This window comes from Candidatus Acetothermia bacterium, from assembly GCA_024653305.1.
Lineage (GTDB): Bacteria > Bipolaricaulota > Bipolaricaulia > Bipolaricaulales > Bipolaricaulaceae > JACIWI01.
On the sequence record JANLFW010000012.1, the window covers coordinates 1 to 41882 of the forward strand.

At 69.2% G+C, this 41882-nt stretch carries 35 protein-coding genes and 2 pseudogenes; 23 read left to right on the top strand and 14 right to left on the bottom strand.

The annotated features are described in order from the left end of the window. Positions 1 to 168 precede the first annotated feature (168 nt). A complete protein-coding gene (locus tag NUV94_05515) occupies positions 169 to 552 on the bottom strand; it encodes a DUF5615 family PIN-like protein (GenBank protein MCR4392229.1) in 384 nt (127 codons plus the stop codon). Beyond that, complete coding sequence (locus NUV94_05520; protein MCR4392230.1) at positions 549 to 779, bottom strand: DUF433 domain-containing protein; 231 nt, start codon at positions 777 to 779, stop codon at positions 549 to 551. The genes NUV94_05515 and NUV94_05520 overlap by 4 nt, the downstream gene beginning before the upstream one ends. A gap of 445 nt (positions 780 to 1224) precedes the next feature. Between NUV94_05520 and NUV94_05525 the strand changes: the two genes are divergently transcribed. The 4 genes from NUV94_05525 to NUV94_05540 all read left to right on the top strand — a co-directional run bounded on the left by NUV94_05525 (position 1225) and on the right by NUV94_05540 (position 4960). Then, positions 1225 to 2175: a hypothetical protein gene (locus NUV94_05525; protein ID MCR4392231.1), complete on the top strand. Its 951-nt coding sequence runs from the start codon at positions 1225 to 1227 to the stop codon at positions 2173 to 2175. Positions 2176 to 2192: 17 nt separating this feature from the next. Further along, positions 2193 to 3575 (top strand): glutamine synthetase beta-grasp domain-containing protein, encoded by a 1383-nt coding sequence (locus tag NUV94_05530; protein MCR4392232.1) that lies wholly within the window; start codon positions 2193 to 2195, stop codon positions 3573 to 3575. A 1-nt stretch (position 3576) separates the two neighbouring features. After that, the gene (locus NUV94_05535) at positions 3577 to 4623 is read left to right on the top strand and encodes a P1 family peptidase (GenBank protein ID MCR4392233.1); all 1047 of its coding nucleotides are present in this window, start codon (positions 3577 to 3579) and stop codon (positions 4621 to 4623) included. A gap of 97 nt (positions 4624 to 4720) precedes the next feature. Then, positions 4721 to 4960, top strand: a complete 240-nt coding sequence (locus NUV94_05540) for a hypothetical protein (GenBank protein MCR4392234.1) — start codon at positions 4721 to 4723, stop codon at positions 4958 to 4960. A gap of 360 nt (positions 4961 to 5320) precedes the next feature. Here NUV94_05540 and NUV94_05545 read toward each other — a convergent pair whose 3' ends face one another. The 3 genes and pseudogenes from NUV94_05545 to fsa all read right to left on the bottom strand — a co-directional run bounded on the left by NUV94_05545 (position 5321) and on the right by fsa (position 7067). After that, positions 5321 to 6067 (bottom strand): DMT family transporter, encoded by a 747-nt coding sequence (locus NUV94_05545; GenBank protein MCR4392235.1) that lies wholly within the window; start codon positions 6065 to 6067, stop codon positions 5321 to 5323. Positions 6068 to 6176: 109 nt separating this feature from the next. Then, positions 6177 to 6398 (bottom strand): annotated as a pseudogene (locus NUV94_05550) (transcription elongation factor GreA). Positions 6399 to 6425: 27 nt separating this feature from the next. Continuing rightward, entirely contained in the window at positions 6426 to 7067 is a 642-nt protein-coding gene (gene fsa, locus NUV94_05555; GenBank protein ID MCR4392236.1) for a fructose-6-phosphate aldolase, read from the bottom strand. Between the two features lie 122 nt (positions 7068 to 7189). On the opposite strand from fsa, the gene NUV94_05560 reads away from it, so the two are divergent. The 7 genes from NUV94_05560 to NUV94_05590 all read left to right on the top strand — a co-directional run bounded on the left by NUV94_05560 (position 7190) and on the right by NUV94_05590 (position 13122). Then, the gene (locus NUV94_05560) at positions 7190 to 7747 is read left to right on the top strand and encodes a LemA family protein (GenBank protein ID MCR4392237.1); all 558 of its coding nucleotides are present in this window, start codon (positions 7190 to 7192) and stop codon (positions 7745 to 7747) included. Further along, positions 7744 to 9411, top strand: a complete 1668-nt coding sequence (locus NUV94_05565) for a DUF2207 domain-containing protein (protein MCR4392238.1) — start codon at positions 7744 to 7746, stop codon at positions 9409 to 9411. Before NUV94_05560 ends, NUV94_05565 begins: the two co-directional genes overlap by 4 nt. A 4-nt stretch (positions 9412 to 9415) precedes the next feature. Then, a complete protein-coding gene (locus NUV94_05570) occupies positions 9416 to 9964 on the top strand; it encodes a hypothetical protein (protein MCR4392239.1) in 549 nt (182 codons plus the stop codon). A 79-nt stretch (positions 9965 to 10043) separates the two neighbouring features. Continuing rightward, positions 10044 to 10898, top strand: a complete 855-nt coding sequence (locus tag NUV94_05575; GenBank protein ID MCR4392240.1) for a basic amino acid ABC transporter substrate-binding protein — start codon at positions 10044 to 10046, stop codon at positions 10896 to 10898. A 114-nt stretch (positions 10899 to 11012) separates the two neighbouring features. Continuing rightward, positions 11013 to 11690 (top strand): amino acid ABC transporter permease, encoded by a 678-nt coding sequence (locus NUV94_05580; protein ID MCR4392241.1) that lies wholly within the window; start codon positions 11013 to 11015, stop codon positions 11688 to 11690. Between the two features lie 2 nt (positions 11691 to 11692). Continuing rightward, positions 11693 to 12445, top strand: a complete 753-nt coding sequence (locus tag NUV94_05585) for an amino acid ABC transporter ATP-binding protein (GenBank protein ID MCR4392242.1) — start codon at positions 11693 to 11695, stop codon at positions 12443 to 12445. Continuing rightward, positions 12445 to 13122, top strand: a complete 678-nt coding sequence (locus NUV94_05590) for an amino acid ABC transporter permease (GenBank protein ID MCR4392243.1) — start codon at positions 12445 to 12447, stop codon at positions 13120 to 13122. Before NUV94_05585 ends, NUV94_05590 begins: the two co-directional genes overlap by 1 nt. Here NUV94_05590 and NUV94_05595 read toward each other — a convergent pair. The 5 genes from NUV94_05595 to NUV94_05615 are packed head-to-tail and all read right to left on the bottom strand — an operon-like array spanning position 13119 to position 19098. Next, entirely contained in the window at positions 13119 to 14453 is a 1335-nt protein-coding gene (locus tag NUV94_05595; protein MCR4392244.1) for a hypothetical protein, read from the bottom strand. The genes NUV94_05590 and NUV94_05595 overlap by 4 nt on opposite strands. Further along, complete coding sequence (locus tag NUV94_05600; GenBank protein ID MCR4392245.1) at positions 14441 to 15202, bottom strand: PKD domain-containing protein; 762 nt, start codon at positions 15200 to 15202, stop codon at positions 14441 to 14443. Before NUV94_05600 ends, NUV94_05595 begins: the two co-directional genes overlap by 13 nt. Before the next feature lie 17 nt (positions 15203 to 15219). Next, entirely contained in the window at positions 15220 to 16545 is a 1326-nt protein-coding gene (gene ftsZ, locus NUV94_05605) for a cell division protein FtsZ (protein ID MCR4392246.1), read from the bottom strand. A gap of 37 nt (positions 16546 to 16582) precedes the next feature. Further along, a complete protein-coding gene (locus NUV94_05610) occupies positions 16583 to 17236 on the bottom strand; it encodes an HAD family phosphatase (GenBank protein ID MCR4392247.1) in 654 nt (217 codons plus the stop codon). Beyond that, the gene (locus tag NUV94_05615) at positions 17233 to 19098 is read right to left on the bottom strand and encodes a right-handed parallel beta-helix repeat-containing protein (GenBank protein ID MCR4392248.1); all 1866 of its coding nucleotides are present in this window, start codon (positions 19096 to 19098) and stop codon (positions 17233 to 17235) included. The genes NUV94_05610 and NUV94_05615 overlap by 4 nt, the downstream gene beginning before the upstream one ends. Before the next feature lie 86 nt (positions 19099 to 19184). Between NUV94_05615 and NUV94_05620 the strand changes: the two genes are divergently transcribed. After that, positions 19185 to 19943: a creatininase family protein gene (locus NUV94_05620; GenBank protein MCR4392249.1), complete on the top strand. Its 759-nt coding sequence runs from the start codon at positions 19185 to 19187 to the stop codon at positions 19941 to 19943. A 72-nt stretch (positions 19944 to 20015) separates the two neighbouring features. Then, positions 20016 to 20750: a hypothetical protein gene (locus NUV94_05625; protein MCR4392250.1), complete on the top strand. Its 735-nt coding sequence runs from the start codon at positions 20016 to 20018 to the stop codon at positions 20748 to 20750. 624 nt (positions 20751 to 21374) lie between these two features. Here NUV94_05625 and NUV94_05630 read toward each other — a convergent pair. Beyond that, positions 21375 to 21623: pseudogene (locus NUV94_05630) on the bottom strand (hypothetical protein). Here NUV94_05630 and NUV94_05635 point away from each other — a divergent pair. Continuing rightward, a complete protein-coding gene (locus NUV94_05635; GenBank protein ID MCR4392251.1) occupies positions 21527 to 25045 on the top strand; it encodes a PKD domain-containing protein in 3519 nt (1172 codons plus the stop codon). The pseudogene NUV94_05630 and the gene NUV94_05635 sit on opposite strands and share 97 nt — an antisense overlap. A 139-nt stretch (positions 25046 to 25184) precedes the next feature. On the opposite strand, the gene NUV94_05640 is transcribed toward NUV94_05635, so the two are convergent. The 3 genes from NUV94_05640 to NUV94_05650 all read right to left on the bottom strand — a co-directional run bounded on the left by NUV94_05640 (position 25185) and on the right by NUV94_05650 (position 28756). Next, the gene (locus tag NUV94_05640) at positions 25185 to 26387 is read right to left on the bottom strand and encodes a hypothetical protein (protein MCR4392252.1); all 1203 of its coding nucleotides are present in this window, start codon (positions 26385 to 26387) and stop codon (positions 25185 to 25187) included. Between the two features lie 354 nt (positions 26388 to 26741). Further along, positions 26742 to 27830 carry a hypothetical protein gene (locus tag NUV94_05645; GenBank protein ID MCR4392253.1) on the bottom strand — a complete coding sequence of 363 codons (1089 nt, stop codon included), beginning with the start codon at positions 27828 to 27830 and terminating at the stop codon, positions 26742 to 26744. Positions 27831 to 28234: 404 nt separating this feature from the next. Next, complete coding sequence (locus NUV94_05650; GenBank protein MCR4392254.1) at positions 28235 to 28756, bottom strand: S-layer homology domain-containing protein; 522 nt, start codon at positions 28754 to 28756, stop codon at positions 28235 to 28237. A gap of 353 nt (positions 28757 to 29109) precedes the next feature. Between NUV94_05650 and NUV94_05655 the strand changes: the two genes are divergently transcribed. The 9 genes from NUV94_05655 to NUV94_05695 form a co-directional block, all read left to right on the top strand. Beyond that, complete coding sequence (locus tag NUV94_05655; GenBank protein ID MCR4392255.1) at positions 29110 to 30309, top strand: bifunctional phosphoglucose/phosphomannose isomerase; 1200 nt, start codon at positions 29110 to 29112, stop codon at positions 30307 to 30309. Positions 30310 to 30343: 34 nt separating this feature from the next. Next, on the top strand, positions 30344 to 31513 hold the full coding sequence (locus tag NUV94_05660; GenBank protein MCR4392256.1) for an NAD(P)/FAD-dependent oxidoreductase: 1170 nt from the start codon (positions 30344 to 30346) through the stop codon (positions 31511 to 31513). Positions 31514 to 31521: 8 nt separating this feature from the next. Next, a complete protein-coding gene (locus tag NUV94_05665; GenBank protein MCR4392257.1) occupies positions 31522 to 33705 on the top strand; it encodes a hypothetical protein in 2184 nt (727 codons plus the stop codon). Between the two features lie 197 nt (positions 33706 to 33902). Continuing rightward, positions 33903 to 36668 carry a preprotein translocase subunit SecA gene (secA, locus tag NUV94_05670; protein MCR4392258.1) on the top strand — a complete coding sequence of 922 codons (2766 nt, stop codon included), beginning with the start codon at positions 33903 to 33905 and terminating at the stop codon, positions 36666 to 36668. 83 nt (positions 36669 to 36751) lie between these two features. Continuing rightward, positions 36752 to 37789 (top strand): hypothetical protein, encoded by a 1038-nt coding sequence (locus NUV94_05675; GenBank protein MCR4392259.1) that lies wholly within the window; start codon positions 36752 to 36754, stop codon positions 37787 to 37789. Continuing rightward, entirely contained in the window at positions 37786 to 38310 is a 525-nt protein-coding gene (locus NUV94_05680; protein ID MCR4392260.1) for a nucleotide exchange factor GrpE, read from the top strand. The genes NUV94_05675 and NUV94_05680 overlap by 4 nt, the downstream gene beginning before the upstream one ends. Beyond that, entirely contained in the window at positions 38279 to 40102 is a 1824-nt protein-coding gene (dnaK, locus tag NUV94_05685) for a molecular chaperone DnaK (protein ID MCR4392261.1), read from the top strand. Before NUV94_05680 ends, dnaK begins: the two co-directional genes overlap by 32 nt. A 2-nt stretch (positions 40103 to 40104) precedes the next feature. Next, complete coding sequence (gene dnaJ / locus NUV94_05690; protein ID MCR4392262.1) at positions 40105 to 41211, top strand: molecular chaperone DnaJ; 1107 nt, start codon at positions 40105 to 40107, stop codon at positions 41209 to 41211. A gap of 150 nt (positions 41212 to 41361) precedes the next feature. Continuing rightward, positions 41362 to 41882 (top strand): ArsR family transcriptional regulator (locus tag NUV94_05695; protein ID MCR4392263.1); only part of this gene is annotated, 521 nt, incomplete at its 3' end.

Genomic DNA, 41882 nt, shown 5'->3' on the forward strand with positions numbered 1-41882 from the left:
CGTACCCTACAACCATTCGCTCTCTCAGGCTAACAAGGGTTTGCGCAACAGGCTCTGTACCTCAGGCACAAATCCGAGGGTGGACCCCCAAGACCACCGGAGAATGGTCTGGACACCTCTCAGCCCTTCTCGCCTGGAGCAGAGAAGGGCACCCGGCCCGCCCTGTGGCTACGGTCCCTCTGCGCTGTCGATCGGCAGCGGGCGAATCCGAATTCGAGCCTCTTCCAACACGATCACGCTGCCCCGCTCCAGGGCCTCCTCCACCTGGGAGAGGTTTTTCAACAAGAGCGCCACTTGGGCGGTCGGATGCCGCCCAGCGACCCGGCGAAACAAAATGACCGAGGGTTTCCGCTGCTTCCGCAGGGCCAGCAGAGTGCCGAAGTCGGTATCGGCGGAGACCAGCACGCGATCCTCCCGCGCGGCCCGCTCGAAGACGACCTCGTCCTCCGCGTTCTGGAGCCCGTAGTCCCGCACGTGGACTGCCTCGTGCCCGGCCTGGCGTAACCCCTCGCCCACCTGCGGGGAAAGGGCGTTGTCGATGAGAAACCTCATCCCACGGGAACCAGCGGCAATGCCCGCTCGCGAACGGCTTCCGCGGCGTAGCGGAGCGCCTCGCGGATGTCTTCGAGCTCCAAATCCGGATAGGCGGCTAGGATCTCCGCTTCAGTCATCCCATCGGCGACCATGGCCACCACCGTGGCCACGGGAATGCGCAGCCCACGGATGCAAGGCACGCCCCCCATCCGGCGCGGATCGACGGTGATTCGTTGGAATTCCATGCTTTCACCTCATTAGGTCAGTCTACCTACCGGTATCCCCCAGCACAACTTAAGCTTGGGCGACGCTCAGCCGTGCGCGGGCTCTACAACGGCTCGCCGGAGCAGAAGTCTACCCGGGTCAACGTTCATTCGTCAGATGCCCCGGTCAAACCCCCTGGGAAGGCTGGAACCGCTCGCCGCTCTGGTAGATGGCATGGACGATCAGAAGATTGGCGCCCGGATACTCGACTGTTGGCCGGGCGCGAGCTGATCTTCACGCCCGGGCCGACCCCGTTGGGATCGCGGCGCAAGATCCAGGGGGGCGATGGGCTTGGTTGCACCCGCCCTCCGGGGCGGGTGAGGATTGAAACGGCCAGATTCTGTCCCCCCCAGGGAGGAACCTCGGTTGTGCGAAAATCGGCCATCTCCTCAGCCTCCGGGTATCATCGAGCGGCAAGGAGGGACGATGGATCAGCGGAAGGTAGCCGAGCTCATGGAGCGGCACGGGGTCCCCGGGCGGGATGCGTACGATCTTCCCACGAGCCCACTGCGGTTCTCGGACGGGGCCCAGTACCGCATGGAGATCTCCGGGGTGGAGCGGCCGGAGGTGCTCGAGGCCATCGTGGACGAGGCCCAAAAACGCAAGGTCCCGGTGCACCGCATGATCTCCACGGTGATGGGCGCAACCCTCCTCACCCGGGAAGAACTCACGGACTTCGCCCAGATCGCCTCCGAGGCCAGGGTGGAGGTCATCCTCACCCCCGGGCCCCGCTCGGCGTGGGACACCGGGCGCCAGCTCGTCACCCCGGAAGGGGGGCTTTCGGGCCTGCGGTTCCGGGGGGCGGACCAACTTCGGTACGTGATCGCCGACATCCTGCGCGCGGTGGAGCTTGGATTCCGCGGGTTCCTCGTCCTCGACGAGGGCCTCCTGTGGCTCCTCTCCCGGATGCGGGATGCGGGCGACCTCCCCAAGGACGTGGTGTTTAAGGTCTCCATCTTCGCCGGACATGGCAACCCGGCCGGGGCGAAGGTGCTCGAGGCCCTCGGGGCGAACACGTTCAACCCCCTGGCTGACCTGGACCTGCCCGAGCTCGCCGCGATCCGCAAGACGGTGCGGATGCCCCTCGACCTCCACATCTACCTCACCGACTCGTTCGGGGGGTTCAACCGGTTCTACGAGGCCCCGGAGATGGTACGGGTCTGTTCCCCTTGTTACTTTAAGCTCGAGCCGGGGCCGGCGTGCGTGGCCGGACCCGGGGCCTTGTACAAGCCATGGGTGGCGGGCAAGACCCTCGCCGATTGGGGCCGGGAGAAGGTGAAGCACGCCGGGATCCTGCACGAGCTCGTCCAGGAGTCCCTGCCCGGGGCGGTGCTCTCCGGCTGGGGACCGGCCGACCTCGCCGTCCCCAAGCCGTGACCCTTGAGGGAGGTTTCATGACGTTCGAAGAGCTCCTGGCCATCATCCAGGCGGAGGACATCCGGTGGGTGGACCTGCGGGCGGTGGACCTCGCCGGCCGGCTGCGGTGCCTGTCCCTGCCGGCGGGGGAGCTTTCTCCTGCCGTGTTCCAGCGCGGGATCGGGGTGGATGCCTCCAACTATGGCCTCGCCGGCGTGGAGGAGAGCGACATGGTCCTCCTCCCGGATCCCGCCACGGCCCGCATCGATCCGACCCGCGATCCCCCGGCGCTCGTGATCCTGTGCGATCTCGCCCGGCCCGGGGAGGGCCCATTCCCTGCCGCCCCGCGCAGCGTGGCCCGGGCCGCGGAAGGATTCCTCCAGAGCTCCGGGATCGCCGACCACGCCCTGTTCGGAGTGGAGCTGGAGTTCTACCTGTTTGATTCCGTGCAGGTGGACGACCTCCTGCTCTCCCAGGGGGTGGAGATCGTCCCCCTCGAGGGCCAGTCTTCGCTGTCCCTCGAGGCCTTGCCCAGCCCCCGCTCCGCCTACCACGCGGGCGGGCCGGAGGACCGCGGCCGCGCCCTGCGGGAGCGGGCGGTGGAGGTGCTCACCCGGTGGGGGATTCCCGTGCGCTACCACCACCACGAGGGGGGCTCCTTGGGCCAGATGGAGATCGAGCTTGGGTTTGGAAAGCTCCTCGAGGCCGCGGACTGGACAGCCCTGGCGCAGGACCTCATCGCCCGGCTCGCCGCGGACGAGGGCCTGGTGGCCTGCTTTTTGCCGAAGCCGATCCATGATCAGGCCGGAAGCGGCCTGCACTTCCACCAGTACCTGGCGGGACAGGGCCGGAGCCTGTTCGCGGGGGAGGACGGCCTCTCCGAGCTCGCCCTGCACTACGTGGGCGGGCTCCTCGTCCACGGCCGGGCGTTGAGCGCCCTCGTCTCCCCGTCCACCAACTCGTATCGCCGTCTGCGCCCGGGGTTTGAGGCCCCGGTGCACCTCGCGTTCGGCCACGCCAACCGCACCGCGGCGGTGCGCATCCCCGGGTACATCGATCCCGCCTCGGCCCGGATCGAGTACCGCCCGCCCGACCCGAGCTGCAATCCCTACCTCGCCCTCTCCGCGTGCCTGATGGCCGGGGTGGACGGGATCCGCCAGGCCATCGATCCGGTGGCCAAGGGGTGGGGGCCGCACGAGGGGAGCCTGTACGAGCGCGGGCGGCGCGGACGCCGGGTGTCCGTGCTTCCCCGCAACCTCGAGGAGGCCCTGGACGCCCTCCGCGCCGACCACGGCTTCCTTACCCTGGGCGGGGTGTTCCCCGAGGAGCTGATCGAGCTGTGGTTGGCCGCGAAGGGGGCGGAGGCGGCCCAGGTGGCGGCCCGGCCACATCCGTACGAGTTCCGGCTGTACGGGCCTTAGGGTGAACGCGTTCCGCAGGGCCGGTTTTGCGCTTGGGCGGTTCCCGCCTGGCCCCACCTGTTCCATCGCCGACGTCCCCGGGGTGGGGGTGGGCCACCGCACCCTCGTGCGGGGCGAAGGGGCGGAGGCGGTGCGGACCGGGGTCACCGCCATCCTCCCTCCCGGGGACCCGTACGCTGACCCCCTCCCGGCCGGGGCGTTCGTGCTCCACGGCCACGGGAAGGCCGTGGGCCTCGCGCAGGTCCGGGACCTCGGGGAGCTGGAGACCCCGGTGCTCCTCACCAACACCCTGGCCGTCTTCCGGTGCGCCGATGCCCTCGTCACCTGGACCCTCGCGCGACACCCTGAGGCGCGGTCGGTGAACCCCGTCGTCCTTGAGTGTAACGACGGCTACCTTTCGGCGATCGAGGCGCGGTCGGTGACCGAAGGTGATGCCCTGGCCGCGCTCGCGGCGGCCGGGGACGAAGTAGCGGAGGGATGCGTGGGAGCGGGTACGGGAATGGTGGCGTTTGGGTTCAAGTCCGGGGTCGGCACTGCCTCCCGCCAGGTTGGGCCGTTTGCGGTGGGGGCCCTCGCCCTCCCCAACATGGGCCGGCGCGAGGATGTTCGGTTCTTGAGGCGTCCCCCTCACCCTGGCCCTCTCCCACGAAGGGAGGAGGGCAAGGAAACTCCCTCCCCCTCGACGGGGGAGCGCGGGGGAGAGGGTGACGGAGGTTCCCTGATCGTAGTCGTGGCCACCGACGCCCCGCTTCTCCCCGGGCAGCTCTCGCGCCTCGCCCGCCGGGCGGCCCTCGGGGCGGCCCGCACCGGGGCCCCCGCGGATACGGGGAGCGGCGACTTCTTCCTCGCCTTCTCCACCGGGTGGCGGATCCCCCGGGGGGTGGAGTCGGTGCGGGTGGAGTTCGTCCCCGACCGGTCCAAGCTCATGGGGGACCTCTACCGGGCCACGGCCGAGGCCGCGGAGGAGGCGGTGCTCTCGGCCCTCTTCGCGGCGACGCCGATTGTCGGCCGCGACGGCCAGGTTGTCCCCACCTTGGTTCGTTCCTGAACGTCAAAGCCCACGCTCGGCCGGCGCCCCACAGACCTCACCATCTAGAAACCTCCTCATCGATCTTGCTATCTGGCCGCGCCTATCATTGGGCCGGGTGATCGCGATGAGGAAGAAGGTGGGGACGGTCATCGACGAGGAGCTTCTCCGCCAGGCCAAGCTCGTTGCCGCTCGCGACAACCTGCGCTTGTCCCAGCTGATCGAGGACGCCCTCCGCCAGTACCTGCAGCGCAAGGGCCCAGCTGCGCAGGTCGACCGTTCTCGAGGAGCCCTGCGGGCCCCGCCGGAGTTGGTCCGCACGGTCATGGAGGAGGAAGAGGGGTTCCTTGACGCGTAGACTCAGCGATGTCCCCGACGGGGCTCTGGTTTTCGTTGACGCGAACATCTTCGTGTACCACTTCACCGGCGTTTCTGCGGAGTGCTCGCGGTTTCTGGCGAGATGCGAACAGGGGAACATCACGGGGCTTACCGGAGTCCACGTCCTCCTTGAGGTGCTCCATCGGTTGAAGATGGTGGAGGCCGTGACCAGGGGTTTGGTGTCGCCCGGCAACGTGGCCCGGAAGCTGCGCGAACACCCCGAAGTCGTGAAGGAACTGTCCCAATCCGAGGAGCAGGCAGAGGTTGTCCTGAGGATGGGGGTGGGAGTCATGCCTGTTGACGACAGCATCCTTGTCGCGAGTCGGCAGTACCGCAGCACCTACGGGCTGATGGTCAACGGCTCCGTGACCGCGGCGATGGCCCGCCAGGCGGGGGTCGAGGCGATCGCCAGCTCGGACAAGGACTTCCTGCGGATCCCTGGATTCCGCGTGTACAGCCCGGGAGACCTACGTCCCAGACGGGAGAAGAAAGGCTGAGCGACCTGTGAGGCGTTCGCCCGCCCGTCCGAGCGTCGGCCATCAGGCTGACGGGCGAGGCGCTGTGCGTCGCCGGGCGTTGGCGAGGGCGACGCCGCCGAGGAGAGAGAGCCAGCTCGGGATCTCCCCAAGCCAAACCCAGGCGATCCCCCCGGAAACACGCCCAGGTAGACCACGGCCAGGATCGCCGACCACGGTGCGCCAGAGAGTGTAGAAAGGAGTCCGGGGAGGAAGACGAGCATCGGGATCGTCCCTGCCCAGAAGACATAGGTCGTGAACGCAAGCGGAGGATAGCGAGCAACGAACTTCTTCTGGAGCACGCTGTAGCCACTGGCGGAGATGGCGGCGAGAAGGACGACGAGGGCCCCAGGCTCGAGGCGCAACGCCTCCCCCTCCCCGAGGGTGATCAAGGTTACGCCCGCAAAGCCGATCGCGATCCCCAACCAGCCCCAGCGGCCCAGCTCTTCCTGGAGGAACAGCCGGGCGAGGAGGGCGGTGAACATCGGCGCGGAGGCGATGAGGAGGCTCGCTGCGCCAGCCGTGACCGCAACGGCCAGGGCGAGGGGGGCATCCAGGTGTGGCTTGTTCATCGGCGCAGTCGTCTGCCTCCGAGCACGGACCAAGGGCCGGCGTCGCGCTGTGGCCCCCGCCCTATTCCCCTTGTCCACGCAGCTACTCGATGCTGCGCACCCCGCGGAAGAGGCGCTCCAGTTCAGCGATCCGGCTTTCGACCAAGCCCTGCTCTTCCTTCGCCGCGTGGTATTCGGAGTTCTCCCCCAGGTCCCCCAGCTCCCGCGCCGCCCGCAGCCGCTCGATCACCTGGGGCCGCCGCACGCGCACGAGCTCGTCGAACTCCTTCTTGAACCGCTCGTAGCCCTCGCGGGTGAGAACGTTCCCTTCGTACTTGGGGGGTAGCTTCATCCTCCCCTCCTTGGGATGGGTCTTGGTCTAGCTCTTGGGAACCTGCTGCCAATCCTTGAGGAACCGGGCGATCCCGGCGTCGGTGAGCGGGTGCGCGAACAGTTTCTTCAACACCTCGTAGGGCACCGTGGCGATCGGCGCCCCGAGCGTGGCCGCGCTCAGGACGTGCCCGGGGTGGCGGATGCTCGCTACGATCACCTCGGTCGGGAGCCCATAGTTCCGGAAGATCGTGAGGATCTCGGCCACTACGCTCATCCCATCTCCGCCGGCGTCGTCGATCCGGCCCACGAACGGGGACACGAAGTCCGCCCCACACTTGGCGGCGAGCAGGGCCTGGTTCGCCGAGAACACCAGGGTCACGTTGGTCCGGATCCCCTCCTTGGAAAGCACCTGCACCGCCCGGAGCCCCTCCGCGGTGATCGGGATCTTGACCACCACGTTCTCCGCCACCCTGGCGAGCTCCCGCGCTTCCCGAACCATGCCCTCGGCATCGAGGGCGGTGACCTCGGCCGAGACCGGGCCAGGGACGATCCCGCAGATCTCCCGCAGCACCAGGGCTGCCGGCCGCTTCTCCCGGCTCAGCAGGGTCGGGTTGGTGGTGACCCCGTCGATCAGCCATGCCATCTCGCGGATCTCGCTCACGTTGGCCGTGTCCAGATAGAGCTTCATCCTGCCCTCCTCGGGTTTTGGAATCGACCATGCGCCAGTTTAGCGAGGTTGGGCGCAAACGGCCACGCCCGCTCGCTTCCTCACGCCCGTTCGCTTAGAATGGCGGTCGAGAAGGAGGTGCGATGACCGGCTGGATCATCCTGGGGCTTTTCGTGCTCCTGTTCTTCTGGATCGCGCTCGTCTACAACCGGCTCGTGCGCCTGCAGGTGCGGGCCGAGGAGGCATGGCGCGGGATCGACACCTTGCTCCGAAAGCGGGCCGACCTCATCCCGAACCTGGTGGAGACGGTCAAGGGCTACGCCGGCCACGAGCGGGAGGTGTTCGAAAAGGTCACCGAGGCCCGGTCCGCCTCCCTGCGGGCCAAAACGCCGAGGGAACAGGGCGAAGCCGACGACTTTCTCTCCAGCACATTGAAGACCCTGTTCGCGGTGGTGGAGAACTACCCGGAGCTCAAGGCCAACGAGAACTTCATGTCCCTGCAGAAGTCCCTGGAGGGGCTGGAGGAGGAGATCGCCCGCTCCCGCCGCTACTACAACGCGGTGGTGCGCGACCTGAACATGGCGATCAAGGTGTTCCCGCAGAACCTGATCGCCGGCCTCTTCCGGATCGAGGAGCGGGAGTTCTACACCCTGCCCTCGGAGGAGATGCGGGAGCCGCCCAAGGTGAGCTTCGCCCGATGAAGCGCGTCCTCGTCCTGGCCCTCCTCTGCACCTCCCTCCTCGCCCTCGGGGAGGAGATCCAGAGCTTCCTCGTCCAGGTGGAGATCGGGGCGGATGGCCTCGTCCGGGTGACCGAGGACATCCTCGTGTACTTCGACGTCGCCCGTCACGGGATCGTCCGGGAGATCCCGGTTTCGTACACGCTCCCCACCGGGGAGCGGTACACCCTACGGATGGAGGTAGGCGAGGTGCTCGTCGGCGGGGCCCCGGTCCCGTTCAGCCGCTCAAGCGAGAAGGGGAACGTGGTCCTCAAGATCGGCGACCCGGACCGGCTGGTGCACGGCGAGGTGGGGTACACCGTCCGCTACCGCCTCCTCAGGGCCCTCCGTCGCTACGACGGGAAGGTGGAGCTGTACTGGAACGCGATCGGAACGGAGTGGGAGATGCCCATCGCCCGGGCCCGGGTCGAGGTGGTCCCCCCGGCGTCGGTGGCCGAACCCGACGTGCAGGCCGTGGGGTACCGGGGGTACTACGGTTCCGAGGGCCTGTTCCGCCTCGTGTGGACGGACGGGCGCCTGGTGGGGGAGACGGAACGCCTCCGGCCCGGGGAGGGGATCACGGTGGCGGTGCGGGTCCCGGAAGGGGCGGTGCGCCTCCCCGGGGCCTGGCAGGGGTTCCTGTGGTTCCTCCAGGACAACCTCTACGCCGGGATCCCGATCCTGGTGCTCCTGGGGATGTTCGTGCTGTGGTATCGACGGGGACGCGATCCCAAACTGGGCACGGTGGCCCCGGAGTTCAAGCCCCCGGAGGGCATCGGCCCGGCCGAGGCCGGGGTCTTCCTCGACGACCGGGTGGACGGGCGGGACTTCGCGGCCGGGATCCTGTCCCTGGCCACGAAGGGGTGGCTCAGGATCCGCGAGGTGTGGGAAGGCGAGGCCCGGGAGCCGCAGGACTTCGAGCTCGTGGCCACCGCAGGGAGAGAACCCCTCACGCCGTACGAGGAGGCATTGCGCTCCGCCCTCCTCGGGGGAGCGGAGAAACGCGAGCTCTCCGACCTCAAGTACAACCTCTATGCGAAGATGGCGGGCCTGTCCGCGCGCCTGTACATGGACCTCACCGAGGCCGGGTACTACATGGGCAACCCGGACCGCGTGCGCAGCCTCTACTACGGGCTCGGTGTGGGGACGATTGCCCTCGGGGCGGCCCTTGGGTTCTTCGCCGGTTCCCTGTACCTCGGCCTTGCGGTCGGCGTCTCGGGCCTGGTCGTGCTCGCGTTCGCCCCGGTCATGCCCAGGAAGACGGGCAAGGGCATCGCGGCCCTGCGCCAGGTGCTGGGGCTCCTCGAGTACATCCGCCGGGCAGAGGTGGACCGCATCGAGTTCGCCGCCAGGGAGCGTCACTTCGACCAGCTCCTCCCCTATGCGATGGCGTTCGGGCTCACCGAGGTGTGGGCGAAGAAGTTCGAGGGGCTCCTCACGAGGTCCCCGGAATGGTACGAGGGCCGGTTCCCCACGTTTGCCCCGTACTGGTTCGGCATGCGCCTCATGGCCCTCCAGCACGCCGCGGCCGCGGCGGCCACCGCCGCCCCGCGGGGGGCCTCCGGGCACGGCTGGAGCGGCGGGTCCGGGTTCGGCCGCGGGTTTTCCGGCGGGGGGATGGGCGGGGGCGGTGGACGGAGCTGGTGACGCCATGGGTGCCATCGTCGTCATCGCCGGGGTCCTCCTCGTGGCGTTCTTCTGGTGGCGGTGGAACCTGCGCCTCAGTCGAACCCGAGGGCGGGTGGAGGAGGCATGGCAGGAGCTCGCCGAGGCCCTTGCCGCCCGGATCCGGGCGCTGGAGACGCTGCTTGAGGCCCTGCGCGCGGCCGGGTATGTCCCCGAGGGCCAGGCCCGGCTGCGGGAAGCGCTCGACGCGTTCCGCCGCGCCCAAGGAGAGGGTCCCCGCGTCCAGGCCGAGGCCGACGACCGTGTGCAGACCGTGCTGCGCCAGATCTACCGGGCCCTGCCCCGCGAGCGGACCGCGGAGGTCCGCGCCGCCCAGAACGGCCTCGCCGAGGCCGACGAGGAGCTGGACATCGCCCGCAACCGCTACAACGACCTGGCCCTGGGGTGGTTCGACCTCACCCGCGGCTTCCCGTACCGGTGGATCGTGCGCCTGAAGAAGCTCCCCTCGCCCGAGCTGTTCCTCCTCCGCTCTCAAGAAGAGGAGTTCGGCCGGCGCCACATGCCCATGCCCTGACGATCCGGGTTCCGGTTGACGGGGTACCCCCGGGTTCGCTATAGTAGTGCGGATTTTCCATCGCCAGGAGGTGGTCGGGGTGAGGAAGAGAGCATGGTTGTGGGCCCTGGTGGGGATCGTGCTCGTCGGTGGGGTTGCCCTCGGCGCGGAGAAGTTCGTGGTGGGCTGCGACATCGCATGGGCGCCGTTCGAGTGGGTGTCGCCCAAGGGGGCGTACCTCGGGTTCGACCTCGACGTGATGCGGGCGATCGCCATCCTCGAGGGCTACGAGATCGAGATCCGGGACACCGCGTTCGACTCCATCATCCCCGCGGTGGTCGCGGGCAAGGTGGACATCGGGGCCTCGGGGTTCACCATCACCGCCGAGCGGGCCGAGGTCGTGGACTTCTCTCAGGCCTACTGGGCCTCGGACCAGGCGGTGGTGGTGCGCGAGGGGTCCGGGCTGAACATCGTCACCGCCCTGTCCGGCGGGGCCAAGGTGGGGGCGCAGCGGGGCACCACCGGCGCGGGCTGGGTGGAGGACAACCTGGTGGGCAAGGGCGTGAACGTGACCCTCGTCCTCTACGAGACCTACCCCGAGGCGGTGCTGGACCTCCTCGCCGGGCGGCTGGACGCGGTGGTCCAGGACGAAGCCCCATCCCAGCAGGCCGTCAAGGAGTATGCAGGCCAGCTCGTGATCGCCGGGGTCATCAAGACCTACGAGGAGTTCGGGTTCCTGGTGGCCAAGGGGGATCCGAAGGGGATCCTGCCGCGGATCAACGAGGGGATGGCCAAGCTCAAGGCGTCCGGGGCGTGGGACAACCTGGTGGCCGCCTACTTCGGCCCGTCGTTGGACAAGATCGAGGCGGCATGGGAAGCGTGCATCTCGATCCTTGTTGAGGAGCGGGATGTGGTCCGCTACGCCCAGTGCCTCGCCGACCGGGCCACGAAGTGATCCCAGTGGGGGGGAGGCCGACAAGGCCGGAAGGCACGCTAGCGGCTGCAGCGGTTCGAGACGCCGCGTTGCTCAACGGGTTGGACGGCCCCTCCCCCTTTCTACCCTGATCGGTTGACGGTCGAGAGCTGGATCCAAGTCGGGTACGCGCTCCCCGTGCTTCTGCGGGGACTCCTCGTGAACCTCGAGCTCCTCCTTGGTCTCCTCGCCATCGGCCTGGTGGTGGGGATGGCCGTGGCGTTGGTGGAAGTGTATGCCCCACGGCCGGTGGCGGCGGTGGCTGTGGCCTACGAGTGGTTCTTCCGCGGGGTTCCGGAGCTGGTCCTCCTCTTTCTGTTCTACTTTGGTCCGGATCAGTTCGGGGTGCAGATCTCCGCGTTCACGGCGGCGGTGCTGGCCCTGGGATTCCGGTCCTCGGCATATCAGTCCCAGATCTTTCGCGGGGCGATCCAGGCCATCCCCGCGGGGCAGATGCTCGCCGCGCGGTCGCTGGGGATGGGGCGCCTGAGGGCGATTTGGCACGTCGTCCTGCCCCAGGCGTTGCGGTTGTCCCTCGCCGGGTGGTCGAACGAGTTTTCCTCGGTGCTGAAGGACACAACGCTCGCTTACGGGATCGGCGTGGTGGAGGTGATGCGCCAAGCCCGCTACCTCACAGCCCGCAATTTCCGCCTGGCCCTACCGGCGTTCATCGCCGTGGCGCTCTTGTTCCTGATCCTCACCTACGTTGGCAACTGGACCATCGGGCTCATGGAGCGACGGCTGCGGATCCCTGGGCTCGAGGCGAGGAGGTAGGGGTGGGGCAGCTCCTCGTGGTGGAGGGCATTTGCAAGCGCTACGGGGCGGAAGAGGTCCTGTGCGGCGTCTCCTTTTCCCTGGAGAAGGGGGAGACCAAGGTCATCATCGGGCCGTCCGGGACCGGGAAATCCACGCTGCTGCGGTGCATCAACCGGCTCACCGAGCCCGACCGGGGGCGGGTATGGCTGGAGGGGGTAGAGGTGACCTCGCCCCACGCGAACATCAACGAGATCCGGTCTCAGATCGGGTTCGTGTTTCAGGACTTCAACCTGTTCACCCACCTCACCGCGCTCGACAACGTGCGCCTGGGCCTCCTCAAGGTCAAGAAGATGGGGAGGAAGGAGGCCACCGAGCGGGCTCAGGCGGAACTGGCGCGGGTTGGGCTCGCCGGCAAGGCGGACGCCTACCCGGCCCAGCTCTCCGGCGGGCAGCAGCAGCGGGTGTCGATCGCCCGGGCCCTGGCCATGGACCCCAAGCTGATCCTGTTCGACGAGCCCACGAGCGCCCTCGACCCGGAGCTGATCGGCGAGGTGCTCGGGGTGATGGTCAAGCTCGCCCATGAGGGGATGACGATGCTCGTGGTCACCCATGAGATGGGGTTTGCGAGGAGCGTGGCCGACGAGATCGTGTTCATGGAGCGGGGGGTGATCGTGGAGCAGGGGCCGCCGGAGAAGCTGTTCCGCGCCCCCGAGCATCCGCGGACCGCGGAGTTCCTGCGCAAGATCAGCGAGCTCTATGGGGAGGCAGCGTGATGGGCCTCGATTGGGCGTGGCTGCCGCAGCTTGCCCACGGGCTTAAGATCACGGTGGAGCTCACCGCGGCGTGCATGGCGATGGGGGCAGTGTTGGGGATTGTGCTCGCCCTGCTGCGGGTGTACGCGCGGGGGCCCTTCCTGCCCCTGTTCTGGTTGGCGAGCGCCTACGTCCAGTTCTTCCGGGGCACGCCGCTTCTCGTCCAGCTGATGCTCATCCATTTTGGCCTTCCCAGCGTGGGCATCCGTTTCACCCCTTTTCTGTCCGGACTCATCGCCATGGGGCTCAACACCGCCGCCTACCAAGCCGAGTACTTCCGCGGGGCGATCCAAGCGGTGAAGGCCGGGCAGATGCTCGCTGCCCGGTCGCTCGGGATGACCCGTCTGCAAGCCATCCGCGGCGTGATCCTGCCCCAGGCCCTGCGGTTGGCGCTTCCGCCGTGGTCCAACGAGCTCATCTACATGCTCAAGTACTCGACCATCGTGTACATGATCGGGGTGATGGACCTGATGGGGGTGGCGCGCACCATCGCCGCCCGCAACTTCCGGTTCCTCGAGTTGTTCTCGCTCGCTGCGGTGATCTACCTCGGGAGCGTGCTCCTCCTTACGTGCGCCCTGCGCTGGGTGGAGCGGCGGATCAGGGTGCCCGGGCTGGGCAGCCCTGGCCCCAGGATCTAGGGCCGGCCGAGCCAGCGCTGGACCAGATCGTCGAGCGGCTGAGGGCTTCCCTCCCGGAGGATCCGCAGGAGATCGTCGCCGCCGGCGATGTCCCAGCGGAACTCGTCCCGGTACCGGCGGAGGGCCTGGAAGAACGCGCTGTCCCCCATCCGGGTCCGCACCTCGTGGAGGAACAGGGCCCCGCCGGAGTACACGATCCCCCCATACCCTTCCCCGCCCGGGAAGGCCGAAAGGGGGCTGGCCACCGTGGCCTCCCGATTCCTGCCCCGGGCTCGCCTGTAGGCATCCTGCCAGTAGCACAGGATCTCTTGGAACCGGCCTTGGGCCGCGAAGTACAAGCCGGAGGTGTAGGTGGCGAGGGCCTCGTCCACCCACGGCTCGGCCACCTGGTTGCTCCCCACTTCCGCGTACCACCATTGGTGGGCGGCCTCGTGGGCGAAGATCATCGGGAACACGAGCCGCTCGTACGAATAGCGCTCGTAGTACGAGGTACCGGCCAGGATCAGCCCGGGGTACTCCACCCCCGCCGCCCCGAGGAGGGGGACCTCCACCAGGTCGAGCTCGGGGAACGGGCACGGCCCAAGGAGCTCCTGGTAAACCTGGAGGGCATCGTAGGCCACGGCGAGCGCCGCCGCTCCGGCGGTGCGGTGTCCGGGCATGGCCAAGCTGCGCAGCCGCACCCCAGCCAGGGACGCCGTCTGCGCCTCGTACCCCGAGAGGAGCACGATCATCATCTCCCGTAGGTTGTCCCCTTGTGCTTCGTACAGGCCTTGGCCAACCTCCACCTCCCTGCCGCTCGTGACCACCGTCCATCCTTCCGGGACCTCGACGAGCACGTGGTAGTCGGCCACCGCGGCCACCACCGCGTCCCCCCACGGAAAGGCCGGCTCCACCTGCCACTCCCCCTTCCACGGGGCGAGCACGGGGTAGGCCTGGGCCAAGGTCATGCTGTGGGCCGTCCGGGCGAAGATCCCGTACCCGCCAGCATCTTCCAGTTCGGGGACGCGTCCGCGGAAGGCGAGGGTCAGGGAAAACGTCTGGCCGGCGCGGGCGGACAACGGGACGACGGCCACCGTGGGCTCCACCGTCTCCCAAGGGCGCATTTCCCCGTCCACGGAGGCCGCCCGCAGGGCCAGCCGGTCGGCTCCCGTGGCCGCCGGGTACAGGCGGAACACGGCCTCCGTCCAATCCCCCGGGGCGATGCCGGTGACCGTGGCCTCCCCGGTGAGGGCTCCATCGGCGGCCACGGACAGGATGAGGTCGTACCGCAGATCGGCGGCGCATGCGGTGAGGGCGAGGAGGAGGAGGGAGAGCCCGATCAGCCGCCGCAACCGCAGCCCCCGTTGGCCCTGGACGGCGTCTTCACCTCGATCATCATCGACGCGGTTCCCACACCGCCCCGGTCGTCCACCACGGTCAGGGTCACCGTGTACGTGCCGGCTCGGGTGTAGACGTGGTCCGGGCTTGCCGTGGTGGAGGTCGCCCCATCTCCGAACTCCCAGCGGTGGAGGACGATCCCCCCGTCCGGGTCCGTGGACAGGTCGATGAACCACACCGCTTCCCCGGGCCGGGGATCGAAGGGGTGGGCGCGGAACGCCGCCCGCGGTGGGATGTTCTCCGGAAGGGGCAGGATTTCCTCTGGGGCGAGGTACTTCGGGTCAAACCGGCCCGTCGCCGCCCACGGGATGCGGCCGAGGTACACCCCGCGGCACCCCTGTTTCCCCAGCGGGCCGACCCCGGGCAGCACCGGCACCGCGAGCTCCGCTCCCCCGGCCTGGATCTGCACGAGCACCCACCACTCCGTCCCCGCCCGGGCCAGCGTGGACGGGAACCCAAGGCCGGTGAGGCGGCCGGCCGTGAACTCGGCCATCTTCCGGTCGTCCCAGCGCAACCGCTCGGCGCAGCCGTCGCAGGCCAGGGTCCAGTCTGCCAGCACCTTCTCCAGTTCCTGGACCTTGGCCATGAGCAGGGGCAGGGTCCCCCCGGGGAAGTTCTCCGGCACCGGCTGCGGCAGGATCTGGCCCAGGCCGGCGATCCAGGTCAGAGGCAACACCACGGTCAGGATCGTGAAGATGCGCATGGGTCTCCTTTCCACGCTTATTCCTCTTCCCGCCGGCGCAAAAACGCCGGGACGTCCACGTCCTCGTTGGGGTTTCGCCGGGGGATGGACGGCCGGGGCGGCCGTTCCGGTTCCTCCTCTTCCACGGCGGCACCGTGGAAGTCGGCGGCGATCACGGTCACGTGGACGCGGCCGCTGTACTCCCCGCGGACCACCGCGCCGAAGGTGAGGTCTGCCTCGGCCCCCACCGCCTTGCGGAGCGTCTCCGCGACCTGGGTGACCTCGGTCAGGGTGAGGTCCGCGCCGCCGGTGATGTTGAGCAGGATTCGCCTTGCCCCCTTGATCGTCCCCCCCTCGAGGAGCGGGTTCGCGGCGGCGGCCTTGGCCGCGCGCACCGCGCGGGCCTCCCCGTGGGCCTCGCCGGTGCCCATCATCGCCGTGCCCGCCCCGCGGAGGACGGAGGCCACGTCGGCGAAATCCAGGTTCACGATCCCGGGCACGGTGATGAGATCGCTGATGCCCCGTACCCCCCGCACCAGGACCTCATCGGCGAGCTCGAACGCCTTGGGAAGGGACACGGTGGGCACCATCTCCAGAAGGCGATCGTTGCGGATGACGATGAGCACGTCCACCTTCTCCTGGAGGCGCTCCAGCCCCTGCCGGGCCCGCTGGGTGCGGACGATGCCCTCGAACGTGAACGGCAGCGTCACCACCCCCACCGTGAGCGCCCCCCGCCCCCGGGCGTGGTGGGCGATCACCGGGGCCGCTCCGGTGCCGGTGCCGCCGCCGAGGCCACAGGTGAGGAACACGAGGTGGGCGTCCCCGATGAGCTGTTCGATCTCCCAGCTCGCCTCCTCCGCGGCGAGCTTCCCCTTCTCCGGGTTTCCCCCGGTGCTGCGGCCGTGGGTCACCCGCTGTCCCAGGAGGAGCGTTTGGTCGACGTGGGTCGTGGACAGGACCTGGCTGTCGGTGTCCACCGCCGCCAGCCGCACCCCGGGGATCTGCACCTGGCGCATGCGCTCCAGGGCGTTGATCCCGCCGTCCCCGACCCCGATCACCAGGATCCGGGCCGGGGCCCGCGTCGGCTCCTTCCGCCGCTCCATCTCCTCGATGAGCGGCAGCTCGGTGATCCGTACCTCGACCTCGCCGAACAGGGGACGGGCGGCCTCGGCGAGCTTGGCCACCTTTCGCTGGGCGTAGTTCTTCTTGAAGGACGAGTCCACCTCGATCAGGAGGACATCCTTGTCGAGGTGGACCTTGTCCGGGGACATGGGAAGGCAGGCCCTCAGCATCCGGTCCTGCACGCCGGAAATAAGCTGGCGCCACTTCTGGCTAAGCTCCTCCTTCCCCCTGTCCCGATCCATGGATCCGTGAGCATTGTGGCCCTCGCCATGGGGCCCGTCAACTCCGTGTGGCCCGGTGCAGGAGGGCCGGGATGGTCCGGAAGTCATGGGCCACGAACCGGGCCGCGGCGGCGACCTCGGGCGCTTTCGGGGCATAGGCGATGCCGCATCCCACCGCCGCGAGGACCGGGATGTCGTTCAGATGGTCCCCGACGAACGCAACCTCGGCGAGGGGGCAACCGAGCCGCCGGGCCTGGGCCTCGACCACGGACAGCTTATCGTCGAGGCCCACCCGCACCACCGCCGTGCCGGTGAACCGGCCGTCCTCGATCAGAAGCTCGTTGGCCACCGCGAAGTCGAGCCCGAGCTCCTCCCGCACCCGCTCCGCCACCAGGGACACCCCGGAGGACACGATGCCCAGGATGTACCCGTCATCCCGCAGCCGGGCCACGGTTTCCCGTACCCCAGGGGCATAGGGCGGGGGGAAGATCGCATCCGCGACCCGGGCCACCGGGACGTCGCGGAGGAGGGCCGCGTTCTCCCGGACCCAGTCCGGGTAGCGATCCGGTTGCCCCCGGTACCGGACGAGGAGGGCGTCCCACTCCCGGCCCACCCCGGCGGCGATCCCGATCGCCCCCCAGCTCGACTCGAACGCCACCCCCTGGTAGCGGACCAGGGTCCCGTCGAGGTCGAACAGAACCGCCCGGATCACGGGCTCGTGACAAGTTGGAGCTCCCCCGTGCCGAGGCCGGCCGCGGCGATCCGCCCGGCAGGGAGCTCGAGGGCCATGAGGAACGGGCTGGTTGTCCCATAGCGGTCCTTGGAGTCAGGCTCCATCGTGTTCCGGCCCAGGTACTCCCCGTCTGGCCCCCAGAACACGATGTCCAAGGGCAGGAACACGTTGCTCATGTGGAACTGGCTTGGGACCGGTTTGGCGAACGTGAACAGGATCCCCACGTCCTGGGCCAGTTCGGGCGGCAGACCCTGGAACCCGATGAACCGCTCGTGGGCCTCGTCGGCGACACGCACGGTGACGTCAAGCCGGCGTCCGGCAGCATCGGCGACGGCGATGATCTTCTCGGCCATCGTGCCCACCACCCCGGGGAGGCCCGTGAAGAACCCGCGGTCCATGAGCGGTGCCGGGTCCTGCCCGCCCCCGCCGAAGTTGACCGGCGTGTCCCCGATCCCGTCCCCGTCCGCGTCTTGGCCAGTGTAATCCGAGTACCAGTTGCCCCGCCCGGCGGGGGCCCACTCGTTCGCCCCGAGGTCCCGGGCGGCGCGGTCGCAGCGCCAGATCAGGTTCTCGTAGATCCGGTTCCCCGAGGTCTCCCGCCCCAGGTACAGCCCGTCGCGGGACCGCCAGATCAGGTTCCGGCGCACGATGTTCCCGGTGGGGAACGCCGTCTGGTAGGTCTCCTCGAAGATGATGCCGATGTTGGCCCGCGTGATCAGGTTCCCCTCGAACGTGCCATGGGAGGCGAGGATGGAGAGGCCGTAGCCCACGCTGACCATGGACGAGTGGGTCACCCGGGGGTACACGGTGTGGCCACCTGCGTACACGGCGATGTCGGAGTCGGTGATCGCGCAGGCATCCACCACCGGGCCCACCGCCGCATCCAGTTCGATCCCATGGCGGTTCTGGTAGAAGAGGGAGCTCCGGATCTCCGTCTCCCGGGCGCCCCCGTCCACGAGCACCCCGATCGCGTTCCCGGCATAGGCATTGTTCAGGGCGAGCACGGAGTCGGAGGCGTTCACCATGAGGCCCACCTGGTTCGCATAAAGCCCGCAGTTCTCCACGCGGACCCGGTCCGACATCCACACCGCGATGCCGGCCTGGGCGCTGTTGGCGATCCGTTCGCAACCCGTCACCACCGTGCCCGGGGAGGCGAGGATGAAGATCCCATGAGCCCGGTTGCGGGAAAGGTCCGCCCCCTCGATGCGCACGCCCTCGGAGAAGGCGACGGTGATCCCGTCCCCTTGATCGACCTTGGCCCCGCGCACGGTCACGTCCCGCGAGGCGGCGAGGGTGATGTGCCCGGCCTCGATCCCGTCCAGAACCTTTCCGGAGAGCCCGTAGTAGTAGTAGATCGGGTTCCCGTTCACGGTGTTCGTGATCTCGATGGCGTGACGGAACTGGTCGGGCGAGGTGCCCAACACCTGCAGGCCCACCCCGCCTGCAGCGAGGAAGTTGTCGCGGACGGCCACGTCTTGCGAGGACTGGATGACGATCCCGTTCAGGCTATCGCGGACGACGCAGTCCTCCACCGTGCCCCCCTGGACCTCGGAGAGGAGGATGGCCGCCCCGCGGGGGTCCATGGCCCCGCTCACCGTGCACCCGCGGACGACGAACGGGCGGGTCGTCCCCTCGATGCGGATCCCGTACCGCTGCCCTTGGGGCACGCGGATCTGCCAGCCGGCGAGGATGTACGGGTCGCCCGGGGCCCCACTTCCGGCGATGACCCCGTTCTCCGCGGTGAAATCCGTATCCGACAGGATGGCGATCGGACCCCGCTCGGCGGCCATCCCGAGCACGGCCAAGGCCGTCGCCAACCAAAGGATTCCGATTGTTCTCATGCGCGTCCTCCTTTAAGCTCGATTGATCAGAGGATAGCCCTCGCGGTAAGGTTGGACAAGCGCTGTGGATATTTGAAGGAGGGTCCATGGACCTATCCCGGATCGGTTGGGTCGAGGCGAAGGAGCGGCTTCTCCGGGCGGGGGTGGCCCTGCTTCCGGTGGGGTCGACGGAGCAACACGGGCCGCATTTGCCGCTTGGGACGGACTGGATGACGGCGGAGGCGATCGCGCGGCGGGCGAGCGAGCGGGGTGGGTGGGTGGTGTTGCCCACGGTGCCGGTGGGGGCCTCCGAGCACCACCGGCAGTTCTGGGGGACGCTGTGGGTTCCGCCGGATGTGCTCCGGGACTACGTGATCGGGATCGCCCGGGCCCTTGCGAGCCATGGCCTTTCGCGCGTGGTGTTCGTGAACGGACATGGCGGGAACACGGGGGCGCTCGACGCGGCGGCCCGGGTCCTGCGCTGGGACGGGATCTTCGCCTACGTGTACGTGTGGTGGCGGGCGATCCCCGAGGTGATCGCCGAGGTGGTGGAGGGAGGCGGCCACGCCGGGGAGATGGAGACGTCGGTGGTGCTGGCGATCGCCCCCGAGCTGGTGCGGCGGGAGCGGTATGGGGAGGCGGCGGCCGGGGCGGCCCAGGAGTGGGGGAAGCGGGTGCACGGGGTGGAGGTCGGCTACGACACCCGCGACTTCTCCGCAAGCGGGGCGGTGGGGGATCCCGCGCCGGCGACGGCGGCGAAGGGGGAGCGGCTCCTGGCCGCGGCGGCGGAGGAGCTCGATGCGTTCTGCCGGTGGCTTTGCGCGCAGCCGGAGGACGCCCTCCGTCCGCCGCCCCATCTCCCGTAGCGCCCGGCGAAACCGCAGCGCCTCCGGGGGTGTATATTGGAGCGGCAACTCCCAGACAAAGGGGGCGATGCGATGCGGGCGATGGCGTTCCTAGCCGTGGCGGTGACGTTGGGGGCCGGGATTGGGGTCGGGGAGACCCCCCACTACCTGTGGGGGGAGATCCGGGTCCCGGAAGGGGCCGTGCAGACGCTGTCGGTCCGGGCGGGAGCGCTCGGGATCCCGACCGCGGTGTGGACGGAGGCCGGCCTCACGGTCGCTGGGGCGGCCGATGAGGCGGCGATGCTCGCGGAGGGGGCGTACCTCTATGTGGACGGGCCGTGCTTTCTCCTGGCGGTGGACTCCACCGGGGAGCGGGCGGTGCTGCGGGGGACCGCTGCCCAGGCGGAGCTGATCGTCGGCGGGACGGGCGACGTCCTCTATTCCCCGCCCAGTGCGTTCCTCGCGCTGGCCGGGGAGCTGGGGCTGCTTCCCACGTGCAGCGTGGAGCTCCAGGTCAAGGAGGTGCCCTTGAAGCTCCCCCGTCCGCCGGAGGGGATGAAGCTGGATCCGGTGCTGTGGGCGCTCGTGGGGCACCCGGACTGGCTTGGGTTCGCCCGGGACTATGCTCTCGACCGGGTGGGGATCCGGGTGCGGGTCGTGGCGCAGGTAGCGGGGGCGCTCGCGGCCGAGTTTGAACCGTACATCCAAAGCTCGTCCGGGGCGCTGGTGGAGCTCCTGATCCCGATCCCGCTCCTCCCCGACCTCGGCCGGGATCCGGCGGTCGAGATCGTGCGCCCGCCGTACGTGCCCCATCCTGCCGGAGGCTGATGACGATGACCATGAGGTTCGGGCGATCCGTGTTCCTCGGGCGAGGGCGAACGGCGTCGGGGACAGGCCCCGATCGGCGTCGGGGACAACGGCCGTCGGGCATGAAGCCCGACGCTACGGAACCAATGCGACGGTGGGCGCTTCTTTCGTTGGTCGTCGCCGTGCTCAGCGCTCCCGTGCTGGCCCAGGTCGGGGTCGGAGCGCTCGATGCCGACCTCGCCCGGTGGCAGGAGGCGGCGGCCGTGGCCAGGGAGGCCGGCCTTTCCATCACCGTGACAGGCTACAGCGAATCCGCCCTGTACCAGCAGGTGTACACCCTGTCCGTATTCGGCCTCGCCAAGTTCGACGTGGCCCAGGTGCTCACGACCTGGCTCCCGGCGGTGCTGGGGCGGCTGGCCGACCTCGGCCCCTACGCGGAGGAGCTCCGCGGCGCCGGGGCCGAGCTCGTCTCCTACGGGGGGCGGGTGATCGGGGTCAAGCTCCCCTGGCGCGACGACGCGTTCGCCGGGGTGCTCGCCCGTTCGTCCCGCATCCGGGAGGCGGTGCGGTTCCTCCCGTTCTTGAGCGGGGGCAGGGCCCCCACCCCCGCGATCGCCCCGCTTCCCCTGTCCATTGGGCCGATCACCCTGGGCAAGACCGAGCGGGGAAACCCGTTCGTGGACGGGGCCATTGAGCTGCTCCTCTCCGCGGTCCGCCAGGCCGTCCCGTCTGGGGCGGTGGCGCCCCTTGGCTACCTCCCGGCGGCGGCCCAGGAGGCGATCGCCCGGGTGGCCAAGATGGTCGGGGTGTCGCTGTCGACCGAGCGCAGCGAGGTGGTGGTGGTCCTGGAGCCGCGGGGGGCGGTGTCCCCGCTCGCCGCCGGGGCCCGGGAGGCGGTGTCCTCCCCAAGCGGGCTCACCAAGGTTGTGGTCCCCCTCGGGCAACTGGAGTCGTTCCTCGCCCAGGTTGCGCAAGCGGCCTACGTGCGCCTTCCCTACGAGCCGGTGCCCCTGGCGACAAGCGAGGGCGCGGCCCTGGCCGGGGCGGCGGCGTTCCACGCCGGAGGGATCCGGGGGGCCGGGGTCAAGGTGGCGGTGATCGACCTCGGGTTCAAGGGCCTCGCCGCGTCCCAGGCCCGCGGGGATCTCCCGTACTCCGTGATCACCCGCGACTTCACCGGGACCGGGATCGAGGCCGGGATCTCCCACGGGACCGCGGTGGCCGAGATCGTGTACGACATCGCCCCGGATGCAGAGCTTGTTCTCGTGAAGATCGGGAACGAGGTCGATCTTGATAACGCCGTCTCCTACTGCATCTCCGAGGGCGTGCACATCGTCAACCACTCCCTGGGTTGGTACAACACGAACTTCTACGACGGGACCGGGGTGATCGCGGACATCGCCCGCCGGGCGACCGCGGCCGGGATCCTGTGGGTCCAGGCCGCGGGGAACGACGCCCTGCGCCACTACGGGGCCACGTTCACCGACGCCAACAGCGACGGCTGGCATGACACGGACATCACGTTCACCGCCCAGGCCGGGCAGCCGATCACCCTGTACCTGACGTGGGATGCCTGGCCGCGGACCGCGGACGACTACGACCTCTACCTCTTCGGCCCCGGGGGGACGCTTCTCGCCTCGTCCACCAAGACCCAAGGGGGCACCGAGGAGCCCACGGAGCGGGTGTCCACCACCGCCCCTCAAACTGGGACGTACCGGGTGCGGATCCAGCGGGCGGGAGGGGCGGCGCGGCGCCTCGCGCTCTTCTCCATCTACCAGGACGTTTCCCCGTGGGCCTCGCCGTCGTCGATCCCCGCCCCGGGGAACGCCGCCGAGGCCCTGACCGTGGCCGCGATCGACTGGGGGAACTACACGACCGGGCCCGCCGAGGCCTACTCCTCCCGCGGCCCGACGGCCGACGGCCGGCAAAAGCCCGACCTTGCCGCCCCGGACAACGTGACCACCGGGGTCACCCCGTACTACAGCCCGTTCCCAGGGACGTCGGCCGCGGCGCCCCACGTGGCCGGGATCGCTGCCCTGATCAAGGCCGAGACGCCCGGCCTCACCTTGGCCCAGCTCCGCAGCCGGATCCTCTCGTTCTGTGTCGCCATGGGCGACCCGTACACGTACGGCGCCGGGCGCCTCGAGGCCCGGCCCCAAGCCGTGGCCCGAGCTGATCTGGTGGTGGATGCGATCACGTTCTCCCCGGCCTCGCCCGCGGTGGGGAGCACGGTCACGTTCCAGGTCACGGTGCGGAACCAGGGCACCGCCGGGGCGGGGAGCTTCGTGGTCCGGCTTTCGGGCGCGGGCCCGTCGCAGGACCAGAGCGTGGCCTCGCTTGGCGCGGGCGCCACGGCCACGCGCACGTTTAGCCTTCCGCTCTCCACCTCGCCCGAGACGTTCACCGCCACCGCCGACGTCTACAACCAGGTGGCCGAGTCGAACGAGGGGAACAACACCCGCCAGGTCACGGTGAGCGGGGTGACACCCCTCCCGGACCTCGTGATCCAGGACGTCCAGTACGCGCCGGCGAGCCCCACCATCGGGACGACGATTACGTTCCAGATCACGGTGCGCAACCAAGGCGGGTCCCCGGCCGGGGCGTTCTACGTGCGCCTCACCGGCGCCTCGGGGTACCGCAACGCCTCCATCTCCGGCCTCGGGGCGGGGATGAGCCATACCGTGGCTCTCGCTCTCCCCCTCTCCACGAGCCCGGAGACGTTCACCGCCACCGCCGACGTCCTCGGGCAGGTGGCGGAGAGCGACGAGACGAACAACACCCGCCAGGTCACGGTCACCGCCGCCGCCCCGCCCCTGGCGTTCACCGTGGCTATGGACAAGTCCGTCTACACCGTGGGCGAGGCGGTGCGGGTCACGGTCCAGCTCTCCCGGGCAAGCTACGTGTACCTGGTGGAGCTCGACGCGGCGGGCCGGGCGGTCCTCATCTTCCCGAACTACTGGGAACAGAACCCGCAGCTACCTGCGGGGACGACCCAGCTTCCGCGGGGGGCGTACACGATCACCGCCACCGAGCCGGCCGGGGCCGAGCGGCTGGTTGGCTTTGCCGCCGACCGGGCGATCCCCTACTTCCCGACATCCTTCGGGACCGGGTTCCCCGTGCTCTCCACGAACGGGGCGAACTTCCTAGCCCAGGTGCGGAACTGGCTGGCCTCGAACGTCCCCACCGGTTCGTGGGCCGAGGCGAGCGCCGCGTATACCGTGCAGCCTCAGGCGAACATCCCGCCCCAGGCGAGCTTCACGTTCTCGCCCGCAAGTCCGCTCGTGAACCAGTGGATCACGTTCGACGGCCGGGGCTCGACCGACCCCGACGGGACCATCGTCGGCTACAGTTGGAACTTCGGCGACGGGGCCACGGCCACAGGCGCGCAGGTCCAGAAGCGCTACAGCTCGGCGGGCACGTACACGGTGGCCCTCACCGTGACCGACAACCGGGGCGCGACGGACACCACCACGCGCACGGTGACCGTGACCGCCCCGAACCAGCCGCCCCAGGCGAGCTTCACGTTCTCCCCGACCAACCCCGACCCCGGGGTGAGCGTCTCGTTCGACGGGACGGGCTCCTCCGACCCGGATGGGAGCATCGTCTCCTACGCCTGGAACTTCGGGGATGGCGGCACGGCGAGCGGGGCCACGGTGAGCCATGCCTACGGGGCGGCCGGGACGTACACGGTGACCCTGACCGTGACCGACAACCTCGGGGCGACGGGGACGACGACGCGGACGATCACCGTGGGGACGCCGCCCGCGACGCTCCCCGGGATGCCGGTGATCGACAAGCCCGGGATCTACGTGTGGGGCACGGACAAGTGGCACGTCACCGTGGCCGGCGACCCAAGCTGGCCCTCCCCGCGCAAGTTCTACGTGCTCCTGGAGACGCCGGGCGCGTTCCAGAACCGCGTGGTGACCGGCGCTGCGCCGGCGCCCACGATCACCACCGGCGGCGGGCTTACCCGGCTCACGTGGGAGGGCACGGTGAGGGCGGGCTGGGTGGACCTCGCGTTCGACCTCACCGGCGCCACCTATGAGCAGCTTAACATGCAACTTACCCTATACCTCGATACGGACGGAGATGGGGTAGCCAAGCCTTCCCGCGACGCGAGGAAGATCGTGTTCCTGCGGGCGTGCCGGATAAACCCGCCGCAGAACCCGTTTGCGATAGGGGCTCCATGGGGGGAGACGAAGCTCCTGCCGGGCATGAACTTCCTGATCGGGGCCTGCCGCGATGGCACGTACCCAAACTGCCGCATCTCCTGGAACGGCATCGGATTCTGGGAGCGAGAGGCCGGCTGCCGGTAGGCGCGGGGTTGCAGGAGGAGGAAAGGGCTGAGGGTGGCGCTCGAGGAGCGCCACCGTTTTCGCTTCCTACGGGCCTGGGCTGTAGCGTCGGCCTTTATGGCCGACGTTGTTGTCGCCCTTCATGGACGACGTTGCGTGGTCAGAACGAGAACGTCCAGCCCACGCCGAGCTCGGGAGCCCCGATAGCCGGGAGTTTGAGCGTGCTGTGGAAGCTCAGATTGCTGAGAAGCGGGATGCTCATGGTGGCCAGGGCCCGGGAAATCCCGAACAGGGTTCCACCGTCCTGGAAGTACACGGACACGTCGACGGAGTAGTTGCCGCCGCAGCACCCTGGTCCACAGAATCGGAACCTGAGGTACTCGTATTCGTCGCCTTCGAAGATATCGCCCAGGATGTCTTCCACTGCCGTGACGTCCAGTGCGGTCATGAACTCGATCGAATTGCACTGGCCCACTTCGCACCGGAGCTTATACCCGTAGATGGCCAAACTCCAGCTGGCATCTTCGGGGTCGTAGAGGACGTCCCCATACACTTGGACACAGAGCTGCCCAAATCCCGTGAACTTCGGGGTCAAGCTGACCTCTTTCGTTGTGGTGGTGAACTTCACGGAGGCATCGAATACGATTCCGCAACAAATCGGGGCGATGTCCTTTACCGTGAACAGCAGGTACTCGAACCCAAGCTTGGAGAAGTAGAGCTTCATGCTGAACGTCACGCCGCAACAGAGAGGCGCGTCGGTGAACCCGAAGGAGAGGTCCTTGAACGTGATTCCGGTGCAGCAATCCTCAAACCGGGTCGTGATGTAGAACGGGCCACCGGTGAAGCCGAGGTTGTACCGCATGTAGGCGGCATCGAGCGGCGTCGTGGGTTCACAGCAGGGCCATGCGTAGTCCGGGTAGTACGGGTAAGCCCAGTGTTCAACCTTCGCGGTGAACTCTAGTCCGATCAGGCTGGCGGAAATCTCGATCCATCCCCACTTGTATTCCGGCGGAGAGAGGGTGTAGGACGTGTAGGACGTGGACTGGGGATCACAGTTAGGAGGGAACGTTACGGTCACAGGGCCGGTGGCCAATGGGTTGAACGCAAGGCCTCCGGCGATGCCGATGGGCCCCAGGTACCCGGTGAGCCCAAACTCCTGAGCAGAAAATCCGGCTGCGGTTGAGGTCGATTTGCTGATCAGGGACCACCCAGCGATGGTGATGACAAGGGTGAGCGTGGTCTCGTCGAGTGCCGGGGTTGGGAGGAGGTCAAGATGAATCTCCCACCTTCCACTGGTCTGGATCTGTGCAAGCGATGTCAGACCTAAGGCGCACAGGGCAAGGGACAACACCGCTCGTTTCATGGGCGAACCTCCTTCATGGGCTCTCGCGCGGTCTCTTGTACGCCGCAGCGGGGGCAGGGCCCAGGGTAGGGGTTCCCCGGCGATGGGAACATGGTCCGTAACGTGGATTACACGAAGCGTCGGGGATAAACCCCGACGCTCGTTTCCCCTCCCCCTTGAAGGGAGAGGGTGATCGAGGCACGAGGACGACCCCCCACCCTCTCCCACAAAGGGGAGAATGGGCGGCGTTTCGTTTTATGGGCCACGGTCCTTCGACGGGGCGGGGACAAGCCCCGGCGCTACGAAAAAAAGAGCCCCGGGAAATCCCCGGGGCCCTTGGTCGTCGGGGACAAGCCCCGACGCTACAAAGCTGAACTAGAACGTGAACGTCCAGCCCAGGGTCAGCGTGTCGGGGGTGGCAAAGCCGACCTTGACCGTGAAGTTGGCCATGACCGGGATGGACATGTTCGCGCCGAGCCGGGAGATCCCGAACAGGCCGCCCGCGTTGTCGAAGTAGACGGCGATGTCCACGCTGTAGGTGCCGCCGCAGCAGCCCGGACCGCAGAAGCCGAGCTTGATGTACTCGAACTCACCCGGCTTGAACGGGACGGGGTCGAAGTACAACCCAGCGTTCTCCGGGCTGAGGAAGGTCACGAACTCGACGTAGTTGCAGTCGGCAAGCGTGCACTTGATCTTCCACCCGTCAATCCGGATGGCGTTGAGGTACAGGTCCTCGCCCACGCCGCCCTCCGTCGCGATGTCGGCGTAGAGCTCGAAGCACGCCTCACCGAACCCGGCGAACTTCGGGGTCAGGGTGACCGTCTTTGCGTCGGTCTCGAACTTCACGCCGGCGTCAAAGGAGATCCCGCAGCAGATGGGGAAGATGTCCTTGGCCGTGAGCTCGAAGTACCCGAACCCGGCCTTGGTGAAGTAGAACGTGACGTCATAGGTGACGCCGCAGCACAGGCCAAGGCCCGTCAGGGTGAGCGTGAGGTCCTTGAACGCGATCCCGGTGCAGCAGTCGTTGAAGTTAACGGTCAGCGTGACCGGGGCGGCCTTGGCGTAAACGGTGTACAGCATCGACGGCCCGGTCTGACAGCCGTAGTCCCCTGCGGCCTTGTGCTTCACTTGGAGGTAACCGTCGATCCCGGCGAACGACAGGGCGGCCTTGATGTCCGCCGACACGTACGCCGGGGTCCCGTCGAACGCCATGTTCCCGGTCACCGTGAGGGGACCAAGCGCCCCGGAGGCCCCGAACGTGAGGGTGGCAGACCCAGCACCCGTGAACTTGGCGGTGCTCGTCACTGTCCACCCAGCCACCGTGTACTTGAGGGCGAGCGTGGTGTTCACCAATCCCACGGCGGGAAGGATGTTAAGGTTTGCAGACCAAGAGCCCGTGAGCTGGGCGAACCCAGCAAAGCCGAACATACACAGAATCAAACCAATCGCGAGAGCCCGCTTCATGAACCTACCTCCTTTCGAATCTCAAACCAACCCACACCTTCCTTCCGGGATCCCGAACGTCCCGTGCACAACACACGCCTCTTTCGCCGTTATCACCTCCCTCTGGGTAGCAGTACGTAGGCCATTCTAGCGATCCTGCCCCCCCCTGTCAAGACCTGGCTCCCCCGGCCGGCTAGGGCCGCGCCCCTCACCCCGGCCCTCTCCCACGGTGGGGAGAGGGTGATCGCGGCACGAGGACGACCCCAACTTCCTCCCCCAAACGGGAAAGGAAACCGGTGGCGTCGGCCTTCATGGCCGACGTCGCGGGGGCCCGGCGTCGGGGACAAGGCCCGTTGACGTCGGGCATAAAGCCCGACCTGAACTACGGACTACGAACTCTGGACTACGGACCAGGTGGCCGTGCCTCACCAGAACAGGGCGATCGCCACCGCGGCCAGGCTCAGCACCACCCCGGTCACCCCGAGCACGAACCCGAGCTGGGCCTGACGGGCGACCTCCCCCCCGGCTTGGCTCTGCACGCTCTGGAGCCCCTGGCGGACGCTCGCCACCTCGGTCCGCAGCCCCTGCACGTCCGTCCCCTGCCGGGCCACGTCCGCGGACACCGTCTTGAGACGGGCGTCGAGGGCGCTGATCTGCGCCGCGAGGTCCGCGGTGGGCCGCGTCCCCTCCACGTTCTTCACCGCCCGGTACAGCCACTGGGCCGCGTCGTACCGGAGGAGCGGCTGGTTCCCCTGGAACTCGCCCCCGGCCCCGATCACGATGATCCCCCGCTGCACCAGGTCCCGGATCGCCGTGTACGCCGGATGGGAGGTGGGCACGTCCACGAACACCCCACCCCCACCGCCGTCGGCCAACCCCGGGGTGAGCCCCCACACCGAGAGCACCCCGAGCCCCAACACCACGAACACGATCCGCCTCATCGCCATCGTCCCTCCTTGGCAACCTTCGTTCAGCGTGATCCAAGCTACGGACCCCATGCTCGCCCCTCAAGGAAACGCGTTCCCTGCGGAAAGGACAGTCGACGGGTTCCGGGGTTCGCCGTCGGGGAGAGGGGGCAAGCGTAGCGTCGGCCTTCATGGGCGACGTTCCGGGGCGACGGGCGTACGGCGCGGTAGAATGGCGTCGGTCGGTTCCCGGCCGTTTGGGGCGACGTCGGGGATGAACCCCGCGAGCGTCGGGCACAAGGCCCGACGCTACGGTCCGTTTCCCCTCCCCCTTGATGGGGGAGGGTCAGGGAGAGGGTGATCGCGGCACGAGGACGACCAAAGGTGGGGAGACGATGGCACGGGAGAGAAGCGAAGGAATGTCGTGGCCGGAGCTGTACGCCCTCGACCGGGCGGGGATGCTCGCCGCGCTCGCCCGGTTTCCCGACCAGTGCCGGGAGGGATTTGCCCTCGGGGAACGGGTCCCGGTCGATTCCCTGGCCGGGTTCTCCCGCGTGGTGGCCCTGGGCATGGGCGGCTCCGGGATCGCCGGGGACCTCCTCGCCCACCTGCTTTCGGTGGAGGTGATCCCGGTGCGCACGTACACCCTGCCCCGCTGGGTGGGGGAGGAGAGCCTTCTCCTTGCCCTCTCCTACTCCGGTGACACCGAGGAGACCTTGTCCGCGTTCGCGGACGGGCTCGGCCGCACCCGGCGGGCCCTCGCCGTCACCTCGGGCGGGGCGCTGGGGCGGCTCTGCACCGAGAAGGGGATCCCGTGGGTCCGGATCCCGGGCGGCCACCAGCCCCGGGCCGCGCTGGGGTACCTCCTGTTCCCCCTCCTCGCCGTGTTCCGCGGCCTCGGGACGTTCCGGGAGGACCTCGCCGAAACCTTGAGCATCCTGGACGAACAAGCCCGGGCGCTCGGGCCGGCCTCCCCGGGGAACCCGGCCCAGGAGCTGGCGCTCCTCCTCCACGGCCGGGTCCCCCTCGTCTGCGGGGCCGGTCCGGCCGCGGTCCGCTGGAAGACCCAGGTCAACGAAAACGCCAAGCAACCTGCATTTTGGGCCGAGCTTCCCGAGCTCTGCCACAACGAGATCGTGGGCTGGGAGCTCGCGGGGAAGGTCTTCCCGAACGGGGTGGTGGTGTTCCTGCGCTCGCGCCACGACCACCCGCGGGTTCAGGCCCGGATCGAGATCCTCAAGGAGGTCCTGGACCGCCGGGGCCTCCCCTACCTCGAGGTCCAGGGGCAAGGCGAAGGCGCCCTCGCCCAGACGTTCTCCCTCCTCTACCTCGGGGACTGGGCCAGCGTCTACCTCGCCCTCCTCAACGGGGCCGACCCGACCCCGGTCCGCCCGATCCTGGAGCTCAAGGAGAGACTGGCGGGATGGGAACCTGGACGGGCGTCGGGCACAGGGCCCGACCTCAACGTCGGGGATGAACCCCGACGCTACGGTCCGTTGCCCCCCTTGATGGGGGAGGGGCAGGGAGAGGGAGAATGGGCACGCGTAGCGACGGCCCTTCATGGGCGACGTCGGAGGGGTGAAGAGGAGGTCTAGGTCGGGGACAAGCCCCGACGCTCCAGGATCACCGATGGAACGGTACGACGTACTCGTGGTCGGGGGAGGGCCGGCCGGGGCGATCGCCGCCCGGGCCGCCGCCCGGGCCGGGGCCCGCGTCCTCCTCCTTGAGCGGTCCCCCCACCGCCCCGCCCGCTGCACCGGCCTTGTCAGCCCGGCCACGGCCGACGCCCTGGGGATCCCCGGCCACCTCGTGCTGCGGGCGATCCGCGGCGTGCGCGTCCACGCCCCGGGCGGAGGCGCCCTGGAGCTCGTCTCCCCTGCGGTCAAGGGCCTCGTCCTCGATCGGGCTGGCCTCGACCGGTGGCTCCTCGCCCGCGCCGCCGACGCCGGTGCCGCGGTGCGGCCGGGGGTGGCCGCACTCGGGCTCGCCGATCGCGTCCTCCGCACCACCGCCGGTCCGGTGGCGTTCGAGGTCCTGGTCGGCGCGGATGGGGCGCGGAGCGCCGTCGCCCGGTGGCTGGCGCTCCCGCCGCCGGCGGAGCTCCTGGTCGGGGTCCAGGCGGTGGTGCGGGCGGAGCTCGCCGGGGATCACGTGGAGGTGCAGCCGGGGAGCGGGGCCCCGGGCCTGTTCGCGTGGGCCGTGCCCGCCGAAGACGGCCTGGTCCGGGTCGGCCTGGCCACGACCGACGGCCGCGCCGCCCCCGCCCTCCTCGCCCGGTTCCTCGCCGCCCGGTTCCCGGGGGCGGAGGTGGTGGCCCACGCGAGCGGCCTCATCCCCATCGGCCCCCCGCCGCGTACGGCCATAAACCGGGCCTTCCTCGTCGGCGACGCCGCCGGCCAGGTGAAGCCCTTGTCGGGAGGTGGGCTCGCGTTCATCGCCCGCTGCGCCCCCCTCGCCGGCGAGGCCGCGGCCCAGGGGCCCGCTGCCCTCCCCGGCTACGACGCCCGCTGGCGGGCCGCCCTCGGGGAGGAGATCGCGTTCGGCCTCCGCGCCCGGCGGGTCCTCCTCCGCCTTTCGGATCGTGACCTGGACCGGCTGATCCCCGCCCTCGACCGGCCGGAGCTGCGGCGGGTCGTGGCCGAGGCCGGGGACATCGACCGCCCATCCCGCCTCCTGCGGGCGGTCCTCGCCCGGCCTGCCCTGTGGGGGTCGCTCCTCCCGGCGGTCGATGCCCTCGGGGGCTGGGCCCGGGTGCGGGGCCTTCTCGCCGATTTGCCCCCCGCTCCCTCCCACCGCTAGACTCCCGCGTGCCCAAACGGAAGGCTCAATCGACCAGAAAAGGGTTCCCAGACCGCCTGTCTCGGGTTCGGTTCTGCGCGCTCCTGTTCTTCCTGTTCTCGATGCCCATCTTCTTCTCCCCGTGGAACACGGAATACGGGTACACGAAGTCCATCTACACCCTCGTGTTCGTGTCCCTGCTCCTCGTCCTGTGGGGGATCGAGGCCCTCCTCCGGCGAAAGGTCGAGGTCGAGCTGTCCTGGCTCTTCCCCATCCTCCCGGCGCTCCTCCTTGCCTCCCTCCTCTCCCTGACCGGGGGGATGCCGGCGTGCGTGATCCTCCAGTCGGCGACGCTCATCCTCTACTTCGGCGTTGTGTTCTTCCTTGTGGCCAACGCTGGCACAAAAGATCGGGAACTGATACTCATTTTGGGGGCCTTGCTCTTCTCCGCTTTCCTGAACGCCCTGTTCGGCCTCCTCCAGTACGCGGGGGCGGTGGGGGGCGGGCCGGGTCGGGGCCTGGAGGCGATGATCGCCACGATGGGCAACCGCCAGTTCCTGGCCGGGTTCCTGTCCTACCTGGTGCTGCCGGCGGGGATCCTCCTCCTCCGGCTCCGCCGACCATGGGCCTGGATTCCCGCGCTCCTCGGGGCCGGGTTCGTCCTCGCCGTGGCCCTCCTCACCCGGCAGGTCGGGGTCCGGCTGGGCCTGGCGGGGGGGCTTGGGTTCGTCGCGCTGGGGTTGGGCCTGTGGCCGGCCCGGGCCGGAGGGTGGCCGCGCTGGGCGGCCGCGGCCGGGGTGGCTCTCGCCGCGCTGGGCGGGACGATGGGGGTGCTCGGGGTCCTCGCCTTCGTGGCGGCTGCGGCCGGGGCAGCGGCCCTGTGGGCGCTGGGCCGGGCGTTGCGCCGGTTTCGTTGGGCGTGGATCCCCACCGCGGCCGGGCTCCTCGCCGCCGTGTTCCTCCTCATCCCCGTGACCACCCCGATCCCGGCGGTGGTCAAGCTCTGGCAGCGGCAGTCCGGTGCGGTGCGGGCGTGGGACTGGTGGGTTGGGTACGAGATGTGGCGGGATAAGCCCGTGTTCGGGGTCGGCCTTGGGGCATACAAGATCCTGTTCGTCCCGTACAAGCCAGCGTTCCTCGCCACCCCCCGCGGGGCCGGCTACGCGTTCCCCTTCCCCCGCGCCGATCAGGCCCACAACGAGTACGTCCAGGTCGCCTCCGAGCTGGGCACGGTCGGGTTCCTCGTCCTCCTCGCCGGCCTCGGCCTCCTCGCCTACTTCGGCCTGCGCCGCGTCGCCACCCAGACGGATCCGGCCAAGCGGGTGGAGCTCCTCCTCTTGGGCGGCGGCCTCGTGGCGTTCCTCGCCCACGCCGTGCCCACCTTCCCCTGGCATCTGCCGGCGTCCGCTCTGGCGTTCGTGGCCATCCTCGGGCTCGCCTTCTCCCCCCGCTACGGCCCGGCGGGGGCCCTCTCCGTGCGCTTGCGCGGCCGGCCCCTGCGCGGCCTCGTTGGGGGGCTCTCCCTCCTCGCCCTCGTCGTGACCGTGTTCGCGGTGCGGGACATCACCGCCGACGCCTACCTCCTCGCCGGGCAGGCCTCCCTCAGCTTGGGAAACGTCCCCCTGGCCCGGCAGCAGCTCTCCCGGGCGGTGGAGCTCGACTTCTGCCCCCGGGTGAGCCTGTACTGGCTGGGGATGGCCCACGCCCACGCCGGCGACCTTCCCGCCGCCCAGGCCGCGCTCCGGAAGTGCCTCTCCCGCTACCGGCCGGAGATCCTCTACCTCAATTTGGCCTCGGTGGACCTCGAGCTCGGCGAGGTCGCCGAGGCCAGGGCGCTCCTTGAGGAACTCCTCGCCACCCATCCCCTGCGGGACCAGGAGCTCGAGGCCCACTACCTCCTGGCCGTGGCCGACCTCAAGGAGGGGGAATACCTTGAGGCCAAGCGCCGGTTGGAAGAGCTGGTCCAGCTCGACCCCCGGTTCGAACGGGCGTGGATGCTCCTCGGGGAGATCGCGCGCGCCCGGCTCTTCTACGCCGAGGCGCGGGCCCATTTCCAGCGGGCCCTTGAGGTGATCGTCGAGAAGGAAAGGGCGGTCCAAGCCTCGCTCCGGGCCGAGCTCACCCTCGCCCAGTTCGGGGAGCTCCAGGCCAAGCTCAGGCGGCTTCGCCAAGAGCGCGAGGCGGTGGAGCGGGCCCTCTCGCAACTCCCGTGACCGGGACCTGAACGTCGGGGATCAACCCCGACGCTACGGTCCGTTTCCCCTCCCCCTTGATGGGGGAGGGTCAGGGAGAGGGTGATCCCCTCACCCCAGCCCTCTCCCACAACGGGGAGAGGGGGCAAGCGCAGCGTCGGCCTTCATGGCCGACGTTGGTTGCGGCCCGGTTGGGACGGGCGTATAGTGTTTTCGGTATGCTGTCCTTCCGCCAGGCCCTCGACGTCCTGTTCGGCCAGACCAACGACCAGAAGCTGCGCCGCCTCTTGCCCATGGTCGAGCAGGTGGGCGCGTGGGCCGATCGGGCCCGGGCCCTGTCCGACGGGGAGCTCCGCGCCAAGACCGACGAGTTCCGGGAGCGCCTCGCTTCCGGGGAAACGGCCGACGACCTCCTCCCCGAGGCGTTCGCCGTGGTGCGGGAGGCGGCCCAGCGGACGATCGGCCTTCGCCCCTACGACGTCCAGGTGCTGGGGGGGATCGTCCTCCACCAGCGGCGGATCGCGGAGATGAAGACGGGCGAAGGGAAGACCCTCGTCGCCACGATGCCCGCCTACCTCAACGCCCTCGTCGGCAAGGTCCACATCGTCACCGTGAACGACTACTTGGCCAAGCGCGACCGCTACTGGATGGGCCCGGTCTACGAGTCCCTTGGCCTTTCCGTGGGGCTCCTCCAGGAGGACATGGGCCCGGAGGAGCGCAGGGCCGCCTACGCCTGCGACATCACCTACGGCACCAACGCCCAGTTCGGGTTCGACTACCTGCGCGACCACATGGTCCTGTCCCGCAGCCAGAAGGTGCAGGGCCCCCTCGACTACGCGATCGTGGACGAGATCGACTACATCTTGATCGACGAGGCGAGGACCCCGCTCATCATCTCCGGCCCCACCGCGGAGACGGCCCGCTTCTACCGGGAGTTCGCCCGCATCGCCAAGCTCTTCCGCCCCGGGGAGGACTTCGAGGTGGACGAGGAACGGAAGCGCCTGTCCCTCACCGACCAAGGGTGGCAGAAGGCCGAGAAGATCCTCAAGTTCGACAACATCGCCGACCCCCGCGCCACCACCGCCCGCTACTACCTGGAGACGGCCCTCCGGGCGCGCACGTTCTTCCATCGCGACCGGGACTACATCGTCAAGGACGGCCGGGTGATCATCGTCGACGAGTTCACCGGCCGCCTCATGCCCGACCGCCGCTACTCGGGCGGCCTCCACCAGGCGATCGAGGCCAAGGAGAACCTCCCCATCCAGCGGGAGAGCCAGACCTTGGCCCAGATCACGCTCCAACACTACTTTCGCCTCTACCGGGGCCTGGCGGGGATGACCGGCACCGCCAAGACGGAAGAACAGGAGTTCAAGGAGATCTACGGCCTCGATGTGGTCCAGATCCCCACCAACCGCCCCCTCATCCGGGAGCAGCTCCCGGACGTGATCTACCGGACGCGCGAGGGCAAGTTCCGCGCGGTGGCGGACGCGGTGGAGAGGCTGTACAAGGAGGGCCGCCCGGTGTTGATCGGCACCACCTCGATCGAGGACTCCGAGTACCTCTCGCTGATCCTCAAGCGGCGGAACCTCCCCCACCAGGTCCTGAACGCCAAGCACCACGAGCGGGAGGCCCAGATCGTGGCCCAGGCCGGGCGCCTGGGGGCGATCACCATCGCCACCAACATGGCCGGCCGCGGCACGGACATCCTCCTCGGTGGGAACCCGGAGTACCGGGCCCGCGGGGAGTGCGACCCGGCGGAGGAGCCGGAGCGGTACCGGGAGCTCCTGGCGCGGTACCGGGCCGAGGCCGAGGAAGAGCGACGGAAGATCGTGACCCCGGTCGAGCCCGATTCTTCTGCCGGGAAGCGGGCCCTCGACCTCATCCGCCAGTGGTGCCGGGAGACGGGCCGGCCGTTCCGGCCCGAGGGGTGGCGGGGGGAGCTCTACCAGGGGGGGCTGATGGTCCTCGGCTGCCAACGCCACGAGGCGCGGCGGATCGACGACCAGCTCGCCGGGCGTGCCGGCCGCCAGGGCGATCCCGGCTCGTCCCAGTTCTTCCTGTCCCTGGAGGACGACCTCCTTAGGATCTTCGGCGGGGAGCGCCTGGGGGCGTTGATGGACCGCCTGGGGATCAAAGAAGGGGAGGCGATCACCCACGACCTCCTCACCCGCGCCATCCGCCGGGCCCAAAAACGGGTCGAGGAGCGGAACTTCGAGATCAGAAAAAGGCTCCTCGAGTACGACGAGATCATGGCCCGCCAGCGGGAGGCGATCTACGCCCTGCGGGAGCGGTTCCTCATCCCCGAGGACGGGGAGGCGCGGAACGACGAGGACCTGCGGACCTACCTCACGGAGATGCTCGGCGAGTACGCCGAGGTGCTCGCCGACCGGTACCTGCGCCCGCCCCAGTCCCCGGACGAGTGGGACCGGGAGGGGCTCCTCCGCGAGCTCGGCCAGATCTGCGCGCCGCCCCCGGCAGCCGCTGACCTCGACGGGCGCAAGCCCGAGGACGTGGCCGCCCGGGTGGAGGAACTGCTCCTTGCCCAGCTCGACCGCCAGTGGAGGCGCCTCTCCCCCCATTTCCCCCTTGTGGTGCGGATGGTCCTCCTGCGCACGGTGGACGAGAACTGGCGCCAGCACCTCCTCGAGCTCGATGACCTGCGGGAGGGGATCGGCCTTCGCGCCTATGGGGGCACCGACCCCCTGGTGGAGTTCAAGCGGGAGGCCCACCGCCTGTTCCAGGAGATGCTCCTCCGCAGCGAGGAGGAAGCCCTGCGGTTCCTGCTCTCGCCGCGGCTGGCGATCCGTGAGCCGGCCGGCGCCCCGCGGGCGGCCACGGCCTCCGCCCCTACGGCGGCCGACCGGGCGGCGCGCACGAGCACCACCGCCCCTCGCCCCACCGCCGCGGGCAAGGTCGGCCGCAACGACCCCTGCCCGTGCGGCTCGGGGAAGAAGTACAAGCACTGCTGCGGCCGCAAGGGTTGACCGGAGCTCGTTCCCTTGACTCCACCGCCCTTTGGTCTATCATTCGTGGTCGGTGATTAGCAATCGAAGGAGGTGAGTGCTAAATGCGTGGGCGGAGGGCACTCTTGCTCATCGAGGTGGTGGACCGGTACATCCGGACCCGCCACCCCGTGTCCTCCCAGGAGCTGGTTCGGGAATACCGGCATCGGTTCAGTTCGGCCACCGTCCGCAACGAGCTCCTCGCCTTGGAGCGCGAACGGTACCTGTACAAGCCCCACCCCTCCTCCGGCCGCATCCCCACCCGTTCTGGGCTCCGGTTCTTCGCCGAGTGGCTCCTCGCCCTCGCCGACCTCGGGGAGCGCCCGACCCGCCTCCCCGCCGAGCCCCAGGAGCCGGCTTCCCCGCAGCTCCCAGTGCTCCTCCGCCGCACCGCCCTTCTCCTCGCGGCGATGACCGGCCAGCTCGGGTTCGCGTTGGCCCCGCCCCGCGAGCGGCTGCGCCTTCTGGACTTCGCCATGCGCCGGGTGGGTCCGAGCACGGTGCTGACCGTCACCCTGTCCGAGCTCGGGATGGTGGAGTCCCGCGTGCTGTTGCTCGACGTCGACCTGGGGCCGGAGGAGCTGGCGGAGGCGGAAGCGCTCCTCCTGGAGCAGTTGAAGGGCCGTGCCCTGGCCGACCTTGCCGGCCAGGACCGGCCGGCGGAGGGATGGCACAGCCGGGCCCGCCTGTGCGCCCTCGGCATCCTCCGCCAGTTGGCGGAGCAGGAGCCGGAACGATCCCTGTACGTGGAGGGTTGGCCCCAGTTCCTGGCCGAGCTCTCCGTGGGCTCGTCGGATTGGGCGCTCGGGCAGGTGCGGGCCCTCCTGCGCTTCCTCGACGACGAGCGCGCGTTCGCCGCCGCGCTCTCTGAACTGCGGCGGGGCCAGGAAGGGTTGACCGTCCACGTGGGCGACGCCTCGATCCCGGAGCTTTCCGAGTTCAGCGTGGTCTCCGCCCCCTACCTCGCCGGTGGGGGGGTGCTTGGGGTGATCGGCCCCCTGTGGATGGACTACGCCCGCGCCTTTTCCGCGACCCGTTATGTGGCCGGTCGGCTGGGCGGGCTGCTCGCCCGAGAACGCCCGGAGACAGGGGTGAAGGCATGACCGGCGATCCAAACGAGCGGCAGCTGAGCGGCGAGCTCCCCGTCCGCGACGAAGCTTCCCGGCTGCGGGCGGACCTCCTGCGCCTTGCCGCCGACTTCGACAACTACCGGAAAGAGGTGGCCCGCGAGCGGGAGGCGCTTGCTTCCCGGGCCGTGGACGAGGCGCTCCTCGCGTTCCTCCCGGTCTGCGACGCCCTGGAGCGGGCCCTGGCCGCGTTCCGTCAGGATGGGGACGCTCAGGCGCTCGGGGAGGGGCTCGGGCGGGTGTCCGCCCTGGCCGAGGAGGTGCTCCGCCGCCTGGGATGTGAGCCCATCCCCTCGGTGGGCCGAAAGTTCGACCCGGCCTACCACGAGGTGCTCTCGGCCCAAGTATCCGATGAGGAGCGGTACGTGATCCTGGAAGAGTTCGAGCGAGGCTTCGTCAGGAACGGCCGGGTGTTGCGCCCGGCCAAGGTGAAGGTCAGCTTGGGCAGGGAAGGGGGTGATGGAGATGGAGACGAAGGAAAAGGTGATCGGCATTGACCTCGGCACCACCAACTCTTGTGCGGCTCTCGTGCGGGGAGGGCGGCCCGAAGTCCTTCTCAACGCGGAAGGAGAACGGATAACCCCCTCCGCCGTGGCGTTTACCGACACGGGCGAGGTCCTGGTGGGGCAACTGGCCAAACGGCAGGCGATCCTGAACCCGACCCGTACCGTGCTCTCCATCAAGCGCAAGATGGGCACGGACCATCGGGTCCGGATCACGGTGGACCGGGAGACCCGGGAGTACACCCCGGAGCAGATCTCCGCGTTCATCCTGCAGAAGATCGAGCGGGATGCGGAGGAGCTCCTGGGCACGAAGATCGAGAGGGCGGTGATCACCGTCCCCGCCTACTTCAACAACCTCCAGCGCCAGGCCACGAAAGACGCGGGCAAGATCGCGGGGCTGGAGGTGCTCCGGATCATCAACGAGCCCACCGCCGCCGCCTTGGCTTACGGCCTGGACAAGCAAGGGGAGCAGAAGATCCTGGTCTATGACCTCGGGGGCGGGACGTTCGACGTGTCCATCCTCGACATCGGGGAGGGGGTGTTCGAGGTGGTGGCCACCGACGGGGACACCCAGCTCGGCGGCGACGACTTCGACCGCCGCATCATGGACTGGCTGGTCGACGAGTTCAGACAGGAGACGGGGATCGACCTGCGCGGGGACCCTTCGGCGATGCAACGGCTGCGGGATGCGGCCGAGCAGGCGAAGAAGGAGCTCTCCGGCCGCATGGAGGCCAGGATTTCGCTCCCGTACATCGCCGCCGACGCGCGCGGCCCCAAGCACCTCGAGCGGACCCTGACCCGCTCCAAGCTCGAGGCGATGATCGAGGACCTGCTCCTCAGGACGATGAAGATCGTGGACGCCGCATTGGCCGCGGCCAAGCTCACCCCGAAGGACATCGATCAGGTGGTGCTGGTGGGCGGGTCCACCCGCATCCCCAAGGTCCAGGAACTGGTGGCGGACAAGTTCACCCGGGGCAAGATCAACAAGGACATCAACCCCGACGAGGTGGTGGCGTTGGGCGCGGCGATCCAGGCCGCGGTCCTCTGTGGGGAGATGCAGTCCCTCGTGCTCCTGGACGTGACCCCGCTGACCCTATCCATCGAGACCCTGGGCGGGGTGGCGACCCCGATCATCGAGCGGAACACGACCATCCCCGTGGAGCGCACCCGCACGTTCACCACCGCCGAGGACTTCCAGACCCAGGTGGAGATCCACGTCGTCCAGGGGGAGCGGAAGATGGCCGCGGACAACAAGTCCCTGGGCCGGTTCCAGCTCACCGGCCTCCCTCCCGCCCCGCGGGGGGTACCCCAGATCGACGTCACGTTCGCCATCGACGCCGACGGCATCCTCAACGTGACGGCCAAGGACAAGGCCACCGGGAAGTCGGCATCGATCGTGATCAAGGAGACGTCGCGGCTCTCGGAGGCGGAGATCGAGCGGATGCGGAAAGAAGCGGAGGAGCACGCGGAAGAAGACCGGAAGCGCCTCGAGGAGGTGGAGGCCCGCAACCAGGCCGACGCCCTGATCTATTCGGTGGAGAAGGCCCTCTCGGAGCTCGGGGACAAGGTCCCTCAGGCCAAGCGGGCCGAGGTGGAGGCGGCGATCCGCGGGCTCAGGGAAAAGCTGGATGGCCGCGGCGATGCGGCGGCGATCCGGGTGGCGATGGAGGACCTGAAGAAGGCCGCCGGCGAGGTGGCCGCCGAGGCGTACCGCCAGGCGGCCAGCCCCGGCGGCGGGGGGCAAGAGCCGGGGAAGGGCGAGTACATCCGCTACGATAAGGAGTAGCGTTGCCCGAGGACTACTACGAGATCCTCGGGGTCGGGCGCGACGCCTCCCCGGACGCCATCAAACGGGCATTCCGCCGCCTGGCCAAGCGGTACCACCCCGATGCCTACCAGGGGGACAAGAAGGAGGCGGAACGGCGGTTCCGCAAGATCGCCGAGGCGTACGAGGTCCTGTCCGACCCGGAGAAGCGCGCTCAGTACGACCGGTTCGGCCACGCTGGCCCGGAGCAGGGGTTCGACTTCGGTCCCGGCGACTTCCGGCGGGCCCGGCAAGCGTTCGAGGAGTTCTTCGGGCCCTCGGCGTTCGAGGACATCTTCAACCTGTTCTTCGGGGAGGGGCGGGCCGCCCGGGCCCGGACCTCCCGGGCCCAGCGGGGGGAGGACCTCGACTACCGGGTGCGCCTGACCCTGGAGGACACGGCGTTCGGGGCAAAACTCCGGGCCACCGTGCCCCGCTACGTGCGGTGCAGCCGGTGCGCGGGCACCGGCCTTGCCCCGGGCACGTCCCTCCACGCCTGCCCCACGTGCCAGGGCCGGGGACGCATCGAGTACCGGCAGGTCACGATGTTCGGGGCGTTCGTCAACGTGCGGGCGTGCCCGGAATGCGGGGGGATCGGGGAGCTTCCGGAGTCGCCGTGCGCCGCGTGCCGCGGCACCGGGCGGGTGAGGGAGCGCTCGGAGATCACGATCGAGGTCCCGCCGGGGGTGGAGGATGGGGCGAGGCTCCGCCTCCCCGCTCAAGGGAACGCCGGGATCGCCGGTGGCCCGGCTGGGGATCTGTACGTGACCGTGGAGATCCAGCCCCATCCCGTGTTCCGTCGCCAGGGGCAGGACCTGGTGGTCGAGGTCCCGGTCCATTACGGGCAGCTCGTGTTGGGGGGGAAGGTGAAGGTGCCCACCCTGGAGGGGGAGGAGGAGCTGGCGATCCCGGCGGGAACTGCGCCGGACGCGGTCCTCACCGTGTCCGGCCGGGGGCTCCCCCACGGCCGCCGTCGGGGGGACCTCCTCGTGCACCTCAAGGTGGTGATCCCGAAAGGCCTTTCGGCGAGGCAACGTAAACTCCTGCGGGAATTCACCGAGGGACTTCCCCCTCCGAAAAAGCTTGGCTAGGAGCGAAAAAACTCTTCTGCCTCTGCTGGTGTCAGGCCAGCACCCTAGGCCCAAGCGAACCCGTGACGGGTACCCTGCCCTCGGGTTGACACCTATCCTCAGCTTTGCTATGCTATCACGTAACAACGTAGTTACGTGGAAATGGGAGCGATGGAGGAGCTTGCCGAACTGGAGCTGGCCCTGCGGGAGGTTGCCGATCGTCTGGCCCGCCTCAGGACAAAGGGGGAAAGCCCCATGCCCCTCCTTTCCGTCACCGCCGCCGCGGGCGTTGAGCCCCTCCTTTTCCAAATCCTCCAGGCCTTGGCCGGGGAGCTCAAGGAAGAAGGGGCGCGGGTCCTTGTCACCGGGGTCCACCGTGCTCCCCGAGGCCGGGTGAGCACTTGGTACGAGCTCTTCTCCAAGGAGGATGCCGAAAAGGTCCTTACGCCCGAACTCGTCCGTGCCTTGGAGGCGCTGGCGAGCCTGGAGCGCCTGCGGTTGATGCTCGCCTTGGTCTCGGGCCCTGCGGGATCGGCCGAGGTCATGGCCCAGTCCGGGCTCACCCAAGGCCAGTTCTACCATCACCTCCGCATCTTGGAGGGGAGCGGCATGGTCCGAAGGAAAACGCGCGATGGATATGAGGCCACGCTCCATGGGGCATCCTCCCTGTTCACCCTCCTTGCCGCCGCGAG

Coding starts and splice junctions, on each gene's coding strand:
- NUV94_05515 (MCR4392229.1), bottom strand. CDS start 552: ATGAGGTTTCTCATCGACAACGCCCTTTCCCCGCAGGTGGGCGAGGGG.
- NUV94_05520 (MCR4392230.1), bottom strand. CDS start 779: ATGGAATTCCAACGAATCACCGTCGATCCGCGCCGGATGGGGGGCGTG.
- NUV94_05525 (MCR4392231.1), top strand. CDS start 1,225: ATGGATCAGCGGAAGGTAGCCGAGCTCATGGAGCGGCACGGGGTCCCC.
- NUV94_05530 (MCR4392232.1), top strand. CDS start 2,193: ATGACGTTCGAAGAGCTCCTGGCCATCATCCAGGCGGAGGACATCCGG.
- NUV94_05545 (MCR4392235.1), bottom strand. CDS start 6,067: ATGAACAAGCCACACCTGGATGCCCCCCTCGCCCTGGCCGTTGCGGTC.
- fsa (MCR4392236.1), bottom strand. CDS start 7,067: ATGAAGCTCTATCTGGACACGGCCAACGTGAGCGAGATCCGCGAGATG.
- NUV94_05560 (MCR4392237.1), top strand. CDS start 7,190: ATGACCGGCTGGATCATCCTGGGGCTTTTCGTGCTCCTGTTCTTCTGG.
- NUV94_05565 (MCR4392238.1), top strand. CDS start 7,744: ATGAAGCGCGTCCTCGTCCTGGCCCTCCTCTGCACCTCCCTCCTCGCC.
- NUV94_05570 (MCR4392239.1), top strand. CDS start 9,416: ATGGGTGCCATCGTCGTCATCGCCGGGGTCCTCCTCGTGGCGTTCTTC.
- NUV94_05590 (MCR4392243.1), top strand. CDS start 12,445: ATGGGCCTCGATTGGGCGTGGCTGCCGCAGCTTGCCCACGGGCTTAAG.
- NUV94_05600 (MCR4392245.1), bottom strand. CDS start 15,202: ATGCGCATCTTCACGATCCTGACCGTGGTGTTGCCTCTGACCTGGATC.
- ftsZ (MCR4392246.1), bottom strand. CDS start 16,545: ATGGATCGGGACAGGGGGAAGGAGGAGCTTAGCCAGAAGTGGCGCCAG.
- NUV94_05615 (MCR4392248.1), bottom strand. CDS start 19,098: ATGAGAACAATCGGAATCCTTTGGTTGGCGACGGCCTTGGCCGTGCTC.
- NUV94_05620 (MCR4392249.1), top strand. CDS start 19,185: ATGGACCTATCCCGGATCGGTTGGGTCGAGGCGAAGGAGCGGCTTCTC.
- NUV94_05625 (MCR4392250.1), top strand. CDS start 20,016: ATGCGGGCGATGGCGTTCCTAGCCGTGGCGGTGACGTTGGGGGCCGGG.
- NUV94_05635 (MCR4392251.1), top strand. CDS start 21,527: ATGGTCGGGGTGTCGCTGTCGACCGAGCGCAGCGAGGTGGTGGTGGTC.
- NUV94_05640 (MCR4392252.1), bottom strand. CDS start 26,387: ATGAAACGAGCGGTGTTGTCCCTTGCCCTGTGCGCCTTAGGTCTGACA.
- NUV94_05645 (MCR4392253.1), bottom strand. CDS start 27,830: ATGAAGCGGGCTCTCGCGATTGGTTTGATTCTGTGTATGTTCGGCTTT.
- NUV94_05650 (MCR4392254.1), bottom strand. CDS start 28,756: ATGGCGATGAGGCGGATCGTGTTCGTGGTGTTGGGGCTCGGGGTGCTC.
- NUV94_05655 (MCR4392255.1), top strand. CDS start 29,110: ATGGCACGGGAGAGAAGCGAAGGAATGTCGTGGCCGGAGCTGTACGCC.
- NUV94_05660 (MCR4392256.1), top strand. CDS start 30,344: ATGGAACGGTACGACGTACTCGTGGTCGGGGGAGGGCCGGCCGGGGCG.
- secA (MCR4392258.1), top strand. CDS start 33,903: ATGCTGTCCTTCCGCCAGGCCCTCGACGTCCTGTTCGGCCAGACCAAC.
- NUV94_05675 (MCR4392259.1), top strand. CDS start 36,752: ATGCGTGGGCGGAGGGCACTCTTGCTCATCGAGGTGGTGGACCGGTAC.
- NUV94_05680 (MCR4392260.1), top strand. CDS start 37,786: ATGACCGGCGATCCAAACGAGCGGCAGCTGAGCGGCGAGCTCCCCGTC.
- dnaK (MCR4392261.1), top strand. CDS start 38,279: ATGGAGACGAAGGAAAAGGTGATCGGCATTGACCTCGGCACCACCAAC.